Annotated in this window: 42 protein-coding genes and 1 pseudogene; 13 read left to right on the top strand and 30 right to left on the bottom strand. The window is 43.7% G+C overall.

The window, feature by feature from the left end; genetic code table 11:
• The first annotated feature begins 243 nt into the window (after positions 1–243).
• Together KI659_RS17385 and KI659_RS17380 are read left to right on the top strand one after the other, a co-directional pair.
• Positions 244–1188, top strand: coding sequence for a transglutaminase-like domain-containing protein (locus tag KI659_RS17385; RefSeq protein ID WP_213946655.1), 945 nt, complete (start codon positions 244–246; stop codon positions 1186–1188).
• 63 nt (positions 1189–1251) lie between these two features.
• The gene (locus KI659_RS17380) at positions 1252–1695 is read left to right on the top strand and encodes a CHY zinc finger protein (protein ID WP_213946654.1); all 444 of its coding nucleotides are present in this window, start codon (positions 1252–1254) and stop codon (positions 1693–1695) included.
• A gap of 753 nt (positions 1696–2448) precedes the next feature.
• Here the strand turns inward: KI659_RS17380 and KI659_RS17375 are convergent.
• Together KI659_RS17375 and KI659_RS17370 are read right to left on the bottom strand one after the other, a co-directional pair.
• The gene (locus tag KI659_RS17375) at positions 2449–2841 is read right to left on the bottom strand and encodes a GxxExxY protein (protein ID WP_213946653.1); all 393 of its coding nucleotides are present in this window, start codon (positions 2839–2841) and stop codon (positions 2449–2451) included.
• Between the two features lie 249 nt (positions 2842–3090).
• Positions 3091–3411: pseudogene (locus KI659_RS17370) on the bottom strand (energy transducer TonB); the annotation flags it as partial.
• Positions 3412–4835: 1424 nt separating this feature from the next.
• Here KI659_RS17370 and KI659_RS17365 point away from each other — a divergent pair.
• Positions 4836–6701, top strand: coding sequence for a PLP-dependent aminotransferase family protein (locus KI659_RS17365; RefSeq protein ID WP_213946651.1), 1866 nt, complete (start codon positions 4836–4838; stop codon positions 6699–6701).
• A 621-nt stretch (positions 6702–7322) separates the two neighbouring features.
• Positions 7323–8858 carry an alpha,alpha-trehalase TreF gene (treF, locus tag KI659_RS17360; RefSeq protein WP_246535462.1) on the top strand — a complete coding sequence of 512 codons (1536 nt, stop codon included), beginning with the start codon at positions 7323–7325 and terminating at the stop codon, positions 8856–8858.
• 106 nt (positions 8859–8964) lie between these two features.
• On the opposite strand, the gene KI659_RS17355 is transcribed toward treF, so the two are convergent.
• The 6 genes from KI659_RS17355 to KI659_RS17335 form a co-directional block, all read right to left on the bottom strand.
• Positions 8965–9312 carry a hypothetical protein gene (locus KI659_RS17355; protein ID WP_213946650.1) on the bottom strand — a complete coding sequence of 116 codons (348 nt, stop codon included), beginning with the start codon at positions 9310–9312 and terminating at the stop codon, positions 8965–8967.
• A 119-nt stretch (positions 9313–9431) separates the two neighbouring features.
• Entirely contained in the window at positions 9432–10502 is a 1071-nt protein-coding gene (locus KI659_RS17350; protein ID WP_213946649.1) for a 6-bladed beta-propeller, read from the bottom strand.
• 72 nt (positions 10503–10574) lie between these two features.
• On the bottom strand, positions 10575–10763 hold the full coding sequence (locus tag KI659_RS17345) for a hypothetical protein (protein WP_317195988.1): 189 nt from the start codon (positions 10761–10763) through the stop codon (positions 10575–10577).
• Positions 10691–11461: a hypothetical protein gene (locus KI659_RS18745; RefSeq protein WP_317195989.1), complete on the bottom strand. Its 771-nt coding sequence runs from the start codon at positions 11459–11461 to the stop codon at positions 10691–10693. The genes KI659_RS17345 and KI659_RS18745 overlap by 73 nt, the downstream gene beginning before the upstream one ends.
• Entirely contained in the window at positions 11461–11676 is a 216-nt protein-coding gene (locus tag KI659_RS17340) for a hypothetical protein (protein WP_213946648.1), read from the bottom strand. Before KI659_RS17340 ends, KI659_RS18745 begins: the two co-directional genes overlap by 1 nt.
• A gap of 82 nt (positions 11677–11758) precedes the next feature.
• Complete coding sequence (locus KI659_RS17335; RefSeq protein WP_213946647.1) at positions 11759–12160, bottom strand: helix-turn-helix domain-containing protein; 402 nt, start codon at positions 12158–12160, stop codon at positions 11759–11761.
• Between the two features lie 209 nt (positions 12161–12369).
• Here KI659_RS17335 and KI659_RS17330 point away from each other — a divergent pair, with 209 nt between their 5' ends.
• The gene (locus KI659_RS17330) at positions 12370–12639 is read left to right on the top strand and encodes a hypothetical protein (protein ID WP_213946646.1); all 270 of its coding nucleotides are present in this window, start codon (positions 12370–12372) and stop codon (positions 12637–12639) included.
• A 332-nt stretch (positions 12640–12971) separates the two neighbouring features.
• Here the strand turns inward: KI659_RS17330 and KI659_RS17325 are convergent, their stop codons facing one another.
• The 4 genes from KI659_RS17325 to KI659_RS17310 all read right to left on the bottom strand — a co-directional run bounded on the left by KI659_RS17325 (position 12972) and on the right by KI659_RS17310 (position 18205).
• Positions 12972–13901: a hypothetical protein gene (locus tag KI659_RS17325; protein ID WP_213946645.1), complete on the bottom strand. Its 930-nt coding sequence runs from the start codon at positions 13899–13901 to the stop codon at positions 12972–12974.
• Between the two features lie 510 nt (positions 13902–14411).
• Positions 14412–15830 (bottom strand): serine hydrolase, encoded by a 1419-nt coding sequence (locus KI659_RS17320; RefSeq protein ID WP_213946644.1) that lies wholly within the window; start codon positions 15828–15830, stop codon positions 14412–14414.
• Positions 15831–15898: 68 nt separating this feature from the next.
• Positions 15899–16567, bottom strand: coding sequence for an alpha/beta hydrolase (locus tag KI659_RS17315; RefSeq protein ID WP_213946643.1), 669 nt, complete (start codon positions 16565–16567; stop codon positions 15899–15901).
• Positions 16568–17062: 495 nt separating this feature from the next.
• Positions 17063–18205, bottom strand: a complete 1143-nt coding sequence (locus KI659_RS17310) for a hypothetical protein (RefSeq protein WP_213946642.1) — start codon at positions 18203–18205, stop codon at positions 17063–17065.
• Positions 18206–18593: 388 nt separating this feature from the next.
• On the opposite strand from KI659_RS17310, the gene KI659_RS17305 reads away from it, so the two are divergent.
• Together KI659_RS17305 and KI659_RS17300 are read left to right on the top strand one after the other, a co-directional pair.
• Complete coding sequence (locus tag KI659_RS17305) at positions 18594–18764, top strand: hypothetical protein (protein ID WP_213946641.1); 171 nt, start codon at positions 18594–18596, stop codon at positions 18762–18764.
• A gap of 331 nt (positions 18765–19095) precedes the next feature.
• Entirely contained in the window at positions 19096–19941 is an 846-nt protein-coding gene (locus KI659_RS17300; protein ID WP_213946640.1) for a hypothetical protein, read from the top strand.
• Positions 19942–20717: 776 nt separating this feature from the next.
• Here KI659_RS17300 and mnmE read toward each other — a convergent pair.
• From mnmE to KI659_RS17260, 8 genes are all read right to left on the bottom strand, one after another.
• Positions 20718–22100, bottom strand: a complete 1383-nt coding sequence (gene mnmE / locus KI659_RS17295; RefSeq protein WP_213946639.1) for a tRNA uridine-5-carboxymethylaminomethyl(34) synthesis GTPase MnmE — start codon at positions 22098–22100, stop codon at positions 20718–20720.
• A 3-nt stretch (positions 22101–22103) separates the two neighbouring features.
• Positions 22104–22553 (bottom strand): thioredoxin family protein, encoded by a 450-nt coding sequence (locus tag KI659_RS17290; RefSeq protein ID WP_213946656.1) that lies wholly within the window; start codon positions 22551–22553, stop codon positions 22104–22106.
• A 65-nt stretch (positions 22554–22618) separates the two neighbouring features.
• Positions 22619–23515, bottom strand: a complete 897-nt coding sequence (locus KI659_RS17285) for a metal ABC transporter permease (protein ID WP_213946638.1) — start codon at positions 23513–23515, stop codon at positions 22619–22621.
• Positions 23505–24794, bottom strand: a complete 1290-nt coding sequence (locus tag KI659_RS17280; RefSeq protein ID WP_213946637.1) for a metal ABC transporter permease — start codon at positions 24792–24794, stop codon at positions 23505–23507. The genes KI659_RS17285 and KI659_RS17280 overlap by 11 nt, the downstream gene beginning before the upstream one ends.
• Before the next feature lies 1 nt (position 24795).
• Positions 24796–25584, bottom strand: coding sequence for a metal ABC transporter ATP-binding protein (locus KI659_RS17275; protein ID WP_213946636.1), 789 nt, complete (start codon positions 25582–25584; stop codon positions 24796–24798).
• 1 nt (position 25585) lies between these two features.
• Positions 25586–26500, bottom strand: coding sequence for a metal ABC transporter solute-binding protein, Zn/Mn family (locus tag KI659_RS17270; RefSeq protein WP_213946635.1), 915 nt, complete (start codon positions 26498–26500; stop codon positions 25586–25588).
• 254 nt (positions 26501–26754) lie between these two features.
• On the bottom strand, positions 26755–27420 hold the full coding sequence (locus KI659_RS17265; protein WP_213946634.1) for a metal-dependent transcriptional regulator: 666 nt from the start codon (positions 27418–27420) through the stop codon (positions 26755–26757).
• Between the two features lie 303 nt (positions 27421–27723).
• A complete protein-coding gene (locus KI659_RS17260) occupies positions 27724–28836 on the bottom strand; it encodes a glycosyltransferase family protein (RefSeq protein ID WP_213946633.1) in 1113 nt (370 codons plus the stop codon).
• 38 nt (positions 28837–28874) lie between these two features.
• Here KI659_RS17260 and KI659_RS17255 point away from each other — a divergent pair, with 38 nt between their 5' ends.
• Positions 28875–29687, top strand: coding sequence for a 2,3,4,5-tetrahydropyridine-2,6-dicarboxylate N-succinyltransferase (locus KI659_RS17255; protein WP_213946632.1), 813 nt, complete (start codon positions 28875–28877; stop codon positions 29685–29687).
• 15 nt (positions 29688–29702) lie between these two features.
• Complete coding sequence (locus KI659_RS17250) at positions 29703–30305, top strand: tetratricopeptide repeat protein (protein WP_213946631.1); 603 nt, start codon at positions 29703–29705, stop codon at positions 30303–30305.
• A gap of 263 nt (positions 30306–30568) precedes the next feature.
• Here the strand turns inward: KI659_RS17250 and KI659_RS17245 are convergent, their stop codons facing one another.
• Together KI659_RS17245 and KI659_RS17240 are read right to left on the bottom strand one after the other, a co-directional pair.
• Positions 30569–31267, bottom strand: coding sequence for a tetratricopeptide repeat protein (locus KI659_RS17245; RefSeq protein WP_213946630.1), 699 nt, complete (start codon positions 31265–31267; stop codon positions 30569–30571).
• On the bottom strand, positions 31248–32216 hold the full coding sequence (locus KI659_RS17240) for a DNA/RNA non-specific endonuclease (protein ID WP_213946629.1): 969 nt from the start codon (positions 32214–32216) through the stop codon (positions 31248–31250). The genes KI659_RS17245 and KI659_RS17240 overlap by 20 nt, the downstream gene beginning before the upstream one ends.
• 489 nt (positions 32217–32705) lie before the next feature.
• On the opposite strand from KI659_RS17240, the gene KI659_RS17235 reads away from it, so the two are divergent.
• Positions 32706–33914, top strand: coding sequence for a BaiN/RdsA family NAD(P)/FAD-dependent oxidoreductase (locus KI659_RS17235; RefSeq protein WP_213946628.1), 1209 nt, complete (start codon positions 32706–32708; stop codon positions 33912–33914).
• A 6-nt stretch (positions 33915–33920) separates the two neighbouring features.
• Positions 33921–34280, top strand: a complete 360-nt coding sequence (locus KI659_RS17230; RefSeq protein WP_213946627.1) for a hypothetical protein — start codon at positions 33921–33923, stop codon at positions 34278–34280.
• Between the two features lie 6 nt (positions 34281–34286).
• Here the strand turns inward: KI659_RS17230 and KI659_RS18700 are convergent, their stop codons facing one another.
• Positions 34287–34418 (bottom strand): hypothetical protein, encoded by a 132-nt coding sequence (locus KI659_RS18700; protein ID WP_262897954.1) that lies wholly within the window; start codon positions 34416–34418, stop codon positions 34287–34289.
• Positions 34419–34584: 166 nt separating this feature from the next.
• Here KI659_RS18700 and KI659_RS17225 point away from each other — a divergent pair, with 166 nt between their 5' ends.
• Positions 34585–35547, top strand: coding sequence for a YheT family hydrolase (locus KI659_RS17225; RefSeq protein ID WP_213946626.1), 963 nt, complete (start codon positions 34585–34587; stop codon positions 35545–35547).
• Here KI659_RS17225 and lhgO read toward each other — a convergent pair.
• The 3 genes from lhgO to KI659_RS17210 form a co-directional block, all read right to left on the bottom strand.
• Entirely contained in the window at positions 35544–36740 is a 1197-nt protein-coding gene (gene lhgO / locus KI659_RS17220) for an L-2-hydroxyglutarate oxidase (protein WP_213946625.1), read from the bottom strand. The genes KI659_RS17225 and lhgO overlap by 4 nt on opposite strands.
• 905 nt (positions 36741–37645) lie before the next feature.
• Positions 37646–37906: a hypothetical protein gene (locus KI659_RS17215; RefSeq protein ID WP_213946624.1), complete on the bottom strand. Its 261-nt coding sequence runs from the start codon at positions 37904–37906 to the stop codon at positions 37646–37648.
• A 223-nt stretch (positions 37907–38129) separates the two neighbouring features.
• The gene (locus tag KI659_RS17210; RefSeq protein ID WP_213946623.1) at positions 38130–40145 is read right to left on the bottom strand and encodes a M3 family metallopeptidase; all 2016 of its coding nucleotides are present in this window, start codon (positions 40143–40145) and stop codon (positions 38130–38132) included.
• A 60-nt stretch (positions 40146–40205) separates the two neighbouring features.
• Between KI659_RS17210 and KI659_RS17205 the strand changes: the two genes are divergently transcribed.
• Positions 40206–40961, top strand: a complete 756-nt coding sequence (locus KI659_RS17205) for a DUF3891 family protein (RefSeq protein ID WP_213946622.1) — start codon at positions 40206–40208, stop codon at positions 40959–40961.
• Here KI659_RS17205 and KI659_RS17200 read toward each other — a convergent pair.
• The 4 genes from KI659_RS17200 to KI659_RS18795 form a co-directional block, all read right to left on the bottom strand.
• Positions 40932–42110 carry a class I SAM-dependent rRNA methyltransferase gene (locus tag KI659_RS17200; RefSeq protein WP_213946621.1) on the bottom strand — a complete coding sequence of 393 codons (1179 nt, stop codon included), beginning with the start codon at positions 42108–42110 and terminating at the stop codon, positions 40932–40934. The genes KI659_RS17205 and KI659_RS17200 overlap by 30 nt on opposite strands.
• A complete protein-coding gene (locus KI659_RS17195) occupies positions 42088–43497 on the bottom strand; it encodes a sodium:solute symporter family protein (RefSeq protein ID WP_213946620.1) in 1410 nt (469 codons plus the stop codon). The genes KI659_RS17200 and KI659_RS17195 overlap by 23 nt, the downstream gene beginning before the upstream one ends.
• Positions 43498–43503: 6 nt before the next feature.
• Entirely contained in the window at positions 43504–45123 is a 1620-nt protein-coding gene (locus KI659_RS17190) for an ABC-F family ATP-binding cassette domain-containing protein (protein ID WP_213946619.1), read from the bottom strand.
• 142 nt (positions 45124–45265) lie between these two features.
• Positions 45266–45421: a GIY-YIG nuclease family protein gene (locus KI659_RS18795; RefSeq protein ID WP_213946618.1), complete on the bottom strand. Its 156-nt coding sequence runs from the start codon at positions 45419–45421 to the stop codon at positions 45266–45268.
• Positions 45422–45489: the final 68 nt, after the last annotated feature.

The raw sequence follows: 45489 nt of genomic DNA, 5'->3' as shown, positions 1-45489 counted from the left end.
TCAACTTTTTGACCTATATTCACCATTCAAGGCACACACAGGGTGTTTATAAAATAGCTGCTTGACTATAAAGGCTCAACAATTTATCAATAGTGAAATTTAGAACAAAAGTGAAGCTGAAGTAACACGGAATACCGCTACTTCATAAACACACTCAACGTTAAATGTAATCTATCCCCCCCATTGCAAATCCCCTAATTCCTTAATATCTTCCCATCATTATTTTTCACCTAATTTTTGCCTATGGCTTTCAATGAGGATTCTAGAGTTAAAATACCGGCTGGGCTGGACTTGGTGAGGTTGGGGTATATTTACATTTTGCTTAAGGGGCTAAAGTTTAAATCTTTGCAAAGTTTTGCCATATTTATTGGACTTACATTATTAACATTTGTTCAAGGCTGCAAATCCGATGTCAGCGAGTTAAAATTCGGCTCACTTTCCACTAACCAAGACTTGCACTTTTGGTATGAAGGAGATCAGGATAATGAATACCTTGATTTACTTAGATCCAAATATCCCATTGATAGCCTGGTAAGAACCTCAACAACAGATACGGAGCGGGCGCAAAGGGTAATGAATTGGGTGCATAATCAATGGAGGCACGATGGGAACAATGAACCGAGGCAAGGGGATGCGGTTTCCATTCTTGAGGAAGTCAAGGAGGGTAAGAATTTCAGGTGTGTGGAATATGCTGTTGTGGCTTCTGCTTGCCTGAATGCTGTAGGACTCAAAACACGGACATTGGGCTTGAAAACCAAAGAGGTTGAAACCAAAAAATCCGGAGCCGGGCATGTGGTGTCGGAGGTGTTTTTGAATGATTTGGACAAGTGGGTGTTCATTGATCCGCAATGGGATGTCATGCCTGTATTGAATAATAGACCCCTGAATGCCGTAGAATTTCAGCAAGCTATAACCAATGATTTTGACCGACTTGAAATTCATTCTTCCAATGCTTCAAAGTCCAAATATGTAAACTGGATAGCACCATACCTTTTCTATTTTGACATTCCATTTGACAATAGGGAAGGGGTTAATTCTCAAAGAGAAACCGTACATGGAAAATCCAAGTTGATGTTGGTTCCCCATGGAGCTAAAGAGCCTACTGTTTTCCAAAGACGCTACAAAATCAACAATGTAATTTACACGAATTCGATCCATGATTTTTATGCCTCTCCTTACCAAAACTGAAGAGCAGTCTCCCTCGGTGCTTAAAATTCCGTACTTTTGCTTTCAAATTACCCTAAGTCCGGCATGAATAAAACCCTTTTCACTCTTCTTTTCCTGTTCCTTTTTTCCATAGGCAATACCTTCGCCCAAGAAAGCGAACCCCAAGTATTCAACCTGGTCAAGATCGGGGAGGTGAATGTTTACGGCAAATCCGTCGACAACCAAACCCGCTGTGTGCACTGGCATTCTCAGCTCGATATCATTGCCATCAAGTTCAAATGCTGCGACAAGTACTATCCCTGTTTCTCCTGCCACGAGGAGGAGGCCGACCATGAGCATGAGGTGTGGCCGAAGGATGAGTTTGATGAAAAGGCGATCCTGTGTGGGGGATGCGGGCATGAGCTGAGTATAAGGGAGTATATGGATTCGGAGAATACGTGTCCGAAGTGCGAGGCGAGTTTTAACCCGGGGTGTAGTAATCATTATCATTTGTACTTTGATGTAGCCACAAAGGCGGGAAGGCGCTAAGTTTTTAGGGAAGAAGGTTTTGGGCCACTAAGGCGCGGAGGCGCTAAGTTTTTAGGGAAGAAGGTTTTGGGCCACTACGGCGCGGAGGCGCTAAGTTTTTAGGGAAGAAGGTTTTGGGCCACTACGGCGCGGAGGCGCTAAGTTTTTAGGGAAGAAGGTTTTGGGCCACTACGGCGCGGAGGCGCTAAGTTTTTAGGGAAGAAGGTTTTGGGCCACTACGGCGCGGAGGCGCTAAGTTTTTAGGGAAGAAGGTTTTGGGCCACTACGGCGCGGAGGCGCTAAGTTTTTAGGGAAGAAGGTTTTTGGCCACTAACGCTCGGAAGCGCTAAGTTTTTAGGGGAGAAGGTTTTGGGCCACTAAGGCGCAAGGGCGCTAAGTTTTTAGGGAAGAAGGTTTTTGGCCACTAAGGCGCGGAGGCGCTAAGTTTTTAGGGAAGTAGGTTTTTGGCCACTAACGCTCGGAAGCGCTAAGTTTTTAGGGAAGTAGGTTTTTGGCCACTAACGCTCGGAAGCGCTAAGTTTTTAGGGAAGTAGGTTTTTGGCCACTAACGCTCGGAAGCGCTAAGTTTTTAGGGAAGTAGGTTTTTGGCCACTAACGCTCGGAAGCGCTAAGTTTTTAGGGGAGAAGGTGTTGGGCCACTAAGGCGCGGAGGCGCTAAGTTTTTAGGGAAGGAGGTTTTGGGCCACGAAGGCGCGAAGACCCAAAGTTTTTTTTTCTCTTTGTGCCTTAGGGTCTTAGTGGCCAGTAAAAAAATCACCTCTTAAATCTTCTGATACCATTTTTGATTAGGGGAACTTTGAAATTTATGAGGTAGCCCAGGTTAAGGTTTGTAAGTTTTAGGTGACTGATGATCTGGGCTTCCCAGACGGGATTTATGGCGTCTACAGCTTTCAATTCCACAATAACTGAATCTTCGACCAGCAAATCCAATCTTAAGCCCTCGTCGAAACTAATCCCATCATATACAATGGGGATTGTCACCTGCCTTTTTACATTAAATCCGACTTTATTCAATTCATGGGCTAGGCAAACTTCATAAACCCTTTCTAAAAGTCCAGGGCCAAGTTTTACGTGAATATTGTAAGCAGCGTTTACAATCGCTTTTCCAATTTTTTCCTCTTTTTCGGTTAAATCCAAAAATTCCATACCAAGATTTTAAAAAATAAATAAAAAAATAACTTGCTAACAGGGAGGTAATTTAGTAAAAAAAATATTGTGATAGATAAATGCGGAAAGTTTTTTATTGCCACTAAGGCGCGAAGGCACTAAGTTTTTATTCTTTGCCACTAAGGCGGGAAGACGCTAAGGATTTCTTTTTGCGCCTTCGGGTCTTTGTGGCTAAAAGGTACTAAAATCCATTTCCTTTGCGCCTTCGGGCCTTTGTGGCAGGTTTTTTTAAGCTTCCGGCAATTGAAACTTGATGGGAACGCGCATCCGTACGTTTACGGTTTGGTCTCGTTGTTTGCCGGGCTCCCAGTCGGGGGCGTTTTTGACGACTCTCATGGCTTCCTCATCGCAGCCTCCGCCTATTCCTCTGAGGATTTCCACTCCCTGTATGGAGCCATCCACTTCCACTACAAAGGATAAATAAACTGTTCCCTCTATTCCATCCTGCTTTGCCTTGTCGGGGTAGATCAGGTTTTGGCTGAGGTAGGCGATCCATGCCTCATATCCTCCGTTAGGTACGGGTGGGGTTTCCACCAAATCAAATACTTCCCCCGAGGAGGCGCGCAGGGCCAGTTCACCACTCACATCCTCTTCAAGGATCAGTTCATGGTCCTCATCAGGCGCACAGGAGAAGACCAACATAAGGGTTGCAACCAAGGCTATCCCAAATAAACAGCTACGTTTGGCCAAGGCATTCTTTTCAGTTGTAAGCATCATCATGATTTGTTTTTTGGTTAGTGATTATTTTAAAAAGGTACTTAATTGTCTGTAATCGAGTATTTAAAGCCCCGAATGGATTCTTGAGCAATTCTTAACTAAAGATATAAAAATATTTTTACTTTTACTACTTAAAGTTTAGGTTTTATNTTTTCAGTTGTAAGCATCATCATGATTTGTTTTTTGGTTAGTGATTATTTTAAAAAGGTACTTAATTGTCTGTAATCGAGTATTTAAAGCCCCGAATGGATTCTTGAGCAATTCTTAACTAAAGATATAAAAATATTTTTACTTTTACTACTTAAAGTTTAGGTTTTATTGAGAAGGATTTGAAGGGTTTAGCCACAAAGGCGCGGAGGCCCTAAGGTTTAAGGGGAGAAGAGGTTTTTTTGGCCACAAAGGCGCGGAGGCGCTAAGTTTTTTAGGGGAGAAGAGGTTTTTTTGGCCACAAAGGCGCGGAGGCGCTAAGGTTTAAGGGGAGAAGAGGTTTTTTGGCCACAAAGGCGCGGGGGCGCTAAGGTTTTAAGGGGAGAAGAGGTTTTTTGGCCACCAAGGCGCGGAGGCGCTAAGGTTTAAGGGGAGAAGAGTTTTTTTGGCCACAAAGGCGCGGCGGCGCTAAGGTTTAAGGGGAGAAGAGTTTTTTTGGCCACAAAGGCGCGGCGGCGCTAAGGTTTAAGGGGAGAAGAGTTTTTTTGGCCACAAAGGCGCGGCGGCGCTAAGGTTTAAGGGGAGAAGAGTTTTTTTGGCCACAAAGGCGCGGCGGCGCTAAGGTTTAAGGGGAGAAGAGGTGTTTTGGCCACCAAGGCGCGGAGGCGCTAAGGGTTAAGGGGAGAAGAGGTTTTTTGGCCACCAAGGCGCGGAGGTGCTAAGTTTTTAGGGAAGAAGGTTTTGGGCCACTAAGACGCAAGGGCGCTAAGTTTTTTAGGGAAGAAGGTTTTTGGCCACTAAAGCACGGAGGCACTAAGTTTTTTAGGGAAGAGGGTTTTAGCCATGGAGGCGCGGAGGTGCTAAGTATTTTTAGGGAATAAAGTTTTAGCCACGAAGGTGAGTAGTTTCTAAGTTATTATCTTTGTTTTTGGAATATCCATAATGTTGCCAGGGCACTTAGAAAAATATAAATGAGGGGTTGTAGGTCCCAAGTTAGCAGGTTAGCACCTTAGGTGCTGAAAAATATAAAGTGGTGCCTTTGCCTTAAATCCTACTTAGAGACTTGGCGCCTTCGTGGCCTATTTATTAGAATTCTTTAATTTATTAAAATGAATAAAAAAGTACTAAACTATATTGAGAATGTGCTGGCCAATATGCCGCAGGACTGGTTGAGCCTGACTACGCATAGGTTGGATATCTATAATGAGGGGCTGGCGAAGACGGAGTTTTTGGAGGGTTTTGAGGAACTTTTCCATCACGACAACGCCAATAAATCAGCGCTCAGCGAATTGCCTACCGCCTTTGATTATATCCGACTCGGGCATCCGCTGTCCTGCATAATGGAGTGGGGGATTGGGCAGGTGAACGGGTTGAAGGCGGATAATGTCATCAGCTTTTCCTCCAGGACGGTGCCTGTTTTGGCCATCCTAAGGAAAAACCTTATGCTCGGCAGAGACACCCAAATCTATTATACCGGAGCGCTGCCCGATTTTTTTGATGCGGATGCCATCAGACAGGTTTATGGTTATACCTTTGACTTGAACCCGGTTCAAAGCCTTATGGATGTACCTTCCACTGAGGAAACAACTGTTTTTATCGCCAATGGTGACAATGGACTTTTGAGTGAGCATGCGGGGATGGTAAAGATGCCTGAAACGGTTGATTTTTACATCAGCGACCAAGGAAAGCTTGGAAGTCTGCTGTTAGTAAACGGTGAGAAAAATGAAAGCTACATTTCGGAAATCCAGCATGTGAGAAGGAGGGAGACCATCTCCATGACGCCAGTGAACTCTCTGATTGCCCTGCAGCAGTTGATCGGCAAGCCTGTTTCCCAAGATCCGGGAAGGAATGTTGATGCCCAGAAAACAGCCATTCAAAATTTGGTCAACGAAATTACCGCCACGGATGCTAAGCCGCTTTTCGGTTCGAGTGGCCTTTCCATGCAGTATGCCATCATGATGGGGTTGGTGCATGATGCGCTGGTGAACCAGTCCGGAAAAGGGATCAGGTTTATCGTGCCGCCAAACTGTTACGGGGGGACCAATGACCAGGCCAGGAGAGTAGAAGCCTGCATTGATAACGTCAAGGTGCTGGATCTGCCTGTGGATGGGGACAACAACATGGTGCAGAGCATAGACCGTGTGCTTGCCCAGGTGGCAAGCGATGATGCCGTGCCTTATATCATTGCCGAGATCCCGACCAATCCAAGGGTAGAGGTTCCCGATCTGGACAAGCTCCGTGCAGCCCTGAGCCAGAAACGAAAAACAGCTAGTGGCGAGACTGCCATTGATCCAGTGTTTATCCTGGATCAGACCTTCTGTCCAAATGTACAGTTCCTGAGTGAAGATGGGATTTTTTCAGAGATCAGGGCCATTTCCTATGTGAGCGGATCCAAATTTCCGAGTGGTGGCAAGGTTACGGCCGGATATTGTGTAGCCAACCGGAAAGCCGAGGCACTGCTAGAAAAAATCGAAAAGCATTTGATTCTTTGTGACAACGAGGCTACCGCACTTCAGGTGGAGTTGCTGGCCGAGCAGCTCCCATCCATGAACCAAAGGATAGCGGATGCTTATAAGAATACCAGGGAATATGTGAATTTTATCCGGGAGGTGTTGCCCCAGGCGAAGATAAATTTTGTTTCTGAGAAATTGGCGGAAGAAGGGTTTACACCATCCGTATTTTCCCTTGACCTGCCGACTATGGGCAGCACCCATGAGGAAAGGGAAATTTATAAGCGGGCGCTCAACCTGAAGCTGATCAGCAGGATGATAGGGGAAATCCCAAACGAGGGCAAGTATTGTGTGAGTTACGGGCAACTGAAAGGCTGCTATTGGACCATTCCGGCCACTTCCACCCAGGGGACGACCAAGGAAGGGGACAAGGATTACATCGTGAGGGTGGCTTTATCGGGTAATATGGACTTGGAGCTGCATAAGCGGGTGTTTATGGATTTTGTGAGGGAGGAGGTTAGATAACTACAGAGGACCAGAGGTTTAAAGTTCACCGCGAAGGTCGCTGAGGGGCGCGAAGGAGGAGTAGGAGGTAAGTGGTGAGAAGTAAAAAGTTGACTAAAAAATAACCACAGAGGACCAGAGGTTTAAAGTTCACCGCGAAGGTCGCTGAGGGGCGCGAAGGATGAGTAGGAGGTAAGTGGTGAGAAGTAAAAAGTTGACAAAAAAATAACCACAGAGGACCAGAGGACCAGAGATTAGAATTTCACCGCGAAGGTCGCTGAGGGGCGCGAAGGTTGAGTAAGAGGTAAGTGGTTGAAAATAAGTAGCCACAAAGGCGCCAGGGCGCAAAGATTTTATTGAAGAAAATAACCACAGAGGACCAGAGGTTTAAAGTTCACCGCGAAGGTCGCTGAGGGGCGCGAAGGTTGAGTAAGAGGTAAGTGGTTGAAAATAAGTAGCCACAAAGGCGCCAGGGCGCAAAGATTTTATGGAAGAAAATAACCACAGAGGACCAGAGGTTTAAAGTTCACCGCGAAGGTCGCTGAGGGGGCGAAGGATGGGTAAGTTAGGGACGCGTATACCCAAATTTGGTAGGGAAAGATGGGTTTTAAAACCATGGGGGAGGTTTTGGGTTATAATCTAATGAATTCTACCAAAGACCCTCAAGTTTATAGTACTGTGCCGGCCATATTGCCCCCAGACCAGTTGTTTGGACCTTTGTTTCATGATGTCCAGATGAATGAAGTTTTTGACGATTCCATCACTTTTGCAGACTGCTTTCCCAAGCGGGCCCCGGAGGAAATCCTGAGTCTGTACGAAATGGAGAAGCATAAGAAGGACTTCAGCCTGCGGGATTTTGTGGAAGAGTATTTCGATATTCCCGCCAAGGTGGAGACGGATTATGATAGTGACCAACAGCTTCCAGTAACCAAACATATTGAAAAACTGTGGCCGCTCCTGACTCGGGAATCCCAAACGAATTGCTCCATGTTGCCCCTGCCCATGCCCTATGTGGTGCCGGGTGGGAGGTTTAGGGGCTTGTATTACTGGGACAGTTATTTTACCATGCTGGGGTTGCAGTGCAGCGGGGAGCATGAACTGATCCGTCATATGGTCGAAAATTTTGCCCACCTGATTGATGCTTATGGGCATATTCCCAATGCCAACCGGAGTTATTACATGTCCCGTTCACAGCCCCCGTTTTTTGCCAAGATGGTGCGGCTATTATCAGAGATTGACGGGGATGACATTTTGACCAAGTACCTGCCCCACATGCAAAAAGAGTACAACTACTGGATGGATGGGTATTTTCGACTTTCGGAACGGGAGACCGATTTTCGAAGGGTGATGCATATGCCGGACGGGAGTGTTCTGAACCGGTATTTTGACGACTTGCCTGCGCCGCGTCCGGAATCCTATGTGGAAGATGTGAATATGGCCCACAGCTGCGCCCCTTATGGCATCAAACCTGGTGAACTTTACCGGCATATCCGGGCAGCCTGTGAATCGGGTTGGGATTTCAGCTGCCGGTGGTTCAGGGAGGAAACAAAAATGGAGACCATTCACACCACTGAGATAATTCCCGTGGATCTCAACTGTCTGCTATACGACCTGGAGTTGACGCTATGTGATGCTTATGAGCACTACAAATATCCCGAGACTGCCGTATATTTTAGGGAAAAGGCCAATAAGCGGAAAAAGGGAATAATGGAAAACCTGTGGAGTGAGTCTAAAAAGTTCTTTATGGATTTTGATACCACTTCGAGCAAGTCTACCAAAATCATGTCCTTGGCCGGGGTGTTTCCGCTTTTCTTCAAAATGGCCACCGAGGAGCAGGCGGGGCATGTTCACCAGCATATCAAGGAAAGCTTTTTGAAAAAGGGTGGGGTAGTGGCAACCCTGCATGAAAGCGGTCAGCAGTGGGATTCGCCAAATGGCTGGGCCCCCATGCAGTATATGACCTATGTGGCCTTGAGGAATTATGGGTTTGATGAAACCGCCGAGGAACTGAGAAGCCGATGGATTGCTATTAATGAGCAGGTCTTCAAGGAGACGGGCAAGATGATGGAGAAGTACAATGTGGTCGATCCCGAAGAATCCGCCGGTGGGGGAGAGTATCCCAACCAGGATGGCTTTGGGTGGACGAATGGGATTTATTTGTGGTTTAAGAATCAGTAATTATTAGCCACTAAGGCGCAAAGACGCTAAGGAGATTTAACCTGCCAGGTTTTTTTTGGAATTTTGAATTGAATCTGGCAGGTTTTAAAGGGCGGAATTGTGCTGGTTAGAAAAAGTCGTCATCATCGTCAAACAGGCCTCCTAGTCTATCCAGGTTGAGTTTTACGGGCATGACATGGAAGACTATGCATGGTCCATAAACGTCATTGGGGCCAACATCACCCCATTCAATTCTCTTGACTTTTACCGATTCCAAAATAAACCCTTGTATATCATCCAACACAGCTGCTACATGATCTGGTACAAAGGGCCTGATGTTCACATAATCGCCTTTTGCCGGCAGTTGAACCTGTTTCCAAGTCATTGGAAACTCTTCCATCAAATGAGTCTGATAGTCTTCGGGAATTTGTTTAAATACGGATTCCCCAAACGTTAATCTGAAAAAAATATCCATAGGTTAAAAGTTTATGGAAATGAAAATATGGAAAAAATAGGGAATTACCAAATATGAGGGTATAGGACTTATATTCCGCCGAAGTGCCATTGATTTTTCCATAAAATTTATTTTTTCAATTAATTATGGGAAGATGTTAGGCGATATAACAAAATCAATGGATTTTTCTCCTCAGTTCCCGACTCATTCCTTAGTATAGAGTAAAATACATCCCCATCCAATGGTTTTGGAATAATTTCTTCGGTCAAATCCCTATTAAATAGTTGTCTTAAATGAATTATGGGATGTTGATTTTCTAAGTCAATTATTACGTGATAGGAGCGATTATCATATCCAACACGCAAATACACAAAGCTATTGTACATAACAACATGGTTTATGCCCAGTTGATGTGAATTGTCAAATCCAGTGAATTGAAGTGTATATTCTGGAACCAGTTGATCACCCTCCTTTTTAAAGATCGTATCAGTAGCATTATGCGACGATATATCTCCTCGAATAATTGGCTTGTAAAACAAGTCTACATTATTTACCCGACTTAAAATCCTTGGGATTGGATGGATAATTGTATAATTTGAATTATAACCGTAAAGTGGCTTTTCCCATTGTTTGACTTCAAGCGTTTTGGGTTCAATTAGGCTTACCAGCACCTGTCGGGGTTTCTCTTTATTGCCATTAATCGTCTCCTGAATTACCGAAAGGGAGTCATCGTTTTCGTAAAAGGAAATCGGGTGCCCTTGCAATTTTTGACTTGAGAAGCTAAGGTCTCCCTCAAGGTCATAGGAAATCACTATCCTTTTCTGCCAATCTGCCACAAGCACGATATTTTCCTTCAAATGAATGGCATAGGGCATAATATATTCATCAGGACCTTCTCCCATCTTCCCGATTTTCCGGAGAAGATTACCTTGGTTGTCAAATTTTAAAAGCCCTTGTTTTCTGTCTAGCAAGAGGAAAAAGTTCTGCGCGAAGACCATATCCTGGATTGCCGAAATAGGGGGATTTTCTGTAGCCTCAAGGTTTATAGTGTCAAGAATTTCAATTTGTAATTCCGGTGAATCGCTAAGCAAAAAGTCTCTTTGGATCTCTATGGTCTTTTTAGACACTTGGACATCCGAAATGTCTTTATCTCCACAATTCTGCAACAAAAAAACTAGAAAAATGAATAGGGAAAGCTTGATGTTCCTCATTTTCAATATTTTAAAACATGTAAGATGAATTTACCTAGCTCACTGGCTACAACTCAATTAGGCATGAATAGCTTAGGCTGCAAACAAATCTACTTTGGACTGGTAAACCTCCTCTTTTAGAATTGGGTTCTTTAGTGATTTACTTGAGACAAGATCTACTTTTCTATTAAGAATTTTTTGAAGTTGATCTAATAAAGAGAAGTAATTGTCCGCATGGTCCAAAACATCAATATCATCAGAAAACTCAACAAGAAAATCGATATCGCTGCCATCATGTAAAGTATTTTTTTTTGAGGAGGGGTGAGGGGATAGCTTACTTGGTAACAATATTGGGAGGCTTCGTAAAGTAGCTCCATTGAGCGGTAATAACGTGAAATGATTTTATCTTCAGGCACATCATGTCCTTTTTGCGGAACCCGTACTTGTTTTACACGGTGGACATTGATTGTGGGGTCTTCGGTAGAAACAAAATATAAATAGACTTTATAGCCCTGCTCTTTTGCCTGTTTGATAATTTCTACTTTTCCAGGATGGGAAAATACCGTCTCGAAGGAAAGTTTTTTTCTTTCTTTTAATAGCTTTTTTCTACAGTAATCAGCGATTATTTGAGCAATTCTTTCATAAGGTGAATCATCTACTTGTCCTGCTACTTTTTTAAGAATAGAAATTTTATTCTTAGAGAGTTTAATACAACTGCTGAATCGCGAATAAGGGAAATTAGCATTGATTAATCCTGACCCCTGTACTATATCTTGAAACTCTTTTCTATTCAACTCTATTTCAAGCGAAGATAAATTAACACCATTAGAAAATAGTTGTTGTGCAATGTCATCGGCATTTACATAGATGCCAAAGTCAAGCTTTCTTCCAGCATGGACTTCTGTACTTCTTATAGCCTTGATTATTGAAGTTTTGCCAGATCCATTTGGTCCGGCAAATACCCTCATTCTTTTTTCCATTAATCCAACACCACTTTTAGATGTTCGGATCCATGGCTAATTTGCTTTAATTTTACTATTGTCCCGTCTTGATATTTTTTGACCACCCAGCCATCATGGGCAATTACTACATACCCGTTGATCTCCATGGCTTTTTTGGCACCTTCTTTAAATGCCTTGGCGGATTTTCTCTGTACCAATCTGCTACTTATATATTTTAAATCTTTTTTGCTCATATTCTTTCCCCTTATTTGGGCCTTTATGTTTTTTAACGTGGTAAACTATAGTCCTGTTCCCAAAATTTTAATCATAATTGATTCATTTGTCGGCTTGACCACTTTTCACCATCCTTTCCAACAACTCTACCTTCTCCTTCTCCGCAAGTAATAGTCGCTCGTAAAGTTCAACAATTTTGTCCACCGGGTTAAAAGTACATCCATAATTTAGAGAAGAGGCATTATCATGATAAGTGTTTCCCATGATGTTAAAAACAGCCTCTTCCGAAAAAGCCTTTATCGCCTCCTTTTTCACCCCCAGCACCTTTGCGACTTGCTCGAGGCGGTCCTCTTCGATGTCGGCGGATTGTTCGAGTTTGGAGACGGCTTGCTGGCTTATGCCGAGTTCGGCGGCCAATGTGTCCTGCTTCATACCGCGGAGCTCGCGGATGCGGGAGATTTTTCTGCCTATGTGCATGGTCGGGATCGGGGCGGTGTTTTCCATAACTAAAGTTAGATCAAAATTTGGTAAATCGGAAAAAGGAGGCAAAAAAAGGACACAGAGTTTAAAAGAGTCTGGGAAAAGAGTTTCACAGAGATTCTTTATATCAGTAAAATACAACTTGGTATTTGTAACCCACAACCTTCATGGTTTTATACCCCACCTTTGTCTTTCGAAATTAGTGTCATTCATAACCGCAAAAACTATAATATATGACACAAGTAAAAGCACTTATTTTATCCAATATACATAACTCCACTATTGCATTTAATGGAGATGTGGTGCATAATCAAGGGGTTGATTATGACGAATTGTTGGCTCTTTTGCTCGCTTATGCGAGCCACAGCCGTGAACTATACCATTTGGTAAATGCGGAATGGGATGATGAGGAGGCCCAAGTTAAGGAATTGAGCCGGTTGCTGGAAGAAGGAAGGAATTTGGAGGGGAGAGTGCGGGAAATCGGGGGACTCCCTCACCCCTAAATCCCCTCTCCCTGAGGGAGAGGGGACTTTTTAATCAGGGTGCTTTGGGAGTCAGAGACTCCTGACTCATGGTGCGCAAGTCGGAGACTTGGCACAACGGTTTGGTGCCATTTGAAAAGTACAACGGATTCTTGGATTTTAGCCAAACACTAACGAACCTATGGGACACCTATGGAACACCCATGGGACATCCCTTACACATCTATGGATTGTACATGGGGGAATGTTGCCGAACACTTGGGAGAGGGTAGGGAGTACCATTGGGGACTGGGTTTCTTTTAGCAGAGTTAAAGCGCTGCTTCATTAATTTTTACAATTTGTCGTCTAATCGACTACTTGATAGTTTCAATTTGTTCAACTAACCAAACCAATAAATCATCATTATCGACAATGCTCCAAGAATGGGGATGTTTAGTATTATATGGTTTTCTATACCCCTTGTCTATAGTTACTATTAATTCTGCGCGGTGATTTCCAAGCCTGTTAAGTTCGTTAATCATGGCTGAACAGTCTGGTCCATTGATATTGGTAAAGTCAAAGTTTCTTTCCTTTAGCCACCAATCCACGTCCGGTTCAGTGTAAATTCTTAATGGTATATTTCCAAACCGTTTTACAGCTGTCTGATTGAGGTCTGTAAATGAATAAGGCGAGATTTCGTAGAAATTTGATAGAGCAGTCTTGGGTGTGCCACCAAATTCCTTCTCAATTCTTTCAACCATATATACATTCTCTTGACTGGGTTCTTTGTCAACAGAAAGTCTTATATCTCTTTTACTGGAATTATAAAACCGCTCAAAATCCAAAGGTGGATCTACAGCAAATACTGCAGAGGGTTTAACCGAGGCATTTTGTGAATATTTGATAGCGCAGCTTCCACCGATAGAAAACCCTCCAATATAAAAGGGTAGGTCTGTTACCATGTGTTTGTTTCTCACATCTTGGATAATCCTATTTAAAGACTCTTGACTTTGATTATCGATACCAAATGAAAGCACCCCGTCGTGTAGGCTAGGAATGATTGTTAACAAGCCATTTTCCGCAGCTTTTATAGGCAGATCAGTTTGTTCCAAAGTCCGTTCAGCAGATTGCCCAAATCCAGGAACAATAAAAATCAATCCAGAATAGGGTTTATTTTCAGGATAAATAACTGTGTAATGATTTTGCGTAGAGTCCATTTGGTCTAGGAATACGATTTCCATTTTCTGACCAAAAATGTTGGTAAAAGCAAAACAAATTAGTAGGGTTAATTTGAATCTAAGCATAGTGGCGCATATTAGATATACAGGGTTGTGCTATAATGATACTAAACATTTCTCACATAATACCTACCGGTTAGTGGATATGTTGAATCTTAAGTATTGCAAGAGTATACATCATGTCAATCACCAAGACTTACAATTCTTCTTTAAATTCTCTAAATCAGAAGTCGCAGACCTCTGACTCATTAAATCAAACACTAATGAACCTATGGGTCACCTATGTGACTTCCATGGGACAGCCCTTAGAAACCTATGGATTATACATGGGTTATTACCGCCATAAATATGGGAGAGGGTAGGGGTTGCAAGACTTAAAAGAACGGTTTCTCATGAGCTAATGTGCAAGGGCTAAACTACGACAGGTAATCAATAAGGCCTTCCTAAAAGTAAAAGAGATTGGAATTTTTAAATCCAACCTAATCCATCTTATCGACCAAGTCAATGAGTTTGAATTGGATGAGCTTTATAAGAAGGTGGGGAGTGAATTAGTAACGCAAAACTCAATTTCAACATTCATCCAGTATTACGGTTATACATTTTTTTGCAAAGATTTATTTTGTTTTTTAATGATTCATTTTCTGGATTAAGCTCCAGTGCCTTTTCATAAAATATTATTGCTTTTTTATAATATTTCAACTTTTGCAGGTTTTGACCTTTAATGTCGTATACTTCCCAATCCTTTGGTAATTCTTTAACCATAATATCACTTAGCTGATTACTAATTAAATAATTTGATTTTCCAAAATGGAACCGCTCTAACCAATAAATATCTATTATATTGTTAGGATAGTTTTCGTTTTTCAGAATATTAAATTGATTGACAAGATTATCCGTATTTCCAGCATCTATATCACCTGCTAGTTCATATGCGATTGTACGTTCAGGGTGACTTAATTTGAAAGTTGGATACAGAATATTGATTCCAATATCATCAACCATATTCACTGAGTTAGAAAGTACGACTACTCCAAATTCTGTAGTTTTATTGTAGCCCACAAATGATATAAAACCACCTGTGCCGCCATTATGTGTTATAATATTGGTTGTGCTATCAGGCATAAGAACAAACCATCCATCTTTATAAAAAAGTTTATCCTTTCCAAGATTAGAAACTCTTGTTTGAATGGGGTTTTGTAATGAGTCTGAAAGAAATAAAGGGTTATTTTGCCTTTGAAAATTTAAATAGCTCAAAAGATCTTTGGTGTTACTTACCAATCCACCTGAATATCTGCTTGGACCTGTAAAATTCCAATTACTATTTGATGTTCTAATATTGGTAGGCATTGCTATCTTTTGATTTCCTTGAGTTGGTAAGGAAAGAAACGTATTATCTATCCCTATTTCTTGTAAAAGACCTCCCATTAAATTTTCATAAGATTTTCCTGAAACTATTTCAATAACTCGACCTAGTATTCCATAGCCAAAGTTAGAATAGCTCCAATTGTTGGAAGTATCGGGATCCAAATCTCGCAATTCTTCTTGTAAAATAATGTTGGAGTACCCATTGAAAGGATCTGACCAGTTTTTAGGAGAAAATTGATTGGATAATCGAGGAATGCCAGCAATATGATTTTGCAACTTATATGGTGTGATACTGTCTAATTTTGGATTCTCAACTCCAACGAAAAATGTTGACAAAGGCTTATTTAAGGAGTCTTTTAAATAGGTGTTAGCAAGCTCGGCTGTGAAGGTTTTTGTAACAGAGCCAATTTCATAAAGGGTCAAACTATCAGGATGCTTTCTGCTATCATCATAATAGCCATACCCATAATACTTTGTAGTTCCATCTGGCAACAGAATGCCAATAGAAAAGCTTGGATTTATTTCAAGTTTAACTCTTCTCTTGATTTCACTATCTAGTTCTTCAGATATTAATTGTCCAAAAATGCTAGTGGAAATAAGAGTTAGCAAAAAACAGTAAATATATTTCATCGCTTTTTTTTTTTTAATTACGAAACATGTTTGATATTGTTTTTAAATTTCACCTATTTTTGAGTTAATTAAGGGTGTAGTGATTTCATTCCATCAATAAAACTATACATAAATAAAAAATTATGAGTCTCATCAAAATATTCTTTTGAAGTAAATCTTATATTAGAATAATAAGATAAAGAGTCAATGAACTTTTTTATTTGGTTGTAATCAAATGAAGGGTCATTTTGATAAGTGATAAAAATATGATCTTCTTTATCCTTATTTAAATTATCAGTTAAATGAGAAATGACTTCCCCGTTGCTATACCATATACTTGGATCATAAATTTGAAAAGCACTAAATGGATTTTCCAAGGGGAGTATATAACTTCCAAAGTATCCTCCATATGAATGCCCAATTAATATATTATAACCGTTGGTTGAATATTTCTCGTCTACATCAATTACTAGCTCATTTTTCAAATAGCGTAAAAAATGTATACCCCCTCCAGCACTTTTATCAGTGTATTGGGATGAATCCGAGATAGAACCATCAAACTCAATTTTAGTCTTGGTAAAAGTCAAGTCAATACCTCTTTTATACTCCCAGTCTTCATGAGGTATGCCAACGATAATATGATAGGGTATTCTTTTATTTCCTTCCATATCATAAGCAATTGCTCGAATCAAATCTAATCTCCACTCCGCATCCAGTACATAAATAACAGGATAAGACTTTTCACTATCATAGAACATAGGTAAGCTTACTCAATACTCTCTATCCTCATTTAAATGCTTGGAAGTAAAAATGGGTTTTTGGATTGGAAATAAGCAAGTGTCAATTTGTGCATAAAGATCGGGTGTTGAAAAAAATATAAAAAAGAAAAGCCCTAATAATTTATTATAATTTGTCATTTTTGTATTTTTAATTATAAGCTAGTATATATCGGAATTCAGCTTGCATCGGGCTATCTTTGGAGCCGTTTGATTTCAGCCGTAAATTAATTTTCTAAATATAGATAATTTATACAATAAACCAGAAATCCTGACTTGCGAGGCCCGGTTGAGCTGGGTGCAAAAATGAAGTAAATTAAAGCAAGTAATCTTTGAATAAAGCCACCGATCTACTTAAGATTCAATAATACTCATTATAAAAGCCCAAACAGTTATAAACTACTACTCCTTGTGTAGTGTTAAACTAAACAAAGAAGTGTTAAGTAGAAATACATTTTTGGTATATAGAATATAAATTTAACTAAGAGGTTTATTCATAATATTTTTCATTACCATTTTTCCTATTTCTTCGAAAGCCATTTCAAAAACCTCTTCCATGGTTTCTTTTAAAGTCTTTTCATCAGAAAAGTAAAGCGCCATAACTGCATCCCTTCCTTTTAATTCAAATGCTTGCTGAATTAAGACTGCGCCAGTGACATACAGGATATTGCTGTCAAATTCATTTCTTATTTCCTGGTTTAAAATTTTCTCGAAGGTAACATCGTCAAATTTTTCCAAATCCCTTTTTACCTCAACTAATCCCTCCTCCAATGTTTGGCCATGGATGGGGCCCCCCAACCATGTTGCAATCCCTTCAACAACTATTCTGGGAGCATATCCAACCTCTCGAAGTGGAAGCAATATATGAACAAATTCGTGAGGATAATTGGTGTTACTGTGAGCGGAATAAACCTCTCTTAAATAAATGTTTGAGAGGCCTGTAATCCTAAAGAGCCAATAGTCAAAGTTATATAGCTTTCCAAGTTCATTTGTGTTGGAGGTTATATAGTAAGTGAAAGGCTCTATATCTAAGCTGAGCAAATCTGCTGTTTTTTTACAAAATTCAACTGCCTCCAATGCTTCCTCAGGATTAAATTCAATATTTGGCTCAACAACATATGAGATGAATTCCTGCTCATACCTTGCCCAGTCCTTAGTTATATAATGTATGGAATTTTCAAGTTTGAACCTTCCTATTTCATTTCGTCGGGCATGATGGGTAGTGATGCCAATCACCTCTTTCTTTGGTTCTTCAAATGAAAAAAGGGTTTTAATCTGATAAAGGTTGTGGTCTAGGCTATCAATCTGGAGCACAAATGGATTAGAATGTTTGAAAAAGGTTGTATCTTCCATTCCCATGTAGAGGAAATACGCGGCCTTATCCAACTTGGAATCTTTTCCTTTTAAGTATGTGGAATATTCTTCCGGATTCCAATTTGGATTTTCATAAGCCCTGGAAGGGTTAGAGTTTAAGTATGATTCAAATAAATTATATACTTCCTTAATCTCTGTCTTGGTAGTGTCAACTCTAGCTGATAAGGTAGGTTTTATTTTCTGCCCAAAAGATTGATTTGAAACTAATAGGAGCAAGGTGACTAATATGCTAATTATTTTATTCATCGTTCAAAACAGGAAATGAAGTGATTATTGGGCTTCAAGAAAAGTGTTTTCCCCCTCACACATATGAGATCAGTTGTGCCATAATATTACTAAACATTTCTCACATAATACCTACCGGTTAGTGGATATGTTGAATCTTAAGCATTGCAAGAATATAAATCTAGATTAGGGGTCAGCAAGGCATATAACTTTTCTTCTAAATTTCCCTCTCTAAAGCTGAAAGTCCTGGGGAGTCGGAGACTCCTGACTCATGGTGCGCAAGTCGGAGAATTGGCACAACGGAAAAAATAGGTCACAAAGGGCACAAAGTTTAAAAGAAGTCGCACAAAGGCTTCTTCGCGGAATGTAAAGGGACATAACTTGTCCCGACGCTTTTTGCGGATAGCGTGTGTACAAGTCGGAGACTTGGGGCAACGGCGGCTTGGCACAGCTTAGAGTTGTGGTACTAGAAAAATACAATGGATTCTTGGATTTTAGCCAAACACTGACGAACCTATGGGAGACCTTTGGGACATCCATGGGACACGCATGGATTGTAGATGGATTATTGCTGCTGTAAACCTGGGAGAGGGGTGGGAGTCAGACACTCCAGACTCACGGCGCACAAGTCAGAGACTTGGCACAACAGAGACTTGGCACATCGGAACAACCGGGCATTCGCGCAACTGTAGTTGCATGAAAAGAGCCCAAATCACCGTCCGAATATTACCTGTTTTTTCCTAAGATTCCGAAGATTCCATATATTCCATGGTCATTTGGTAGGTAAATTAAACCGTTGTTAATTAGGGGGTTGAATAGCTATGCTGCGGGTTTACCATGCGTTAAACACGCGATAAACACGGGATAAAGGCCGTTCGATTTTATAACAGTATCCACTAAAAACCCACTTAATGATGGCTAGAGTAAAAAGTATAATATCCTTTGAGGGCAGTCTATTTGATACGACCTTTTACCAAATGAACGGGAAAAGCTATGCACGGCAAAAAAAGCAATCCAATAAAAAGGATTTCCTGAGTAAGGACAGCTATAAAGGCAGTAGACGGTCCTGTTCGGAATTTGGAAGTGCAAGTTCCTTCGGCGGGGCCTTCAGAAGAGTGCTATACCCGATGATCAGCACGATCAATACAGGCTATTTTTCTTCCAGGCTCACGGCTCTTTTTAGGAAAGTGCTGAAGGGAGACATGAAAAGTGATTTGGGCGAGCGGAAAGTTTTGGAAGGAGACCTTACCTTACTGAAAGGGTTGGAAGTATCTACTATAGACAAAGTTTCCTTACTATTGATAGGGCAGGTAAAAGCTACAATTGATCCGGCTTTACACCAGGTTTTATTTGATTTTTCTGCAGTAAAAAGATTAAACCGAAAAGCCTTTCCTGCTGGGGCCACCCATTATAGGATTGTACCTGGTGTGGTAATGGTGGGTGAAAACCCCAAGAAATCAGGGAAGCTTATAAATCCAGAGTTTACCGAAAATAAATTTAAGGAAATCGGCAACCCTGAAAGGGAGATAAACCGTATAATTCCTTTCAGGCAAAATTACTCTAATATGCTGTGCTGCCCTGTTTTAGGGATTTACTTTTACCAGCAGATTAACGGGGAGTTTTACGAACTGAAAACCGGTGCCGCTTTACAAGTGGTGGCTTCCGAAAGACTTTTAAGGCCAGATCTTCCCAGCGATGTTGGCCGGAACTGGAAGGACTGGATAAAGGGCTTAGCCTCTGGGATCCTGAAAGGCTAACCGCCCCTCGGTCCTCCCCCGTATCAGTTACGGATCACTTACGGATCACTTACGCATCACTTACGGATCAGTTACGGATATTTCCGAAAATTGACTATGAAATCGGCCGTAGGAGCTTGGAAAGCTTGATATTGGTTGATTTCCGATGGGGCCTTCCGTAGATTTTCTTGGAATAGTTATATAAAAGAGGATTGGTTAGCCACAAAGGCTCAAAGGCGCGAAGAAAGGATTGCCATTAAGGTGCGAAGAAAGGATTGCCACTAAGTCGCGGAGGCGCCAAGAAAGGATTGCCACTAAGTCGAGGAGATCAATGGTCACGGAGTTGCACAGAGTATTGCACAGCCTGTCCCGAGCAGTGGAGCGAATCGGGAGAGTTTTACAAAGTTCAATTGAAATGGGGCTCTATCTTCAAGCTTGCTCGGTGGCCGAGCGAAGCCGAGAGGGATGATGGGATTAACCTCAGAGAGCCACAAAGGCTCAAAGGCGCGAAGAAAGGATTGCCACTTAGTCGCGGAGGCGGGAAGAAAATGGCCACAAAGGCCACTTCGCGGAGATTGATGGTCACGGAGTAGCACAGAGTATTGCACAGCCTGTCCCGAGCAGTGGAGCGAATCGGGAGAGTTTCACAAAGTTCAATTGAAATGGGGCTAAGGGGAAGGAAACGGGTACGGATTTCTACCTGTCGTGGGCGAAGCAATCTGGAACGGTAGTAGGGTCAAGATTTTTCAGTCGTCATTCTTTTAACTTCTTATTGACGGGGCGTTTCTTTTAACTCATTACTTTCCGATGCAGAACTTACTAAATATATTCGCCAGCAAATCATCGGTCGTAATCTCTCCGGTAATCTCACCGAGGTAATGCAGCGACCTTCTGATGTCCATGGCGAGGAAGTCGTTGGTGATTTGGATGTCCAGGCCGTTTAATACATCCAACAGGGACTGCCGGGTTTTGACTAGGGAGTCGTAGTGGCGGATGTTGGTCACGATGGTGTTGCCGGTCCTGAACTTGTCGAGGTTGACCAGTTCGAGGATACGGTTGCGGAGGTCATCGAGGTTTTCTTTTTGACCTGCAGAGATGAAAAGGCTGTCTGGATGCTTTTCTTTTAAGTCGTTGATTAATTGTGGGTTGGCTTTGTCTATCTTGTTTCCTACTTTAAGAAAAGGTACGCCGAGATTCTCCAATTTGTTGACGTCACGGTTGATTTCGACCATGTCGGTGTCGGTGAGGTCAAAAAGATAGAGGATCAGGCTGGCGGTTTTCATTTTTTCCTGGGTTCTGCTTACCCCGATGGCTTCGATTGTGTCGGTGGTTTCCCGCAATCCGGCCGTATCGATAAACCTGAAGATCACCCCTCCGATATTGATTTCATCTTCGATAAAATCCCGGGTGGTGCCCGCAATTTCGGAGACTATGGCTTTTTCCTCATTGAGCAATGCGTTCAAAAGGGTGGATTTTCCGGCATTTGGCTTGCCCGCAATGACTGTGGGAACACCGTTTTTGATGACATTTCCTAGGTCAAAACTGGCGATCAACTGCTCGATTACGCGCAGCAATTTCTCTATCAAAACCCTCAAATCGTCCCTGCTGGCAAATTCCACGTCCTCTTCCACGAAGTCGAGCTCAAGCTCGATCATGGAGGCGAAGTGTATCAATTGGTTTCTCAACTGTTGTATTTCCCCACTGAAACCGCCTCTCATTTGATTAAGTGCAGCTTGGTGGGATGCTTCGGAGTCGGAGTGGATCAGGTCGGCCACGGCCTCTGCCTGGGCAAGGTCAAACTGCCCGTTTAGGAAAGCCCGCTGGGTGAATTCTCCGGGCTTGGCAGGCCGGGCACCTTTGCGGATAAAAAGCTTGATGACTTGGTTGATGATATAGGATGACCCATGCGTGGAAATCTCCACCACGTTTTCTTTAGTGAAACTTTTAGGAGCAATGAAGAGTGAAACCAAAACCTCATCTATGATTTTTTCCCCATCCCTAATGGTTCCAAAATGTATGGTATGGGATTCCTGCTTTTCCAGGTTTTTTCCCTTAAAAACACTGTTGCATAAGGAGATGGCCTCTGGCCCGGAAAGCCGGATTACGGCAATGGCACCTACACCCTGGGGGGTGGCAAGGGCAATTATGGTGTCATTCTTTTCGCTTAAATTAAAGCTCATGCTTTAAGGGTTGAATTGTTGAAGTACTGCTTGAAGTGTCTCTAGGAAATTGTCTGCCTCTCTGTAACCTGGCATTTGGGTGATGTTCTCCATCGCGGCATCCATGATAATGAAATTGGGGTAGGAGCTGACGCGCATGGCCCGTGACATGGTCTGCTCAGTATACTCATGTCCCCTGAAATTGAACTTCCGCTTGTTGTCTTCGGCGTTCATTTTTACCGGATAAAAATTCTCGTTTACATAACGGACCACCGCCGGATCGGTAAATGTTCCTTTGTCCATTTTCTTGCACCAGCCGCACCAATCGGTATAAACGTCCACTAAGACCATCTTGGGAGCCTTTTGGTTTTTTTCGGCAGCCTCTTCGAAAGTCAGCCATTTTATTTCCCCCTGGGCCTGGGCGGAAAATACCATCGCCACTAGAAGGCTTATCGTAAGTAGTACTTTTTGCATCATAACTTATTTGGGTCCACGGTCCACTGTGAGCTGTGGACATTCAAAAATAATAAATAAAAACTTCATCTCTTTAGTTCCGCCGGCATGATGATCCCTTTTCCAATGCTTCTTTTTTGGATGGTCACATAGAGGATGGCGGCCAAAAGGAACAGGCCGGAAACACTTGCCATGGCGCCGGCGATGGAGCCATCTATAAAGTAGGCCAGGTAATATCCCACCAACGAAGTTAGGAACCCGATCAATATAGTCAAAAGCAGCATGGGCTTCAATTTTTTGGTGAGGATGTAGGCAGTCGCGGGAGGGACAACCAAAAGGGCCAAAACCAAAATGGCGCCCACAGCCTCAAAGGAACTTACCGTGGTGTAAGACACCATGCCCATCAAACTCAGGTTGATGAATCCGGTGGAAAATCCGATGGTTTGAGCAAACTGCTTGTCGAAGGAAGTAAGTTTTAATTCTTTATACATAAACCCAACATACAGAAGCACCAATATCACGTTGATCACAGCGATCCATAATACCCTTGGGCCAAGGATGGTGTTGTTTTCGGTTACGATCAGGTCTAGGGGGATGTAGGCAATTTCGCCATAAAGCACACAATCCTGGTCCAGGTCAATTTGCCCGGCAAATACGGTAATCAGAATAATCCCGATGGCAAACAGCCAGGTAAACGTGACACCGATGGAAGCATCGTTTTGGAGTTTGACCTTTGTGCTCAGGTAGTCGATGATGATGGTGGCCAGAATTCCCAGCAAGCCCGCCCCAATGATAATGGCTATTCCTTCCCTTTGACCGGAAAAGAAGAATGCCAAAACAATCCCCGGCAGTACCGCATGGGAAATGGCGTCGCCAATCATGGCCATGTTGCGCAAAATCAGGAAGGATCCTAAAAGTCCGCAGGAAATGGCGATCAGGGTTCCGGTGAGGATGATCAAAAATGCGTTTGGATCAAAGGTCATGGTCTCTGGGGATTTTGGAGTGATGTGGATCCTGGGTTGGATAATCCAAAGAGGCATCCAGTTTGGCTTCGAGCTCGGGAGTGAGCAGGTGTTCCATTTTCTCGGCCATGTCATGTACATGGTCAGGTGCCAGGTTGAGGTATTGGGCAAGGTAAAGTTCCCAAAGCCTGTGAAGCCTTACCACTCTTTTGGCTTCCACCAATCCGGTAGGGGTGAGCAGGAGGTGGTTGGATTTTTCCTCGATTTGGCCTTCCTTTTTCAATTTGGAGATAAAGCGCTTGGTTTCCTTTTCCTTTCCGGGAAACAATTCCAAAATATCGGCTTTGCCCAAGGGGGCGGCATTTCTCTCCCTTACCTGATAAAGTGATTTCAAGAGGTGGTCTCTATGGATTTTTTGCTGGTAATTTCTCTGGTTGTACCATTTGGAAAGAATGCCTTTTTTCCCTGCAAAGAAGAAAGAGGCAAACGCTATAAAGGAAATCGCCATCACCACCCATGGCCCGGTGGGCATATGGGGCACGGCAAAGGAAATGTAGGCACCGGCTATCCCGGAGAACACGGCAAAAATCACGGCTAGCAGCAGAATGATTTTCAATCTGTCGGACCAAAATCTGGCAGCTGCCGGAGGGGTGATCAATAGGGCTGCCATCAGAACCACGCCAATTGCCTGAATTCCAGTGACAACGGCCATTACTAGTAAAGTATTGAACAGTAGTTTAAGTCTTTTGACCGGGAGTCCAACACTTTGGGCGTAGCCTGGATTGAAAATGATGAGCTTGAACTCCTTGTAAAACACCAAAAGGCAGACGATAACCAGTAGAGCCAGAATGCCATAAACCATCAGATCTTCATAGACAATGGAAATGGCGTTGCCGAAGAGGAAATGGTCGAGTCCGGACAAGGCGGCGTCACCGGTTTGTTGAAGCTGGGTCAAGAGGAGGATGCCTATCCCAAAAAAGACAGAAAGGACGGCAGCAATCACGGTGTCCTCCTTCAGTTTGGTCGATCGGCTGATCCATTCTATGGCGTATGTGGAAACCGCTCCAGTAATAAATGCTCCAAGGACAATCCAGTAGGGGTTTTTGCTGCCGGCAAACATGAAGGCTAGGCAGACTCCCGGAAGCACGGCATGGGAAATGGCATCTCCCAGCAAAGCTTTCTTATCCAAAAATGTAAAGGTGCCCACCATGGCAGCGCTGATGGAGAGCAGCGTGATGCCGGCCACCACCATGGCTACATTGGGGTCCTGAAAGGAAAAGAAGTAAACAAAGTCTTCCATATCAGCTTTTCAATGGGTTAAACCCTTTCTGTTTGATCAATTGCGCCGCATCGGACAGCAGGCTGAGTTTGCCTCCGAAGGTTTTTTCCAGTAGTTCCTCGGTGAGCACCTTTTCGGTGGGGCCCGAAGCGACCAAATACATGTTGAGCATGATGATCCAGTCGAAGTATTTGGGGGCAGAATGGATGTCGTGATGAACCACAATCACGGTTTTCCCCTCAGCGGTCATGGCCTTGAGCAGGTCGACGATCATGTTTTCGGTACTGATATCCACCCCGGCAAAGGGTTCGTCCATAAAGTAGATTTCAGCCTGCTGGGCGAGGGCCCGGGCAATGAAGACCCGCTGCTGCTGGCCCCCCGAAAGTTCCGAGATCTGCCTGTCCCGGTATTTTTCCATGCCCACTTTTTTCAGACAGTCCAGTGCCAGGGCCTTTTCGGCCTTACCAGGGCGCTTGAATAGTCCGAGTTTGTGGTATGTTCCCATTTGAACAATGTCCAATGCCGAGGCAGGAAAATCCCAGTCCACAGATTCCCTTTGGGGGACGTAGCTGATTTTCTTTCTGACCTCATTTAACCCTTGGTCAAAGATCTTGATGAAGCCGTTATTGATTTCCAGCAATCCCATAATGGCCTTAATCAAAGAGGATTTACCGGCTCCGTTGGGACCGATGATGCCGGCCAGTGAGCCTTTGGGTAAAGTAAAATCTATATTCCACAATACCGGGTTTCGGCCATAACTCACCGTCAGGTCGTGCACTTCCAGTACTGGGTTTTCAACTTGCGTTATCATGCTATTTTAGGTTTTCTACGATCGTTACCATGTTGTACAGGAGCATGTCGGTATAGGTGCCGGCCGGTCCGTCCTTTTCTCCAAGGCTGTCGGTGTAAAGTGGACCGGCAAGTTTGACCTCCTGGCCCCGTCTTCGGCAGCCTTCCACTAAAGCTTTAACACCTCTCGGGGAAATGCTTTGTTCGGAAAATATGGCCTTGATCTGGTTATTTACAATGAAATTGACAAGCTTGGACACATCATTCAGTCCAGGCTCGGAAAGCGTGGAAAGCCCCTGCAGTCCGTGGACTTTCAGTCCATAGGCTCTTCCAAAATAGGCAAAAGCATCGTGAGCAGTCACCAGGATCCGCTTGTCCTGGGGCAGATCCTGAATCTTTTCCTGTAAGCTGGTGTGCAGTGAATCAAGCGTTTGGCTATATTCTAGCACGTTTGAGTCTATGTACTCAGACCATTCCGGCTTGGTTTCTTTTAGGTCGAGGGCAAGGTTTTCGATGGTCTCCTTCCATATCATGGGGTCAAACCAGATATGGGGATCGAATGCCCCTTCAAACTCCTCGTCTTCGAGCAATAGGGTGGGGGAGAGCCTGTTTTCGACCGAGACCACAGGATTGGTTCTGGAGAATTTTTTGAGTACCTCATTCATTTTCCCTTCCAGAAAGATGCCTTGGTAAATTACCAGGTCAGCATCAAAGAGCTTGTCCAGATCTCTTTGGCTGGCCTTGTAAAGGTGCGGATCCACACCAATGGCCATCAAGGACTGCACCTCCGCGCTATCCTTCACTATATGTCTAACTGCATCCGCCAGGATATTGGTAGTGGTGACGATGAGGAATTTCTCGTTCCTCTCGCGATCTACGGATTTACAGCCTAGAGCTAGGACTAGGATGATGAGTGCGGTGTGTTTAGAGAAGTTCATTTATTTTCATTCAGTATTCGTTTGTTATTGGGTACTAAGTACCAGGTACCAGGTACCAAGTATTTTGGCAATTGAGTTTTTTTTAGCCTTCTGGCGCACCAAATATTACCATTGTCATCACCTCATTTTGCAATTCGGACCTTGTGTTTCATCCTTTCGTTTAAGCACTGCTGGCAAAATACCAGGGCCAAATCTAAAACCGGCAGCCTTCATCTGTACTTTGTACTTGGTACTTGGTACTTTGTACTAAGAAATCACTGTTGCAAAACCAAAATATTCGCAGCGACATCCTTGGACATGAAAAGGGTTTTTTTGTTGTCCACCAAGATCTCCAGGGAGCCGTCAAATTCGACTTTGTCCAAAACTTTTATTCTGGCGCCAATGTAAGCACCCACTTTGTCGAGGTATCGGAGGAAGGCCGCGCTGCTGTCCTTCACCGCAACTATCTGACCACCGTCGTTCAGTTCCAGCTCATTTAGGGGTAGGCGAGGCCTTGCCTTAACATCCCCAAACTCATCCGGGATGGGGTCACCATGGGGGTCAAATTTGGGGTGGCCCAGAAATTCGTCCAGCCTTTGTATGAGAATAGGGCTCTTGATATGCTCTAATTCTTCTGCCACTTCGTGTACCTCATCCCATGCAAACCTTAGCTTTTCTACCAGGAAGACTTCCCAGAGGCGGTGCTTACGGATCACCTGTAGGGCATACTTTTTACCCTCTTCGGTGATGTTGACCCCATAGTATTTCCGATAGTCGATCACCTGTTTTTCCGACAGTTTTCTCAGCATGTCCGAGACGGAGGCGGGCTTGGTTTTCATCTCGGCAGAGATGTCGTTGGTGGATACGTTTTTCTTGCCTTCCTCGGAGAGGTGATAGACGGCCTTCAGGTAGTTTTCTTCAGCAGATGTAAGCTTGATCATATAGCCCAGTTTGTGGGGGTGTATAACATTGTTTAGGCAATACTAAAAAAATATTTCCATATAACCTAATCCGATTGTGGAAAACTCATTTTGGATTGTGAACTCGGGTTTTATAGTAGCTAAATATAAATTTAGATATGGCTAAATAAATATGTAATATATTGATATAAAGTGAAATGTAATAAATAGGGAAATATCGGAATAGGGAAATAGGGGTGATGAGGGGGATTGGAGGGAGTTTCCGGTTAGGGCATATTGGTTTCTAAAAAGGGTGTAAAGTTGTTAAGTGTGGACAAAGGGGTATTACCCTAGTAAGTTATCCACAAGGAGGATCCATTTGGTGGATTCCTGCGACCAGGTTACTTCAGTGGAAGGGGAGATTTTGTAGAAGGTGTGTGTGTGTAAATTTGAAAGAAAATCCGCGTTGGTGGGAGGGGTCAAAAAGTCCAATTCCAAGGCAGCAGAATAGGGTGCGGTATTGTCTTTCCAAAGGTGATTTGGTGCGTGGATTATTGGCTTGGAGAGGGCTAAAGATTCATAAAGTTTGGTTGGTATTTTATACCTAATGCTGTCAATCTGCTGATAGGGCATTAATACCAGGTCTGCCATACTGACAGTCTTCGTTATTTGTGGATAAGGTAGGGGTGTGGATGAGAGTTCATGGTGGATGTGGGGATGTCCTTCCACAAGTTCCAAAAGCCTGCGGCGAAAACTTTGCATCGGAACGTGACCCACAATTGAAAGGTTAAAATGAGGAGCTTCTTTATTTAAATGAATAAACCAATTGACTGCCTCTTCCACTCCATATATAGGCGTGAGTGTTCCCGAAATCACAAAAGTTAAAGGTCGATTTGGGGACAGCTGGAATGGTGAAACTTGAATGGGCTTGAGAGTTGTTTTGTTTTCCAGGATTGTGAAAGCATCTCTTAGATCCAATTCCTTTTGGTAGCATCTTTCCGCGAGCAGAAAATGGTCCACATATTTAAAGGCCCGTTTCTCTATATAGCTTACCGCTCTTGAGAGCAGTCTTCCCAGCCAGTTTGGTAGCGTTTGGTTGAATTTGATGTTAAGGGAGTAGTTTTCCTGTACATCATACACCAGTTTAAAGCCGAGCTTCTTTTTGAGGTATACCGCAGCCGGCAAAAGCTCGTATGTGGTCACTACCAATAGATCGGGTTTGTATTTTTTAACAAGATTAATAAACCTTAATGAAGCCGTAAGCCGTGTATAATGTAAACGGTGGTTCGCTTGGAGTGTCGAGAAAACTATATTTGGCTCTGTTGGTGTATTTTTTGCAAAAAATCCTATGATGTTTACATGGTATTTATTTGTTTCACGCAGAGATAGGGCAAGCTTATAAAAAGCCCGGGTGTCGTTGAGCGGTTTCAGGACTGACGCGATTATTACCTTCTTCATCTATAGCAAAATCAAACTTAGCGAATCTACCAAAATTTATGGAATTACAGACCATTATTGAGAAAGCCTGGGACAACCGGGAATTATTGAAAGAGAAAGACGTTATTATAGCGATAAAAACGGTCATAAGCGAATTGGATCAGGGGACCCTCAGGACAGCAGAGCCTACAGCTGACGGCTGGAAGGTGAACGACTGGGTTAAAAAGGCCGTCATCCTTTATTTTCCAATCCAGAAAATGGCAACGATCGAAGTGGGGCCCTTTGAGTTTCACGACAAGATGGCCCTTAAGTCCAACTATGCCAAGCAGGGTGTGCGGGTAGTCCCTCATGCGGTGGCGCGATACGGTGCCTACTTGGCCAAAGGTGTGGTGATGATGCCATCTTATGTGAACATCGGCGCCTATGTGGATAGCGGCACCATGGTGGATACCTGGGCTACCGTTGGTTCATGTGCGCAGATTGGCAAGGATGTCCATTTGAGTGGGGGAGTTGGCATTGGCGGCGTGTTGGAGCCAGTACAGGCTGCGCCGGTGATAATTGAAGACGGTGCCTTTATAGGTTCAAGAGCCATCATCGTAGAAGGTGTTAGAATTGGAAAAGAGGCCGTGATCGGGGCTGGGGTTACTTTGACCGCAAGTTCACGAATCATCGATGTGACCGGAAGCGAGCCTAAAGAATATACTGGATACGTGCCTGAAAGATCCGTGGTGATCCCGGGCTCACGTACCAAAAAATTTCCTGCAGGGGAGTATCAGGTCCCTTGTGCTTTGATCATTGGTCAAAGAAAAGCCTCTACGGATAAGAAGACGTCCCTAAATGAGGCACTGCGGGAAAATAACGTAGCAGTTTAATCAAATAAATAATTAATGAATTTCAAAAAAAGTATTATAATTATGTTTGGGGCGGCCACCCTCATGTTTGCCTGTGGTCAGGATGATTCTGAGCAGGGAGATTCCTACTACGCACAAGGTCAATATGAGCAGGCTGTATCCTCGTATGATTCCTATCTGGAGAAATCTCCCAGAAATGTGAAGGCTCTCTATAACAGAGGCCGGGCACATGAGGAACTGGGGAACTTGGAGCAGGCTGAGGCCGACTTCAAGAAAGCTCTTGAACATGATTCCAAGAATGTGCAGGTGATGATGAGTTTGTCCAACCTGTACCAAAAACAGAAAAACCATTCCGCAGCCTTGTTGTATGCGGATTATGCAACCGAAACGTCCGGTGCCCCGGCCATGGCCAATTTCTTAAAAGCCAGAGCCCTTCACCAGTTGGGTAATACCGATGAGGCGCTTCAGGAATACAGTGCGGCAATAAAAGCAGATAAAGGATTTGCACAGGCTTATCATTATAGAGGTGTCCTTAAACTGGGTACCAAAAATAAGAGAGGCGGTTGCGATGACTTGAAGCAGGCTGTATCGATGGGCTATGCGCCTGCGCAGAGTGCATTGGATAAGTACTGTAATTGAAGTTGAATTCGTGACTTCAAATTGGTCACAAAGGACACCAAGTAATACCGAAGTTTCACAAAGTCTGTCTCGGCAAATTAGATTGAACCATTATAACTGCAAGAATCTTGGTTTGATGCTTGGATGAAGCTTTCTTCGGTCATCGGTCTTCGGTCTTCCGTCTTGTAAACAAAGGAATATAAGCCGCGGGCATCAATGCGGATACTTGAGAATTAAATAATAAAAAAAGGCTTCCTGATCTAGGGAAGCCTTTTTTTGGTTGGTTAGGTTTGGGATTCTTCGTGGGAGCAAAGTTTGTCAGAGGTTACCCGGCCGCTGCCGTTGCAGGTTCTGCAGGTTTTGAGTTCGGTTTTGGAGCCTTCGCATTCTGGGCAGGTGAGGCGGCCTTCGGCTTTGCATCGGTCGCACTCGTAGTATTCCACCAGGTTGAAGACATTTTTCTTGGTAATCATTCCTTTTCCCGCACAACGGCTGCATCCTACAATCCCTTTGCCTTTGCAATAGCTACAGTCTTGGGGGCTATGGGCGTGTCCTTCGCAAGTGGAGCAGGTCTCGTAGGCGTATCCCTTTCTGTCGCAAAGCTGGCAAGCCCTGATCTCGGCTAGAGGTGCCTTAAGTTTGTCCTGCAACTCCTTAGCCTCTTCATAATTTTCACCATTGAAGCCATTAATCTCCATGTACTTTTGGAGAAAGTTGGAGCTGTTGTCGTATTGCTTGAGGTGAAACAGGGTTTTGGCAAAATGATAAGGCATCTCCTGTGGGATGGGAGCATTGCTGTCTATTATTTGCCGAAAGATGTTGTTGGCCTTGTCGTAATCTTCTTGGGCCATGGCTTCCTTGGCTGAGTTCATCATACGGGAGGAAGTGCCCAAGTTAGGTCTTTGTGCCAGGCTTACCTGCAAGGTGCAGAAGGTGCACAGCAGGCACAGTAAGGCAATGTATTTATTCAAACCAAATTTCATGATTCTTACTTTTTTCTAGTCTTTTTTCAAGGGTGTCGGGTAACATGGGAAAGAAATCCAGTCCGGCAAATCTTTCGAGGCTATCCACGGAGATTGCAAAGTCCAAGAGTGGGCGGTTGGATTTTTCATTTTTCATCAGAAAGGCGATGGCCTTGTACTCTGGCGGATGAATGTCCAATATTACCTTATAGAAATATTCCGGGACCGTTACCTTGTTTTGACCTAAAGTTAAACTTTTTTCCTTTATCACAGGACCTGTCACCACAAAGATTTCTTCGTTGGCTTTGGCCCAGTACCGCACCTGTTCTTCGAGTTTTTTCCAGATTCCCCTGTTGAAAGCAGGTGTCTGTGGGGACATGTTACTCATGTAGAAACTTTCATCCATTGCTGATTTGGAATAGGTGAAATCCCCTGCAGGGGCTAGATGTCCACGGTCGTATCCGGAGAGCCTGTAATCCAAAGGAGAGGCCGATGCTGTAGATACGGTGGGATCCTCCCTGAAGTTGTTGCCTCTTTTGACGCCCCCGTTGAGCATATCGGCAGTGAGCTTGTAACTTACCCAGTAGGCCTGTTCGTTTTCCTCATCATAGGCCAGGCTATAGGCACTGTGGGAGATCAATTCCCCTTCCTGATTTACGCTTAAGGTTGGGTGGGAAAATTCCGGTGAGGAGACCAGATCCAGCAGAAACTCATCAAAATCCATTACGGTTTCGGTTTGCCCAGCGGGGATCACCTTTTCCTTGGTGGGTGAATCTTTTACTGCGGCTTTCTGCTGGGCGAGTTCCTTTCTGGCTTCTGGTGACTTGATGCTTGGGCCTTCGAAATCTTGTACCAACTGCATGGTATAGATGGACAGGGAAAAAATAGCCAATACCAGCAGGAAGAAAATTAGGAAGGAGTATTTGTTGCCTTTTTTGGGTTTTCTCTTTGATCGTTTCGTTTTCGCCATACCGGTACAAAAAAATAGGATAAAAGTGGGAAGTAAAAATTAATTGGTCACTTTAGTTTCAGGCAAAGGTCGCCAAGAGCAAGCGCAAAGCCTGCAGTGGTGAATATTCTAATGGGTCACAAAGTAGCACAAAGTTAAAAAGAAGGACACAAAGTTTCTTCGCGGAGCACACTTTCAATCATAAGCTTTAAACTTAAAACCTTAAACCTTAAACAATGAAAAATGGGTCACAAAGTCCCACGAAGTAAAAAGAAGTCGCACAACTTGTCCCGAGTAGCGGAGCGGATCGGGAAAGGTTTTTCTTGTGGCAACGATACAAAATGGCGGTGGCCAGTTTCGGTCTTCCGTCTTCGGTCTTCCGTGCCACCAATCAAGGTGAAAACAGCAGATTGCCTTTGATGAAGGCAGTCAGGCATCATTCCTGGATTAAATCCCAATCTTTTTCTAAAGTCTTAAGTATGTTCCGATTGTATTGTTTATTTTTGCCGCATGATTAAAGTAGGAGTGATTGGGGGAGGTGCTGCGGGCTATTTTGCGGCGATTACTGCGGCTCAGCAGGGTGCACAGGTCACCATTTTTGAGAAGAGCCCAAAAACCCTCTCAAAGGTAAAAGTCTCCGGCGGAGGAAGGTGTAATGTCACCCATGATGCGAGAGAAGTTTCCAAACTCATCAAATCATACCCCAGAGGTGAGAAATTCCTAAAGAAAGTTTTCCGACATTTTGCTGTTCCAGATACCATCGAATGGTTTGAAAGCAGGGGAGTGACCCTGAAAACGGAAGCCGATGGGCGGATGTTTCCCATCACCGATTCTTCCCAAACCATTATCAATGCACTTCGAAATGAGGCAGACAAGCATGGGGTGGTCCTTCTTTCCAAAACAGCCATTGACAATATTGAACAGGGTTCAAACACGTTTGACCTTTATTCAGTTGGGGGTAAGCACTCCTTTGACAAGATCATCATCACCACTGGCGGTGCGCCAAAACTGGCTTCATATCAATTGGTAGAGAATTTAGGGCATACAGTTGAGGCGCCCTTGCCGTCTTTATTTACTTTCAATACTCCCAGTGAAACCATCAAATCCTTGCCGGGGTTGAGTGTGCCTTCGGCACATATAAAACTGGAGGGAAGCAAGCTGGATTATACTGGGCCATTATTGATCACCCATTGGGGTGTGAGCGGTCCGGCTGTATTGAAGTTGTCGGCTTTTGGTGCCAAATGGTTGGCGGAAAAGGAGTATAAAGCGAAGGCCCACATCAGATGGGACAGCGAAATAAATGAAGAGGAAATCAGGACTCAACTTACCAATTTTAAAAAAAATCACCCCAAAAAGAAAATAATTTCAAATCCTTTGTTTAATTTACCTGCAAGACTCTGGGAGCATCTTTGTGAAAAAGCTTCCATTGAAAATACCGCTTTGTGGTTGGATATACCAAAAAAGCAATTTAATAAACTTGTAGAGTGTCTTTTTAATTACGTGTTGACCATTGAGGGAAAAACTACTTTTAAGGAGGAGTTTGTGACCGCTGGCGGGGTGGACCTGTCCCAGGTGGATCCCAATACGATGGAGAGTAAGATTGTGCCGGGAGTTTTTTTTGCGGGGGAGGTATTGAATATTGATGGAATCACAGGCGGTTTTAATTTCCAGGCGGCCTGGAGTACAGGGTTTTTGGCAGGAGTATCAGTTTTAAAATAAAAATATATGGGTAACAATTCTACAAATTTGGATTATCAGTTGGTATTGGAAATGGCTGAAGGGGACAAGGAATTCGAAAATGAGCTTCTGGATGCCATAATCACCTCTGTACAGGATTTAAAGGAAAAGTATTCAACCGGCTTAGTCAATGCCGATGATGAAATGATCATGCAGGCCCGCCACAAAATCAAGCCTACACTTGCTCTATTCGGACTAGAACGATTGACAGAGATCCTCGAGGAGGGAAAGGTAATTATCGAAAGCCAGGGCTTTAATGCTTCAGGCATACATCCGCATAAAGAAGAATTCATGTTAGCCACCGGAGAGCTTCTCGAGGAGCTGTATGGAATAAGGCAATCGGTTTGAGGAGAATCAGTTAGCTGTCGAAAATTCAACAGTAACTGATTTGTTGAAGAAGTTTTCTTCTTCATTCATGTTAATTTTATCTAATAACATGAATCCGACTAGCAGCAACATAGCTGCTAAGGTGATTTTAATTTTCATAATTAAAAATTTAAAGGTTTAAAATAATTCAGTTCAAAAAGGCTTCTGAGAGGAATTGGGGTATCAACCGCAATACTGCTTAACAAAGTTCCTGCCCAAGTGAAAAAATATTCCCCTGCAGGAACTGATTGTTTGATAATAGCCTTTTGATACAAAAAAAAAAAGCATGCCTTTAATAGAATCTTCTTCCTACACCGGACCGCCGGTTTATCTTTTCAATGGACATTTTGAAACCATTATTCCCAGTATTTTCAGAAAAATTGAAGGGGTAGCTTATCAGCGGGAGAGGTTTAATACTTCAGATGGAGATTTTTTGGATCTGGACTGGGCGAAGGTGGGGAGCCGAAAATTGCTCATCGTGTCCCATGGATTGGAGGGAAGTTCCGAAAGACATTATGTGAAAGGCTTGGTTAAGCTGGCCAATTTGGAGCACATGGATGCTTTGGCCTGGAACAACCGCTCCTGTAGCGGAGAGATTAATGTGGCCCCAAAACTTTATCATCACGGTGCCTCGGATGATTTGAAAGCAGTAATCGACCATGCCATTGCCCTTGGTGACTATGATGAAATTTTTTTGACGGGCATTAGCATGGGAGGGGCCCAAACACTGAAATACCTGGGTGAATCCGGAAAAAATCTGCCTAATCAGGTCAAAAAAGCGGCTGTTTATTCCACTCCCTGCAATCTTGCATCCAGCGCAGCTACTTTGAAATTGCGGAAGAATGCCTTTTACAAAAAAAGGTTTTTGGGAAAACTGAAGGTCAAGATGATCAACAAGGCTTCCCAGTTTCCGGATTTGATAGACCTGAAACTACTGGAGACCATTGAGGATTTTGACCGCTTTGACACCCATTTTACCGCACCACTCCATGGTTTTAAGGATGCGGCTGATTTTTACAAATCCGTAAGTGCGGACAACTGGATGGCCGATATTGAAATTCCTACCCTGATCGTCAATGCGCAGAACGATCCCTTGCTGGGAGAAGCCTGCTATCCCGTAGATTTGGCGAAGAGCCACACCAACATTCATCTTGAAATGCCCAAGCGCGGTGGCCATACCGGATTTGTGCTCCGCAAGCAGGAGTTTACCTGGGTGGAAGGAAGAGTAATGGGTTTTCTGAAGGATTAAAATCTCTTCAGGGCCATTTCCGCAATTGTATTTCCAATAGAAAGTGAGCTGGTAGCCGCAGGTGATGGCGCATTCAATACGTTGATGGAATGTGTGCTTTCCTTGATGCTAAAGTCATCCACCAATCCTCCATCACGGTCACAAGCCTGAGCCCTAACACCCGCTCCACCATCCACAAGGTCATCTTCTGTCAATTCAGGAATGAGTTCCTGTAGGGCTTTGGTAAAAGCTGCCTTTGAAAAAGACCTGTACATTTCACCCATGCCTGTTTTCCAATATTTACCGGCCACTTTTTGAAAACCCGGCCAAGCCAGCGATTCCGCAAGTTCACTCAGGTTTACATCCGTGCGCTTGTAACCTTCACGTTTGAAAGCCAACACGGCATTGGGGCCAGCTTCCACACCGCCTTTCATCATGCGGGTAAAGTGAACGCCTAGGAAAGGGAAGTTGGGATCAGGTACCGGATAGATCAGGTTTTTGACCAGGTATTCTTTTTCCTTTTTGAGTTTGTAATATTCACCTCTGAAGGGGATGATTTTAACGGTTGACTTTTCACCTGTAATCATTTCGGCGATTTTATCGGAATAGAGCCCGGCACAGTTGATCACCAGGTCAGCAGCAAAAACGTTGTTATTGGTGATGACTTCTACCTTGCCGTTTACAGTTTTGGCTTTGGTTACCTTTTGGCCTAAATGGATGGTACCACCTTTCTCCTGAAACTTTTTCCCGTAAGTTTCTGCCACCTTTTTGTAATCCACAATGCCTGTTTGCGGGACAAAAATGGCCGCTACACCCGCGCAGTGTGGCTCATATTCACGAAGCTCGGTCAGGCTGATCTCCCTGGTACCCTCCAAGCCGTTTTCAATTCCTCTTTTCAGCAGATTGTTCAGTAAGGGCACCTGTTCGGTTCTAGTTGCCACCACCACTTTGCCGGTCAACTCGAAAGGGATCTCCTCCGTTTGGCAGAAATTGATCAGGTCGTGGTAACCCTGTATACAATTGGTGGCCTTGAGGGATCCGGGTTTGTAGTAAAGCCCAGAATGAATGACACCGCTGTTGTTGCCGGTCTGGTGTTTGGCCAGTTCCTGTTCCTTTTCAAGGACTGTGACTTTTAAGGCCGGATTTCTTTCCAAAATCTTCAAGCCAGTGGCCAGTCCTACGATTCCTCCTCCAATGATGATGATGTGCTGCAAAGTATTGTGGTTTTTGGTTGTGCAAATATAAGGAAATGCGGGGAGTCAAAAACTTCTTCGCGGAGTCAATGGGCCACAAAGGGCACAAAGTTTACACAAAGTTTCACAAAGCCTCATCGCGGAGACAATAGTCAATGGGCCACAAAGGGCACAAAGTTTACACTAAGTTTCACAAAGCCTCATCGCGGAGACAATAGTCAATGGGCCACAAAGGGCACAAAGTTTACACTAAGTTTCACAAAGCCTCATCGCGGAGACAATAGTCAATGGGCCACAAAGGGCACAAAGTTTACACAAAGTTTCACAAAGCCTCATCGCGGAGACAATAGTCAATGGGCCACAAAGGGCACAAAGTTTACACAAAGTTTCACAAAGCCTCATCGCGGAGACAGTGGGTCACAAAGATTACACGAACTTTTATAAAGGGCTTCTTCGCGGAAAGCAAGGGTCACGGACCTGCCTGACTGCCAATGTGACTAGCTGAGGCAGGCAGGGTTTCGCAGAGTTTTGCACAACCTGTCCCGAGCAGCAAAGCGAATCGGGAGAGTTTCACGGAGTTTCTTCTTCGCGGAGAACTAATGAATTGGACAAATGAGGTCACTAAGGGCACCAAGCTGACTGGACGGCAGTCAGGGCTTACAGGACAGAGGGTTTTAATGTTTTTGCCAAATGGGGTATTATACCCTACTACCTGTGCGAAGGGGGCTTCGTGCCCTTATTTTTACTTTGTGAAACTTTGTGGCCCATTGCTTCGGTGATGAGTACCTTGTACTTAGAACGGAAAAAGCCTCCCTGGTTAGGGGAGGCTTGTTTCAAAAATCCCTCTTTACAATCCCGTAATCGTGACACGGCTAAAAGAAGTAAAAATTAAAAAAGGGTTGTGTAGTGGTTAATCTTAAGTGTGGTCAATCTTTTTTGTTGGGGTTGGAAACCTCGGGAAAATCATCGTCATCCCGGTATTCCTCCTCCTTTGGTGGTCGAGGACCTCCGCTGTTGGGATCCTTCTTCTTTTTTTCCTCTTTCTTTTCCTTCTCCTTATCCGGAATTTCTGGACCTTCCATAGCTTCTAGCCTTTCAATGTCCTTGCTTGTGAAACCTAAAATTTGGGCTTTAGAAAACCCTTTAGAATAGAAGCCTAGGTCAAAATCATAATTCAACATTCCCATAAATCATTTCTTAAAATCCTCAATAGTTATTTTAAAAGCTTTTGCTCTATTGCTTCGTATTGTATTCCAAAAGTATTCCAAAAATCTGGAAATACAATATGTTTGGTGATAAAAAATAAAGGAATTTTCATAAAATTAAACAAATGAATCCGTAAACCGTTGATTTCAAGCCTGCTAAAGGGTTTTACGTTTGTTTCTATTTATTGGGGTTTGGTTTGCCATATTACGTCGTAAATTTTCGCCTCAACAGGGCATCTTTGCGTGGAATCCGTCCTTTAAAGGCTCTGTACATCGCTTCTGCCTCTCTGCTGCCCCCTTTTTCCAGGATTTCCGTTCTCAATTTTGAAGACAATTCAGGGTTGAATATTCCCTCATTTTGGAAGGATTCATAGGCGTCGGCGTCCAATATTTCAGCATAGATATAACTGTAATAGGATGCCGCATAGCCTCCCGAAAATATGTGAGAAAAGTAAATGCTTTTGTATCTAGGCAGTATGGGCAAGGAATTCTTTAGCTTTTCATTCAATTCGGCTTCAAATTGTGAGGCATTCACTGTGAGCGGTGTGGTGAGAGAATGGTATTCCAAATCCAGGTATGCTGCCAACAGGTATTCAGTCAGGGCAAATCCCTGGTTGAATTTTTGGCTGGCCTTTAACTTTTTCAGCAATTCTTCAGGGATGACCTTTTTGTTCATGGGGTGGATGGCGTAATCTTTCAAAACCTGTGGCTCCATTGCCCAGTTTTCCAAAAGTTGGGAAGGCAATTCCACAAAATCCCTTGGCACAGCTGTGCCAGCCAGGGATTCAAATTTCACATCGGAAAGCAGGCCGTGAAGGGCGTGCCCAAATTCATGGAAAAAGGTATTGACCTCGTCTAAGGTAAGTATGCAGGCCTCTCCATCAGCAGGAGGGGTGAAATTACAGACCAGGGAAATGATGGGAATGGTTCGCTTGCCGTGTTCATACTGCTGTGACCTGTATTTGGTCATCCAGGCCCCGCCCTGCTTGGAATCCCGGGCAAAGAAGTCCATATAAAGTATCCCTACAGTCTCCCCAGTTTCCTCCAACACCTCATAGCTTACTACATCTTGATGATAGAGGGGAGCGGAATCCAGTTTCTTAAAATCCAATCCAAAAAGCCTCTTGCAGGTTGAAAAAACACCCTGCTGAACATTTTCTAAGGTGAAGTATTGGCTTACTTCATTTTCGTCCACTTCAAATTTCTGCCTTCTTACCTGCTCGGCAAGGTAGTACCAATCATAAGGTTCGAGTTTTTCTATACCCAAATCGCCAGCGATTTCTTTTAAATCCTCAAATTCCACTTCTGCTTGACTGTATGCTGCGGGCCAAAGGCTATCCAATAATTCCTTGACGTTTGCAGCCTGCTTGGCCATAGCTTCTTCAAGAACGTAATCAGCATAATGCGGAAAGTCCAATATTTGGGCTTTTTCCAGTCTTAGATCAGTAATTATTTTGATAAGCTTCTCGTTGGAATGCTGCCCTCGGCTGGTGTAGGCAGTCCAGATTTTTTCCCTCAAACTCCTATTTTCCGCATAGGTCAAGATACTGAGATAGGTATTCTGGTTTGGGGTAAAAATATAGGCATCGGGAATCCCTTTACTTTTTGCATGTTCTTGTGCCGCCTTGATGATATTGTTGGGCAACCCTTTTAATTCCTGTGGATCCTTGATTACTATCTGCTTGCTGTTGGTCTCTTGAAGCAGATTCTGGCCAATCTCTAGAGTAGCTTCAGCAAGTTGGCTGTTGATGTCTTTCAGCCTGTCCTTCTCTTTATCGGGTAGGGCAGCTCCATTTCGCACAAAAAGATTATGGAATTTTTTGAGCAGCATATGTTCCTCTTCATGCAAGTTCAGTGTATCCTTTTCTCTCCACAAGGTCTCAAAGCGGGAAAATAGCTGGACATTCATTCTGATTGCATCACCATGTCTGGATAGGATGGGGTTCATTTTTTTGGCCGTTGCCTGCAGGATTGGACTGGTGTGGGCAAGGTTGAGATTGGAAAAAATGTTGAGTGTGCTGCGGATTTCCTTCCCTGACTCCTCAAAGGCTATTACGGTGTTTTGGAAGGTTGGAGGTGCCTGGTTGGCAATTATTTTATCAATTTTTTCGGCTTGGAGTTTCATGCCGTGCTTCAAGGCTTCTTCAAAATGGTTGTCTTCTATGAGTTCGAATGGTGGTATGGCGTGCAAGGTGTTGAAAGGATGCAGTAAGGGATTCATGGATTGGTAGATGTTTTGAGGCTTTAAAACCGAAATTAACCATAAAATACAAACTCCTATATGATTGTTTTGGATAGAGAAACCCATTTTAGCATTATTTTCCAGAGGGCACATGGGATGCTGGCGGCCAAAATCGCCGAAAAGTTGGAGCCGGCGCTGAGGCCACCCGCAAAATACTGGCTGGAAACCTTGGTAGCCATAGCCGATCATGATGATGGCAGGAGGGGGTGGAACGGTGATTTTCACCTCAATGACAAGGGGTTTCCAAAGGATTTTACAGAATTTGGATTTGACTACGAACAGGCCGTCAGAGTTGTCAATACAGCTGAGTGCAAGTCATCATGGGTCTGCCTGATGGTTTCTATGCATTTGGTGGAATTGTATAGTGCTCTGGAGGAAGCCAAAAAACTGGTTGAGGACGAATTGGCCAGGCAAAAAAAGCTTAGGGAATTCCTTCATTTGCCAAAGGAGGATGCAGAGGCCTATTATAGGTTGGTCAAGTGGTGTGATGAATTGTCTCTTCGGGTTTGCAAGGAACAGTTTCCCGACAGTTTTCCTGGTGATTTTTTGGAGAAATTACCAAGGGGGAAATCGTCTTACTTGGGTAGAAAATCCGAGTTGGTTGTTTACCCCTGGGTTTTTGAGAAGGAAAAAGTTTGCTTTGAATATGAGTACAGGGATATTCCGAAACGGGAATATAAGGATGATTCTGATTTGAGGGAGGAGCTGACCAAAGCAAAAATATGCATCTCCCCAGTTGATTTCAAAAGGGGAGATGTCACAAGGTTATTCAACGTAGAGCACCAGCCCTTTTAGGTATTCCGTCTCCGTATGGTAAATGTTGATGGGGTGATCTGCAGGCTGGGAGAGGTAGTGAAGGATTTTCACGTTTCTTCCCACCTCAATGGCTGCGGCAGTCACCGTATTGGCAAATAATTGCTTGTCCACCACCTGCGAACAGGAAAAGGTAAACAGGATACCGCCTGGTTTGATATGCTTGAAAGCCTCAGCGTTTAGACGTTTGTAGCCCTGCACAGCATTGTGACGGCTTTTGATATTTTTGGCGAATGCTGGGGGATCCAATACGATCACATCGTAATCCGCATCAATATCCCTGATGTACTTGACCACATCGGCGACGATGGATTCGTGTTTGCCCTTATGGTTGGGATTCAGGGCCACATTTTTATCGGTAAGTTCGATGGCTTTCTCGGAAATATCCACCGAATGGACTTCTTTGGCGCCCTCATTTAAGGCTGCAATGGAAAAGCCGCCGGAATAGCAGAAGGTGTTTAGCACTTTTTTATCCTTGCTGTACTGGCCGAAAAGCTTTCGATTTTCTCTTTGGTCAATAAAGAAACCGGTTTTCTGTCCCTTTTCCCAGTCTATTTCATACTTGTCGCCATGTTCCAAAACAAGGTTAGTTTCCGGAGTTCCAAATAGAAAGCGATTTTCAGTCTGGACTACATTTTTGGATAAAGTCTCGGCGCTTTTGTCATATACGGCTTTCAATTTTTCCCTCATGACTTGCTGCAGAGCAGATGAGATATCTTCAATGTGGTGGTACATTCCAATGCTATGCGCTTGAATGACCGCGGTGCCGTTATAGAAATCGATAATCAGCCCGGGAAGCATGTCACCTTCACCATGCACCAACCTAAAAACATTGGTCTGGCTGTTGTCGGCTAAGCCGATATTTTGTCGCATTTGAAATGCTTTTCCAAGCTTTTCTACCCAGAAATCAATGTTGATATCCTTATCCTCAAAGCTGATCACGCGGATCATGATGGATCCGTTTTGGAAATGTCCGGTGCCCAAAAATTCATCCTTGGAGCTATAGACCTTTACCAGTTGGCCGTTTTGGAGGTCTTCATCTCTTTTGGCAATGGCACCTGAGAAAACCCAGTGGTGCCGTCTTTTTAGGGAGATTTCTTTTCCTTTCTTAAGATATACTTTCGGGTACATATTTCTTGGTTTTGATTTTTGTAGGCCTCAGGAATGTCCCGATCAACATCCCTGCAGCGCTGATAAATAAAGCGATGACGTGCGGATAAATGGGCAAAGTGACGGTAAGTAAAATCAAATAGGAACCCGTGCCCATGAAAATGGCCAACACAGCTCCGAAGCGTGATGCCTTTTTCCAGTATAATCCAGCCGTCAAAGGTATGAATAAAGAAACAAGGAGAAGGATACTGGCATCTGCTACCAGTTCATAGATGTTGGCCTTCCAGGAGGCCATGAAAATTGCAATAATGGCAACCGCTATCACCGTAATTCTTAGCACCCAAAGGAAGTGTTCGTCCTTCCAACCCTTGCCAAATGTAGGGCGTATCAGGTTTTCGGAAATGATGGCGGCTGGCGCCAATAAACCCGAACTGGTGGTGCTCATGATAGCTGAAAGCAGGGCACCGAAAAACAGCACCTGAACGGTCAAGCCACCATGCTGTAGGACCATTTCCGGCAGCAACATCTGTTTGTTTTCCAAATAAATTTCAGGGTATAATACTTTGGCTCCTAAAGCAATAAACAAGGGAAGCAAACCAAAGCTTAAATAGAAGCCTCCAGCCATATAAGTCGATCTCACGGCGACTTTTTCAGACTTTGCCGACATCACCCGTTGGTAGATGTCCTGACTTGGAATACTGCCTAGACCCAAAATCATCCATGCGCCAAGGTAGTTTACCCAAGCGTCCCAGCGGGGTGCGGGGAAAAACTGAAAGCTCCCCTCAGGGGCTGACTCCAGGATGGGCATCACCCCACCGGCCTCTGTGGCCACCATGGTAGCTACCCAAAGCAAACCGACCACAATCATGGTTGTTTGGATAAAATCAGTGATGGAAATCGCCCACATGCCGCCAAGGAAAGTATAAAATACCACGATGGCGGCACTTATGATTATTCCGGTGGTGAGTGGGATGGATACAATGGCTCCCAAAATCAGGCTGAGCGCCACCAATTGGGCGGCCACATAGCCAAAATAGGCGGGAACCATAAATAGGGAGGACAGGAAAGCGATCCTCTCTCCGAAAAGTTTTTTGAACACATCTCCAAGAGTAAGGACATTCATCCTATACATGGGGCGGAGATAGAACATCCCGAAAAGTATCAGGCATAGGGCCCCTCCAAATGGGTCTTCCATCACTCCCTGCAGGCCATGGTCCAGGTATTCGGACGATGCCCCAAAAATGGTTTCCGACCCAAACCATGTGGCAAACAGGGCAGAGGCACTTAGGAATAACGGAAGTTGCCTGCCCGCCAAAACAAAGTCCTTAGAACTTTTTACAAGTTTTGACGACCAGGCACCTATGCTGACCGTAATCAGGATGTAAATGATTACAGCTGTTAGTAACAATTTATATTAAGCCTTTTGATACATTTTTTCTCTTAGGGCTTTCACTTCCTCACTTTCCAAATAGTCATCGTAAGACATACGGCGATCAATCGTCCCGTTAGGCGTAAATTCGATGATTCTGTTGGCAGTTGACTGCACGAAAGCATGATCAAAAGATGAGATAAATACCGTGCCATTAAAATCAATGATGGCGTTGTTGAATGCGTGGATAGATTCCAAGTCCAAGTGGTTGGTCGGCTCATCCATTACAAGCAGGTTAGGGTTTTGAAGCATCATTTTGGAAATCATGCAACGAACCTTTTCACCCCCTGAAAGAACAGATGATTTTTTCAGGGTTTCCTCGCCTGTAAAGAGCATTCTTCCCAAGAATGTTCTTACATAAGCCTCTTCCTGATTGGTGGAATATTGTCTTAACCAGTCGATTAGGTTCTGATCAGAATTGAAGTATTTGCTGTTGTCGTTTGGCAAATAGGCCTTATTGATCGTCACGCCCCATTTGAAGCTGCCTTTCTGAACAGGAAGGTCATCCATGATGGTTTGGAAGAATTTGGTAACCGCCTGTTTGGTTTTGGAGATGAAGGCAATCTTGTCGCCTTTGTCCACCATGAGGTTTACATCCGTGAAATAAACCGTGGTATCATCTTTTAGTGAAAGTTCCTCAGACATGAAGATCTGGTCACCGGCTTCTCTTTCAGGTTTGAAAATGATGCCGGGATATCTTCTTGTAGAAGGTTCAATGTCATCCACATTGAGTTTTTCAAGCATTTTCTTCCTAGCAGTGGCCTGCTTGGATTTGGCAACGTTGGCGGAGAATCTCTCAATAAAGGACTGAAGCTCTTTTCTTTTCTCCTCTGCTTTTTTGTTCTGATCGGTTTTCTGCTTGGCAGCCAATTGGGAAGACTCATACCAGAAGGTATAGTTACCAGAGTATATTTTGATTTTCCCAAAGTCAATATCCACGATATGGGTGGATACTGCGTCCAAAAAGTGTCTGTCGTGAGAAACCACGATCACCAAGTTTTTGAAATTGACCAAGAAGTCCTCCAGCCAGTTGATGGTTTCGGAGTCCAGGTCGTTGGTAGGCTCATCGAGGATAAGGATGTCGGGGTTGCCAAATAGTGCTTGGGCCAATAGTACCCTTACTTTTTGGTTACCGGCAAGATCCTTCATTTTCATGTAGTGAAGGTCCTCACTGATGCCAAGGCCTGAAAGCATGGCTGCGGCATCGGATTCGGCGTTCCAGCCGTCCATTTCGGCAAATTCTGCCTCAAGTTCGGAAGCCCTGATTCCATCGGCTTCCGTAAAGTCCTCCTTCATATAGATGGCATCCTTTTCAGCCATGATCTTGTAGAGGGTTTTGTGGCCCATGATCACGGTTTTGAGGACATCCATTTCGTCAAACTCGAAGTGGTTTTGTTTAAGGACGGCCATTCTCTGTCCCGGGGTGATGTTGATTTGGCCAGAGGTGCTGTCCTGGTCGCCGGAGAGGATTTTCAAAAAAGTAGATTTACCGGCTCCATTGGCACCGATCACACCGTAACAGTTGCCCGGGGTGAATTTTAGGTTTACATCTTCAAAGAGTGTTCTTTTCCCAAATTTGAGGGATAAATTATCTACTGAAATCATTTAGGTCGTCGCTTTTTTTAGAATTTGCAAAGATAAGAAAATTAAGGTGAAAAAGATTCCTTAGATGAGGGAGTTTCACGCAAAGGCCGCAAAGGTTTACGCAAAGACCGCAGTGAATAACGTTTTTTAGAATAGCATGGAATTAATACCATTTAACCAATGTCCACGGTTGCTTTCTGCTTGTATATCCTTTATGAGGTAGAATATGTTTTTCTAATCTCTTTAAGGATTCAGCAGATGAACCCATATAAAAAGAATTGGCTTTCTGAGATTGTGTGATGTAAACGTAGTATTCCATTTTCAAAAAAAATATGGTATAAGAACAAAAAAAAGCCTTAGAAAATCAATTCTAAGGCTTGCGGAATA

It is taken from the genome of Litoribacter ruber, assembly GCF_018449405.1.
Classification (GTDB): Bacteria; Bacteroidota; Bacteroidia; order Cytophagales; family Cyclobacteriaceae; genus Litoribacter; species Litoribacter ruber.
Note: the sequence above shows the minus strand (reverse complement) of the source record. Positions and strands in the feature narration are given on the sequence as shown.

Coding starts and splice junctions, on each gene's coding strand:
- KI659_RS17325 (WP_213946645.1), bottom strand. CDS start 13,901: ATGCTTAGATTCAAATTAACCCTACTAATTTGTTTTGCTTTTACCAAC.
- KI659_RS17215 (WP_213946624.1), bottom strand. CDS start 37,906: ATGGGAATGTTGAATTATGATTTTGACCTAGGCTTCTATTCTAAAGGG.
- KI659_RS17255 (WP_213946632.1), top strand. CDS start 28,875: ATGGAATTACAGACCATTATTGAGAAAGCCTGGGACAACCGGGAATTA.
- KI659_RS17275 (WP_213946636.1), bottom strand. CDS start 25,584: ATGATAACGCAAGTTGAAAACCCAGTACTGGAAGTGCACGACCTGACG.
- KI659_RS17205 (WP_213946622.1), top strand. CDS start 40,206: ATGATTGTTTTGGATAGAGAAACCCATTTTAGCATTATTTTCCAGAGG.
- KI659_RS17230 (WP_213946627.1), top strand. CDS start 33,921: ATGGGTAACAATTCTACAAATTTGGATTATCAGTTGGTATTGGAAATG.
- KI659_RS17380 (WP_213946654.1), top strand. CDS start 1,252: ATGAATAAAACCCTTTTCACTCTTCTTTTCCTGTTCCTTTTTTCCATA.
- KI659_RS18795 (WP_213946618.1), bottom strand. CDS start 45,421: ATGGAATACTACGTTTACATCACACAATCTCAGAAAGCCAATTCTTTT.
- KI659_RS17290 (WP_213946656.1), bottom strand. CDS start 22,553: ATGCAAAAAGTACTACTTACGATAAGCCTTCTAGTGGCGATGGTATTT.
- KI659_RS17285 (WP_213946638.1), bottom strand. CDS start 23,515: ATGACCTTTGATCCAAACGCATTTTTGATCATCCTCACCGGAACCCTG.
- KI659_RS17200 (WP_213946621.1), bottom strand. CDS start 42,110: ATGTACCCGAAAGTATATCTTAAGAAAGGAAAAGAAATCTCCCTAAAA.
- KI659_RS17190 (WP_213946619.1), bottom strand. CDS start 45,123: ATGATTTCAGTAGATAATTTATCCCTCAAATTTGGGAAAAGAACACTC.
- KI659_RS17280 (WP_213946637.1), bottom strand. CDS start 24,794: ATGGAAGACTTTGTTTACTTCTTTTCCTTTCAGGACCCCAATGTAGCC.
- KI659_RS17340 (WP_213946648.1), bottom strand. CDS start 11,676: ATGAGCAAAAAAGATTTAAAATATATAAGTAGCAGATTGGTACAGAGA.
- KI659_RS17330 (WP_213946646.1), top strand. CDS start 12,370: ATGACACAAGTAAAAGCACTTATTTTATCCAATATACATAACTCCACT.
- KI659_RS17350 (WP_213946649.1), bottom strand. CDS start 10,502: ATGAGGAACATCAAGCTTTCCCTATTCATTTTTCTAGTTTTTTTGTTG.
- KI659_RS17320 (WP_213946644.1), bottom strand. CDS start 15,830: ATGAAATATATTTACTGTTTTTTGCTAACTCTTATTTCCACTAGCATT.
- KI659_RS17235 (WP_213946628.1), top strand. CDS start 32,706: ATGATTAAAGTAGGAGTGATTGGGGGAGGTGCTGCGGGCTATTTTGCG.
- treF (WP_246535462.1), top strand. CDS start 7,323: ATGAATTCTACCAAAGACCCTCAAGTTTATAGTACTGTGCCGGCCATA.
- KI659_RS17270 (WP_213946635.1), bottom strand. CDS start 26,500: ATGAACTTCTCTAAACACACCGCACTCATCATCCTAGTCCTAGCTCTA.
- KI659_RS17225 (WP_213946626.1), top strand. CDS start 34,585: ATGCCTTTAATAGAATCTTCTTCCTACACCGGACCGCCGGTTTATCTT.
- KI659_RS17250 (WP_213946631.1), top strand. CDS start 29,703: ATGAATTTCAAAAAAAGTATTATAATTATGTTTGGGGCGGCCACCCTC.
- KI659_RS17300 (WP_213946640.1), top strand. CDS start 19,096: ATGATGGCTAGAGTAAAAAGTATAATATCCTTTGAGGGCAGTCTATTT.
- KI659_RS17355 (WP_213946650.1), bottom strand. CDS start 9,312: ATGGATATTTTTTTCAGATTAACGTTTGGGGAATCCGTATTTAAACAA.
- KI659_RS17210 (WP_213946623.1), bottom strand. CDS start 40,145: ATGAATCCCTTACTGCATCCTTTCAACACCTTGCACGCCATACCACCA.
- KI659_RS17260 (WP_213946633.1), bottom strand. CDS start 28,836: ATGAAGAAGGTAATAATCGCGTCAGTCCTGAAACCGCTCAACGACACC.
- KI659_RS17365 (WP_213946651.1), top strand. CDS start 4,836: ATGAATAAAAAAGTACTAAACTATATTGAGAATGTGCTGGCCAATATG.
- KI659_RS17315 (WP_213946643.1), bottom strand. CDS start 16,567: ATGTTCTATGATAGTGAAAAGTCTTATCCTGTTATTTATGTACTGGAT.
- mnmE (WP_213946639.1), bottom strand. CDS start 22,100: ATGAGCTTTAATTTAAGCGAAAAGAATGACACCATAATTGCCCTTGCC.
- KI659_RS17240 (WP_213946629.1), bottom strand. CDS start 32,216: ATGGCGAAAACGAAACGATCAAAGAGAAAACCCAAAAAAGGCAACAAA.
- KI659_RS17375 (WP_213946653.1), bottom strand. CDS start 2,841: ATGGAATTTTTGGATTTAACCGAAAAAGAGGAAAAAATTGGAAAAGCG.
- KI659_RS17385 (WP_213946655.1), top strand. CDS start 244: ATGGCTTTCAATGAGGATTCTAGAGTTAAAATACCGGCTGGGCTGGAC.
- KI659_RS18745 (WP_317195989.1), bottom strand. CDS start 11,461: ATGGAAAAAAGAATGAGGGTATTTGCCGGACCAAATGGATCTGGCAAA.
- KI659_RS18700 (WP_262897954.1), bottom strand. CDS start 34,418: ATGAAAATTAAAATCACCTTAGCAGCTATGTTGCTGCTAGTCGGATTC.
- KI659_RS17310 (WP_213946642.1), bottom strand. CDS start 18,205: ATGAATAAAATAATTAGCATATTAGTCACCTTGCTCCTATTAGTTTCA.
- KI659_RS17335 (WP_213946647.1), bottom strand. CDS start 12,160: ATGGAAAACACCGCCCCGATCCCGACCATGCACATAGGCAGAAAAATC.
- KI659_RS17245 (WP_213946630.1), bottom strand. CDS start 31,267: ATGAAATTTGGTTTGAATAAATACATTGCCTTACTGTGCCTGCTGTGC.
- KI659_RS17265 (WP_213946634.1), bottom strand. CDS start 27,420: ATGATCAAGCTTACATCTGCTGAAGAAAACTACCTGAAGGCCGTCTAT.